Here is a 57,671-nt window from a genome sequence, read left to right on the forward strand (position 1 = left end):
CCGAATGCTCGACACGACGTTAGCCATGGCCGCTGTTGCTTTCAGGTAAGACGCAAGCAGCGTCTGCAAAACTTTTAGAATCAACGAGAGGATTCACCATGTCTGTAATTAAGATGACCGATCTGGATCTTGCTGGGAAACGTGTATTTATCCGTGCGGATCTGAACGTACCAGTAAAAGACGGGAAAGTAACCAGCGACGCACGCATCCGTGCTTCTCTGCCGACCATCGAACTGGCTCTGAAACAAGGCGCTAAAGTGATGGTAACTTCCCACCTGGGTCGTCCTACCGAAGGCGAGTACAATGAAGAATTCTCTCTGCTGCCGGTTGTTAACTACCTGAAAGACAAACTGTCTAACCCGGTTCGCCTGGTTAAAGATTACCTCGACGGCGTTGACGTTGCTGAAGGTGAACTGGTTGTTCTGGAAAACGTTCGCTTCAACAAAGGCGAGAAGAAAGACGACGAAACTCTGTCCAAGAAATACGCTGCACTGTGCGACGTGTTCGTAATGGATGCATTCGGTACTGCTCACCGCGCGCAGGCTTCTACTCACGGTATCGGTAAATTCGCTGACGTTGCGTGCGCAGGCCCGCTGCTGGCGGCTGAACTGGACGCGCTGGGTAAAGCACTGAAAGAACCAGCTCGTCCGATGGTGGCTATCGTTGGTGGTTCTAAAGTTTCTACCAAACTGACCGTTCTGGACTCCCTGTCTAAAATCGCTGACCAGCTGATCGTTGGTGGTGGTATTGCTAACACCTTTATCGCGGCACAAGGCCACGATGTGGGTAAATCTCTGTACGAAGCAGACCTGGTTGACGAAGCAAAACGTCTGCTGACCACCTGCAACATCCCGGTTCCGTCTGATGTTCGCGTAGCAACTGAGTTCTCTGAAACTGCTCCGGCTACTCTGAAATCTGTTAACGACGTGAAAGCTGACGAGCAGATCCTGGATATCGGCGACGCTTCTGCGCAAGAACTGGCTGAAATCCTGAAGAATGCGAAAACCATTCTGTGGAACGGCCCGGTTGGTGTGTTCGAATTCCCGAACTTCCGTAAAGGTACTGAAATCGTGGCTAACGCTATCGCAGACAGCGAAGCGTTCTCCATCGCTGGTGGCGGCGACACTCTGGCAGCAATCGACCTGTTCGGTATTGCTGACAAAATCTCCTACATCTCCACTGGCGGCGGCGCATTCCTCGAATTCGTGGAAGGTAAAGTACTGCCTGCAGTAGCGATGCTCGAAGAGCGCGCTAAGAAGTAAAAAAATCACAGGGCAGGGAAACCTGCCCTTGTTTCAGCGCGCTTTTAAAGCACGCACTTTTTCTACAGCCCGACGATACAGGACAAAGAAACATGTCTAAGATTTTTGATTTCGTAAAACCTGGCGTAATCACTGGTGATGACGTACAGAAAGTTTTCCAGGTAGCAAAAGAAAACAACTTCGCACTGCCAGCAGTAAACTGTGTCGGTACTGACTCCATCAACGCCGTACTGGAAACCGCTGCTAAAGTTAAAGCGCCGGTTATCGTTCAGTTCTCCAACGGTGGTGCTTCCTTTATCGCTGGTAAAGGCGTGAAATCTGACGTTCCGCAGGGTGCTGCTATCCTGGGCGCGATCTCTGGTGCGCATCACGTTCACCAGATGGCTGAACATTATGGTGTTCCGGTTATCCTGCACACCGACCACTGCGCGAAGAAACTGCTGCCGTGGATCGACGGTCTGCTGGACGCGGGTGAAAAACACTTCGCAGCTACCGGCAAGCCGCTGTTCTCTTCTCACATGATCGACCTGTCTGAAGAATCTCTGCAAGAGAACATCGAAATCTGCTCTAAATACCTGGAGCGCATGTCCAAAATCGGCATGACTCTGGAAATCGAACTGGGTTGCACCGGTGGTGAAGAAGACGGCGTGGACAACAGCCACATGGACGCTTCTGCACTGTACACCCAGCCGGAAGACGTTGATTACGCATATACCGAGCTGAGCAAAATCAGCCCGCGTTTCACCATCGCTGCTTCCTTCGGTAACGTACACGGCGTTTACAAGCCGGGTAACGTGGTTCTGACCCCGACTATCCTGCGCGATTCTCAGGAATATGTTTCTAAGAAACACAACCTGCCGCACAACAGCCTGAACTTCGTATTCCACGGCGGTTCCGGTTCTACAGCTCAGGAAATCAAAGACTCCGTAAGCTACGGTGTAGTGAAAATGAACATCGATACCGATACCCAATGGGCAACCTGGGAAGGTGTTCTGAACTACTACAAAGAAAATGAAGCTTACCTGCAGGGGCAGCTGGGCAACCCGAAAGGCGAAGATCAGCCGAACAAGAAATACTACGATCCGCGCGTATGGCTGCGTGCCGGTCAGACTTCGATGATCGCTCGTCTGGAAAAAGCATTCAAGGAACTGAACGCGATCGACGTTCTGTAAGATATTCCTTTTTGCTTATCTCAAGACCCGCTTTGCGGGTCTTTTTTTTCGCCAAAAGAAAAATTGCCTGATGCACTACGCTTATCAGGCCTACGTGAACTTAAATGCTTTCATAGGACCGATAAAGCGTTTACGCCGCATCCGGCATGAACAAAGCGCACCTTGCCAACAATCTGAGGAGGCCAGCATAGCGGGCTTTTTTTCGCCAAAAGCAAGGTGATGCAGATGAGAATTTTGTGATCTATTTGGCAAAATTATACTTTATTGTTTACCCTTGTCAGACCGCCCGTCATAAGGCGGCGGAGTGTATTTCTCCATTTTGAGTCAGTTAAAAAGGAATATTGAATGGAAGATTTGAATGTTGTCGATAGCATACACGGTGCAGGTTCCTGGTTGGTGAACAACCAGGCGCTGTTGCTGAGTTATGCTGTAAACATCGTGGCGGCTCTCGCGATTATCATCATCGGTTTGATTGTCGCGCGGATGATCTCCAACGCGGTGAATCGCCTGATGATCTCCCGTAACATAGATGCCACCGTAGCTGATTTTATCTCTGCATTAGCCCGATATGCGATTATTGCCTTTACGCTGATCGCAGCGTTAGGTCGCGTGGGCGTTCAAACCGCATCGGTTATCGCCGTGCTGGGTGCCGCAGGTTTAGCTGTAGGTTTGGCGTTGCAGGGTTCTCTGTCTAACCTGGCCGCTGGCGTGTTGCTGGTACTGTTCCGCCCGTTCCGTGCCGGTGAATATGTCGACCTCGGCGGTGTTGCCGGTACAGTGCAGAGCGTGCAGATTTTCTCTACGACTATGCGCACCGCAGACGGTAAAATTATCGTTATCCCGAACGGTAAAATTATTGCCGGTAATATTATTAACTTCTCTCGCGAGCCTGCGCGCCGTAACGAATTTATCATTGGTGTGGCGTATGATTCCGATATCGATCAGGTGAAGCAGATCCTGACCGATATTATCCAGTCTGACGATCGCATTTTAAAAGATCGCGAAATGACCGTGCGTCTGAACGAGCTTGGTGCATCCTCGATTAATTTCGTGGTCCGCGTCTGGAGCAACAGCGGCGATCTGCAAAACGTTTACTGGGATGTGCTGGAGCGTATTAAACGCGAATTTGATGCCGCTGGTATCAGCTTCCCGTACCCGCAAATGGATGTGAATTTTAAGCGGGTGAAAGAGGACAAAGCTGCATAATCAACACTGAGGCCAGATAATACTATCTGGCCTCTCTCTTATTAGTTATTCTGATTGCCAATTAATATTATCAATTTCCGCTAATAACAATCCCGCGCTATAGTCTCTGCATCAGATAATTAATTCGGAATGTTTAACGTGTTTTCTTATTATATTCAAGGTCTTGCACTTGGTGCGGCTATGATCCTGCCGCTCGGTCCACAAAATGCTTTTGTGATGAATCAGGGTATTCGCCGCCAGTACCACATTATGATTGCCTTACTTTGTGCAATCAGCGATTTGGTTCTGATTTGCGCCGGGATTTTTGGCGGTAGCGCGTTACTGATGCAGTCACCGTGGTTATTGGCCTTAGTGACCTGGGGCGGCGTTGCCTTCTTGCTGTGGTATGGCTTTGGCGCTTTTAAAACGGCGATGAGCAGTAATATTGAGCTGGTTAGTGCTGAAGTCATGAAACAGGGACGCTGGAAAATTATTGCCACCATGCTGGCAGTGACCTGGCTGAATCCCCATGTTTATCTGGATACCTTTGTGGTATTGGGGAGCCTCGGCGGGCAGCTCGACGTCGAACCAAAACGCTGGTTTGCGCTTGGGACGATTAGCGCCTCTTTCTTGTGGTTCTTTGGTCTGGCTCTTCTCGCGGCCTGGCTGGCACCGCGTCTGCGTACCGCCAAAGCGCAGCGTATTATTAATATTATTGTTGGTGGCGTAATGTGGTTTATCGCCCTACAGCTGGCGAGAGATGGTATTGCCCATGCACAAGCCTTGTTCAGTTAGGCGCTATCTTATGGAAAATAAAAACAGAGACGCTAAGCTTGCCTACAGAGGTTTTGAATTTTGGGCAAGTAAATTAACACGGAGAGACTAACGTGAAGTTCAAAGTTATCGCCCTGGCGGCATTGATGGGTTTCAGCGGGATGGCAGTACAGGCCAATGAACTACCGGATGGTCCGCACATTGTCACTTCAGGAACGGCAAGCGTAGATGCAGTGCCAGACATTGCCACTCTTGCTATTGAAGTTAATGTGGCAGCGAAGGATGCTGCTACCGCCAAGAAACAAGCGGATGAGCGCGTGGCGCAATATATCTCTTTCCTTGAACTCAATCAGATCGCGAAAAAAGATATCAGTTCTGCGAATTTACGTACCCAGCCAGATTACGATTACCAGGATGGCAAAAGTATTCTGAAAGGCTATCGGGCAGTGAGAACGGTAGAAGTAACAGTTCGTCAGTTAGACAAACTGAATTCGTTGCTGGATGGTGCGCTGAAGGCCGGTCTTAACGAAATTCGTTCTGTTTCGTTAGGCGTAGCGCAACCGGATACCTATAAAGATAAAGCGCGTAAGGCAGCGATAGATAACGCGATTCATCAGGCGCAGGAGCTGGCAAATGGCTTTAATCGCAAACTGGGACCGGTGTATAGCGTGCGCTACCATGTTTCCAACTATCAGCCCAGCCCGATGGTTCGGATGATGAAAGCTGATGCCGCGCCGGTTTCTGCTCAGGAAACTTACGAGCAGGCCGCTATTCAGTTTGATGATCAGGTGGATGTGGTCTTCCAGTTAGAACCCGTTGATCAGCAACCTGCAAAAACACCTACCGCACAATAATACATTTAGCCCGACTCATTTGTCGGGCTAATGTCTTCACCTTATATCGTCTCCTTTTTCTGTAATTTTCTGTAAAACCATGATGCAATTACCTATCTTTGCTCGCGATTTCATCAAAGATTGAATAACTGAAACGGTTAAGCGGACAGTGATGTTTGGGAGAGGGTATGGATATTTTTATTTCGAAAAAGATGCGCAATTTTATTTTATTAGCGCAAACCAATAATATTGCTCGGGCAGCAGAAAAGATTCATATGACGGCTTCACCGTTTGGCAAAAGTATTGCCGCGCTGGAGGAGCAAATTGGTTATACGCTGTTTACCCGTAAAGATAACAACATTAGCCTTAATAAAGCCGGGCAGGAACTTTATCAAAAACTATTCCCGGTTTACCAACGACTTTCTGCTATTGATAATGAAATTCATAATTCCGGGCGTCATTCTCATGAAATTGTCATTGGCATCGATAATACTTATCCGACGATTATTTTTGATCAGCTAATCAGTCTTGGTGATAAATATGAAGGGGTGACTGCTCAGCCGGTTGAGTTTAGCGAAAATGGGGTTATCGATAATCTCTTCTACCGTCAGTTTGATTTTATTATCTCTCCGCAGCATGTATCCGCCCGAGTAAAGGGGCTGGAAAATCTAACTATCAGCGAACTGTCGCCGCTGCGGCTAGGGTTTCTTGTTTCCCGCCGTTTTGAAGAACGTCAGGAGCAGGAGTTATTACAGGAGCTACCGTGGTTACAGATGCGCTTTCAGAACCGCGCTAACTATGAAGCGATGATTGATGCGAACATGCGCCCTTGTGGGATCAATCCAACAATTATTTATCGCCCCTACAGTTTTATGGCCAAAATCAGCGCCGTTGAGCGCGGACATTTTCTGACAGTCATTCCACATTTTGCCTGGCGACTGGTGAATCCGGCAACGCTGAAATATTTTGATGCGCCGCATACGCCAATGTATATGCAGGAATATCTCTATTCACTGAAAAATCATCGCTATACCGCCACGATGCTACAGCAAATTGCTGAAGATCGTGATGGTACGAGCAATTAACCCAGCATTGAACCCGTTTCGATCAAGTTACGATGCAGATCGAAAACGTGGCTAAGATCGTGGTGAATATGCCCGCCAGGGGCATTTTCCAGATAGCGATGCAGATAGTCACGGTACATGGGATGGGCGCAGTTATCGATGATAGCGCGTGCGCGCTGAAGTGGAGAGAGGCCGCGCAGATCGGCGATCCCTTGTTCAGTGATGATCACTTTCACGCTGTGCTCGCTGTGATCAACATGACTACACATCGGCACGATGGTTGATATTTTTCCTTCTTTGGCGATCGACGGCGCCATAAAGATCGACAGATAAGCATTGCGTTCAAAATCACCGCTGCCGCCGATACCGTTCATTAAATTAACACCGGCAACATGCGTTGAGTTGGCGTGCCCGTAAATATCAAACTCCAGGCCGACATTCAGAGCGATAACGCCAAGGCGGCGGATAATTTCCGGGTTATTGGAAATCTCCTGCGGACGTAACACAATGCGACAGGAGAAATAGTCCATATTGTCATAAATCTTACGCAGTGAATCGGCAGAGATAGTCAGACTGGAGGCGCTGGCTCCGGTGATTTTTCCGGTTTCCAGAAGATGAACTACTGATTCCTGTAGCACTTCCGAATACATCATAAACGGTGGAATATCCGGGTTATCCCCGAGACGCGCCATTACCGCATTATTGATGTTGCCTACCCCACTTTGCAGTGGCAGAAATTCCGGCGGAATGCGCCCCTGTGCCATTTCACGTAATAAGAAGGTAACCACATTGTCGGCGATCTGTTGGCACATGGGATTTTGCTTATCCAGCAGCTTACCTGCATCAGGTAAGTTGGTTTCCACGACCGCGACAATCTTTTTCGGATCAATTTGCACATAACGAGTACCGACGCGATCCATCGCATGGAAGATCGAAACGCTATTGCGTCGCGGTGGTGCGCCAGGAATCACAATATCCGCCAGTTCCGCAACGCGCGGATCATGATAGCGATTGAGTTCAATGATTACTTTCTTGGCCCGCAGTAACCAGGTCGGAGCGTTACCGATCCCACTGGTTAACCAGACACGTCCATCCGGCTCGATGGCTGAGGCTTCAATTACCGCAACATCAATGTCGCCGAAGAAGCCGTAGTTAACCATTTGCGCGACTTCGCTCAAGTGTAGATCAACAAAACTGACTGCCCCCTGATTGATCTTTTGGCGTAACCCAGATGATGTTTGATACGGAGCGCGCCATGAAACGGCGTTAGCTTCAGAGAGCACGTCATCGGCGGCGGCGCTAATTGACGCTCCGGTTAGCAGGCGAATCTGGTACGGTTTTTTCGCCTCATGTTGTTCGTTGGCACGATGAGCAATAGCGACAGGTAGAGCTTTAGGTGAACCCGCAGGGGTAAAGCCGCTGAATGCTACCATATCATTGTGCTGGATAATTTCCGCCGCTTCATCGGCGGTCATCCTTGCCCAGATCATATTCATCTTTTGCTCCTTCATTCGCTGAGCATTAATGCCCGACGAAAGTAGGTTTACGTTTTTCCAGGAAAGCGTTCATACCTTCCTGATAATCCTCGCTGTCATAAACTGCTCGGCGCATCCCCTGAATACGTTCAAATTCGTCTGAATTCATCGTGTGCGCCTCGCCCAGCACGCGCAGTTCTTCCTTGATTACCGCGATCGCCAGCGGTGCTTTTTCGGAAATGTGGTGCGCCATTTGCAGGGTGAAATCTTCCAGCTCGCTGATGTCAACAACGTGGTTGAGAATGCCAACAGCCAGCGCGCGTTGGGCGGTGACTGGCGAAGCAGTAAATATCAGTTCTTTGACGATGTGGAAGCCCGCGTCGCGGGTCAGGTTGTGGATGCCCACCAGGTTATACGGTACGCCAAGGTTAACTGGGGTCATTGAGAAGGTCGATGTGCTGGCGGCGATGATCAGATCGGAACTCATGATCATTTCAAAAGCACCTCCCCAGACGCTACCTTCGACCATTGAGATAATCGGTTTCGGGCATTTTTGGATCATACGGGTAATTTGCCGTAGCGGATCATCGTAAGAGAGAGGATCGCGACCGCCTGATGGCAGTTCATGGATGTCGTGGCCTGCGGAGAAAACTTTGGAACCACTCGGGGCACGCAGGATGATACAGCGAATTTCGGGTCGGTTGAGATCGCTTAGCGCCTGGATCAGGTCGTCAATAAAGACTTTACTCAATGCATTGAGTTTGCGGCCATAGTTAAACTCAATGACCGCCACTTTGTTGATGATAATGACATTAACATACTGATAAGACATAAAAATTCCTTTAATCAAAATATTGAGTCTGGATAAACTCACTGAGCTGCCGCAAGCCGGTGCGCGGCGAGAGCGTATTGTTTTTGACTGCTAATAGCGTCTGGCGGTAATAGCGATCGAAATCTTCATTCGCGAACAGGTGGTGCAGCACCTCTTCTTCGGTTTGTTTACGCAGCCATTCCACCGATTGTTGTTGCCGCATTTGTTGCAAACGACCGCTGGCGGTAAGTGCGGTTTTGAAATCGATAATTGCGTGCCAAATCTCATCAATACCGCATTTTTCCAGCGCGCTACAGGTAAGAACCTGCGGCTGCCATTCGTCATATTTGCGACGCAGAATATGCAGAGCGCCCTCGTACATATGGCGGGCAATGGCGACATTCGCGTGGTTATCGCCATCGTCTTTGTTTATGACAATCAGATCTGCCATCTCCATCAGCCCCTTTTTAATGCCCTGGAGATCATCACCACCACCGGCGATTTGCAGTGAGATAAAACAGTCCACCATGCGGGCTACTTCGGTTTCCGACTGCCCGACGCCGACGGTTTCAACGATCACCACGTCATAACCCGCCGCTTCGCATAACAGCATTAACTCCCGCGCCCGCTGGCTGGCGCCTCCCAGATGACCGGATGATGGAACCGGGCGAATAAATGCCGTATCGGCACGCGCCAGTTCGGTCATCCGGGTCTTATCGCCAAGAATGCTGCCACCGGTCACTGGGCTGCTGGGATCGACGGCAATTACCGCGACTTTCAGCCCCTGGCGAATCAGCAACATACCGAAAGCTTCAAGAAAGGTGCTTTTCCCCGCGCCAGGTGTGCCGGTAACGCCCAGGCGCAGTGCATTTCCACAAAACGGCATGATGGCGTCGAGCAACTGAGTACTTAGTTCCTGATGACGTGGATGACGGCTTTCTACCAGCGTCATCGCCTGGGCGAGCGTGGCACGCTCACCCTGACGTAAGCGCCGAATGTTGTCTGTCAGCGTGGCTTCGTTAATCATGACGCTGGCTAATCCGATTCAGTACATCACGTACGCTGTCGAGCATGGGAGTACCCGGACCATAAATCGCTGCCACGCCACGTTCTTGCAGGAAGGCATAATCCTGCGGTGGAATAACGCCGCCAGCGACTACGCAGATATCTTCGCGTCCCCATTTTTTGAGGGCTTCTATCAGTTCCGGGAGCAGCGTTTTATGCCCGGCAGCGAGTGAGGACGCGCCCACCACATGAACGTCGTTTTCCACCGCCAGGCGGGAGATCTCTTCTGGTGTCGAGAACATCGGACTTAAATCAACGTCAAATCCAAGATCGGAATAGGCGCTGGCAATAACTTTGGCCCCGCGATCGTGTCCATCCTGCCCCATTTTGGCGATCAGAATGCGCGGGCGACGGCCGTTATCCGCGAGGAACTGTTCCGTTTGCGCAACAATCGCATCAAATTCGCAAGCTGATTTTTCCGACTGATGATAGCTTTGCGCAATCACGCCGGTAACACACTGGCTCGGCACCAGATAACGGTCAAAAGCGGCTTCCAGCGCATCGGAGATTTCACCCAATGTCGCGCGAACGCGTGCCGCATTAATAGCAGCAGCCAGCAGGTTTTCGTTTTGCAGTGCCGCATTAGTCAGAGCATTCAGTGCGGTGGTTACGGCAGCATCATCGCGGGTGGCGCGAATATGCTCCAGTGAAGCAATCTGCTCGTTACGTACCATCACGTTGTCTATTTCAAGGACATCGGTTTCGTCTTCGTGATCCAGCTTGTACTTGTTAACGCCAACAATCACGCGTTTGCCCTGATCGATCAGTGACTGCTCACGCGCAGACGCCTCTTCGATCATTCGTTTTGGCAAACCCGCTTCGATCGCTTTCGCCATGCCACCAGCCTCATCGATCTGTTGGATAATAGCTCTGGCTTGTTTAACGATCTGATCGGTCAACGACTCAACGTAATAAGATCCGGCCAGTGGATCGACGGTGCGGCAGATTTCTGACTCTTCCTGAATGATTATCTGAGTATTACGGGCTATACGTGCCGAGAAGTCGGTTGGCAGCCCAAGAGCCTCATCAAAAGCGTTGGTATGCAGTGATTGTGTACCGCCAAGTGTGGCGCCCAACGCTTCAATGGTGGTGCGGATAACGTTGTTATAGGGATCTTGCTCGGTGAGACTCCAGCCTGAGGTCTGACAGTGGGTGCGCAGTGCCAGTGATTTTGGATCTTTGGCTCCAAATCCGCTTACCGCCTCACTCCAGAGATAACGTGCGGCGCGCAGCATGGCGACGTTCATGAAAAGATCCATACCGATGCCAAAGAAAAACGACAGGCGCGGGGCAAAGTCGTCAATTTTCAGGCCAGCAGAAAGTGCAGCTTTGATGTACTCAATTCCATCAGCGAGAGTAAACGCCACCTGCTGCACGCAGTTAGCTCCCGCTTCGCCCATGTGGTAACCGCTAATACTGATGGTATTAAAACGCGGCATATTGCCGGAACACCAGGCGATGATGTCAGCGATAATACGCATAGACGGTTTTGGCGGATAAATATAGGTATTGCGGCAGAGGTACTCTTTCAGAATGTCGTTCTGGATGGTGCCTGTGAGTTTATCGGGTGTAACGCCTTGCTCTTCAGCGGCCACGATATAAAACGCCAGTACTGGCAGGACAGCCCCGTTCATAGTCATCGAAACCGACATTTGATCCAGCGGGATCTGGTCGAATAGCACCTTCATATCTTCAACGGTGTCGATAGCGACGCCTGCTTTACCGACGTCGCCTGAAACGCGCGGATTGTCAGAGTCGTAACCACGGTGGGTGGCGAGGTCAAAGGCAACGGAAAGGCCCTTTTGCCCGGCAGCGAGGTTACGGCGATAAAAGGCGTTAGATTCTTTTGCCGTGGAGAAACCAGCATACTGACGAATGGTCCACGGTTGAGCGGTATACATGGTGGCACGTGGACCACGAACGTAGGGGGGCAAGCCTGGAAGAGTGCCAGTTACTTCCAGATTGTCGAGATCGGCTTCGGTATACAGCGGCTTGATGGTTATCCCTTCCGCCGTTTGCCGTACCAGTGAGTCGACGTTTTTCTCCCGACGACTCAATTCCTTGTTGGCAAGTTGTTGCCATTCCTGCACGTTAGACATTATTTGCTCCATAAAACGCAATCAAAATGGTGGGATGCGCTTACGGTGAGCTTTTTACACGGGGTTGTCGCCAGCAAAAAAAATGCATTGGGACGTCGTTTTTTGCCGCGTGAGATTTGTCTGTTTCGTGACGTTGTTCAAAGAAGGTAAAAAGAAAAAAGGAAAATGCCTGATATGTGCTACCAGGCATTAAGTGATTGATTAATCCTGACGAAGCACTTTGTGACCATAGTCGAGCAAAGCATCGGTGACTTTACGCATCATGCGGCTTTCTGGGGCAAAGCGGTGCCAGTAGAGCATTCGCCGTTGAAACAGCCCTGGCGTAAGGTCGATCAGCTCGCCGCTCGCCAGTTCTTTCTCAATTTGCAGGTGTGGGATCATACAGCAGGTTGTTCCCTGGCGAGCGAGTTGAACGAAGGCTTCAGACGAGTTAACGATATGGCACGGCACGCTACCTGGCGGCAGATCGAAGTTTTGCTGTAAAAAGGCCTGGTGCATATCGTCGAGATGGTCAAACGCCACCACCGGTGCCTTGAGCAGCGCGGAGCGGCTTACTCCATTGGGAAAGTATTTTTCAGCAAATGGTCTGGAGCTGACGAACAGATAGTCGAGCGCGCCAAGTTTATCGACAAGACAACTGGGCAGCGCCTGATGTTGAATACTCACCGCGCCAACCACTTCACCGCGACGCAGACGTTCCTGGGTGCGGGTTTCATCTTCCACCTGCAAGTTCAGACGAATAGGGGAATCAGCCAGCACCGGAGCCAGCGCCGGTAGCAGCCAGGTTGCCAGACTGTCAGCGTTGACCGCCAGTGAAAGCAGTAGCGGGGTTGAACCGGTTTGTTCATCCCCCAGCCACTCTTCTTCCAGCAATTCGACCTGGCGAAGCAGTGCCAGCAGTTTTTGCCCTTGTTCTGTAGGTCGCGGCGGGACAGTACGCACTAATAACGGCTGCCCGAACATATTTTCCAGCTGCTTAATGCGCTGTGAGACGGCTGATTGCGTAATGCACAATTTCTGTGCCGCGCGCTCAAATCCTCGTTCACGTATTACCGCATCCAGTGCCTGTAATGTTCTGTAGTCCGGGCGTTTCATTGCTTTAACCTGCTCCTCAAATTTTCTTATGCCGAACTATGACATAATTTTGCTTTGGGTACAGAGCATTTAACGTATACAAAAGCAGCCATAATGGAAATTTTGACTGACAACACCGTGTTTTTTTAGGCTTTGTGGAGCGTACAGGCAAGGTTCTGTGGGCGAGTTACTGGCACTGGATGTGATTTTTATTGGTAATATTATCAATTAATTGTATTACAGAGCTTCACCTTTATCGGCGTAGTTTCAGATATGCAGACTGGGGGATAGAAGGGTAATTCTGATGCCTCCTGATACCCAGATTTGCCGGGGTGAAAGGGGATGCCCGCCATTGTCTGTTATTTCATGGATGAGTTATCCGTACGACTTGCTGACGGGGTCTGAATCGCTTTTTTTGTATATAATGCGTCTGAAATTTCATACCACAGGCGAAACGATCATGACGCAGGATGAATTGAAAAAAGCAGTAGGATGGGCGGCACTTCAGTATGTTCAGCCCGGAACCATTGTTGGTGTTGGTACAGGTTCCACCGCCGCACACTTTATTGATGCACTCGGCACGATGAAAGGTCAGATTGAAGGGGCAGTTTCCAGCTCGGATGCATCCACTGAAAAACTAAAAAGTCTTGGCATTCATGTATTTGACCTCAATGAAGTTGACAGCCTCGGCATCTACGTTGACGGTGCAGATGAAATCAACGGTCATATGCAGATGATCAAAGGCGGCGGTGCGGCGCTGACGCGTGAAAAAATCATCGCCTCGGTTGCAGAGAAATTTATCTGCATCGCGGACGCCTCCAAGCAGGTCGATATTCTGGGCAAATTCCCGTTGCCGGTGGAAGTGATTCCGATGGCGCGTAGTGCAGTGGCTCGTCAACTGGTGAAACTTGGCGGTCGTCCGGAATATCGACAGGGCGTGGTGACTGATAACGGCAACGTGATCCTCGACGTCCACGGTATGGAAATCCTTGATCCGGTGGCGATGGAAAATGCGATTAACGCGATTCCGGGTGTGGTTACTGTTGGTCTGTTTGCCAACCGTGGCGCGGACGTCGCGCTGATTGGCACGCCTGACGGCGTTAAAACCATTGTGAAATGATCTGACGGGGGAGTTCGTTCCCCCGTTAAAAATTTTTTGCATTGTTAAATTTGGTGACATCTATCACGTTTTTAACTCACTTTTGCCTAACACGCTAAAGAAAGTCTCATCTTCAGCATTTTCTTCTGTTAATCAACCTCTCGTGATATTTCCTCAACATCGCGACGCAAACGTTCATATTGCCGCATTATTATTTTTTGATATGTTGAAAGGCGGATGTAAATCCACACACAACATTTCAAAGACAGGATTGGGTAAATGGCAAAGGTATCGCTGGAGAAAGACAAGATTAAGTTTCTGCTGGTAGAAGGCGTGCACCAAAAGGCGCTGGAAAGTCTTCGCGCGGCAGGTTACACCAACATCGAATTTCATAAAGGCGCGCTGGATGATGAACAATTAAAAGAATCCATCCGCGATGCCCACTTCATCGGCCTGCGATCCCGTACCCATCTGACCGAAGAAGTGATTAATGCCGCAGAAAAGCTGGTCGCTATTGGCTGTTTCTGCATAGGCACAAACCAGGTTGATTTAAATGCTGCGGCAAAACGCGGGATTCCGGTATTTAACGCACCGTTTTCGAATACGCGTTCTGTCGCCGAGCTGGTGATTGGCGAACTTCTGCTGCTATTGCGCGGAGTGCCGGAAGCCAACGCCAAAGCGCACCGTGGCGTATGGAACAAACTGGCAGCGGGGTCTTTTGAAGCGCGCGGCAAAAAGCTGGGTATCATTGGTTATGGTCATATCGGTACGCAGCTTGGCATTCTGGCGGAGTCGCTGGGGATGTATGTTTACTTCTATGATATTGAAAACAAACTGCCGCTGGGCAACGCGACGCAGGTGCAACATCTTTCCGACCTGCTGAATATGAGTGACGTGGTGAGCCTGCATGTGCCTGAAAACCCGTCCACCAAAAACATGATGGGCGCGAAAGAGATCTCGCTGATGAAGCCCGGCTCGCTGCTGATTAACGCCTCGCGCGGTACTGTGGTTGATATTCCGGCGCTGTGTGACGCACTGGCGAGCAAACATCTGGCTGGTGCGGCAATCGACGTATTCCCAACAGAACCGGCGACCAACAGCGATCCGTTTACTTCTCCGCTGTGCGAATTCGACAACGTCCTGCTGACGCCGCACATTGGCGGTTCGACTCAGGAAGCGCAGGAGAATATCGGTCTGGAAGTTGCGGGTAAATTGATCAAGTACTCTGACAATGGCTCCACGCTCTCTGCGGTGAACTTCCCGGAAGTCTCGCTGCCGCTGCACGGTGGCCGCCGTCTGATGCACATCCACGAAAACCGTCCGGGCGTGCTGACTGCGCTGAACAAAATCTTTGCAGAGCAGGGCGTTAACATCGCCGCGCAGTATCTGCAAACGTCTGCTCAGATGGGCTACGTAGTTATTGACATTGAAGCAGATGAAGACGTTGCTGAAAAAGCATTACAGGCAATGAAAGCGATTCCGGGCACCATTCGCGCCCGTCTGCTGTACTGATTCCCTTCTCTGACAAACAACGGGCAGGTCGCTGACTTGCCCGTTTTTTTATCCCTTTTCCCGCGCTTATCACTGCATTTGCAGTGTGCTGCAATCGGCTTTGCGAGTCTGCTCGAAGAAATAAATCAAAGCCAGATCAATGCGTTGCCTTTATTCGAAGAGGATTTACGATGGCGGGACAGCACAGGGCTGTAACGGTAAAGCCCTCACCGAAGCGAGGGCTTGAAGGAGAAGGGTTATGATGCGACTTGTCATCATACTGATTGTACTGTTACTGATAAGTTTCGGAGCTTATTAACAGTCAGTCACAGGGGAGGAGCAATCCTCCCTTACCCTTACTCACTAAATTAGGTCAAAGAATCAACGATGTCAATCAGGGCGATGCGGGAGGCGTCGCCCTGAACCGATCTTTTTGATAGTCACATCACTGTCCTCGTTTACTGCCGTAATAAATCTCTTTTGCCCACAATGTATTCATACCTTGCATGACGTTTTACGAGCGCGCTCGAAGAAAAGATTTAAAGCCAGATCAAAGCGTTGTGCTTATTTAAAGAGAGTTTACGATGGCGGGGCAGCACAGGGCTGTAACGGTAAAGCCCTCACCGAAGCGAGGGCTTGAAGGAGAAGGGTTATGATGCGACTTGTCATCATACTGATTGTACTGTTACTGATAAGTTTGCCAGCTTATTAACAGTCAGTCTCAGGGGAGGAGTAATCCACCCTTACCCTTACTCACTAAATTAGGTTAAAGAATCAACGATGTCAATCAGGGCGATGCGGGAGTATCGCCCTCACCACTCCCAGACTTTCGACGGTGTAACCACCGCAGGCAGTGGGATATCCCACTCTTCAACCGGCAGTTTTTCTACTAACTGACAATCATGCGCATAACCTACTGGCTGCATTTTGTAGTGCTGCCAGTTTTGCAATGTCCGATCATAAAAACCGCCGCCCATTCCCAGGCGTTGACCGTACTCATCAAAGGCGACCAGCGGCGTGACCAGCACATCTAACCGGGAAAGAGGAAGCACATCGCGCACGTCCAGTTTCGGCTCGTGGATCTTTAACCTGTTCACTATCAGTTCACTTTGCGGATGGTAATTCAGGAATAGTAAGTTACCGACACTAAAGGGATGCAAAACTGGAAGATACACGCGCTTACCGGCACGCCAGAGTTGTTCTATGAGCGGTTGGGTGTCGAGCTCGCCATCAAAAGAGAGGAATACAGCGACCGTATGCGCCATCACCACCGGGGGATAAGTCATCATCCGGGTAGCGGCTTGTTGACCCATTTCTTTCTGTTGTTCCGGCGTTAACGCACGACGACGTTGCCGAATCATTTTACGGATTTCTTGTCGGGATAATGTCTGTGGGAGTTCTGGTAGTTGCGTCATGGCTGGTGCCAGGTAAGAAGGGAATCTCCGAGATGCCGCCGCAGGCTGTAACCCTTGAACCCTTGGTTCAAGGTGAATGTGTCGTCGCAGTTTTAAGGCTTCTCGGACGAACCGAGCATGCTCACCAACCACGGAGCGCCACATTCTTGTGGTATGAAATATCGGCTCAGGGGACTGGCCCGCTTGCGAACATCTCAGAGAAATTTTGTCTTCACGGTTACTCTACCACAGTAAACCGAAAAGTGTCATTCAAAGTTTTGGTTCGTTTTTTCGGTGATGCGACCTTGTTCAAGTAACGCTTGTTCTATGGTCTGTTGCAGCATCCGAATACGCTGTTCCATACTTGCCGCGTAGTCACGAGTCTTCGCTTTTTCTTGCGCTAACTCATAGCTGATATTCAATGCAGCAATGAAGACCAACTGTTCAGTATTTGTGACTCTAGTGCGTTCTTTCAGATCTTGCAACCGCTGATTCAGATCGTCTGCGGCCTGATTCAACGCATCCCTTTGGTCAGGCGGGCAGTTCACACGCAGTGAACGGCCAAAAATTTGGATATCGACGGGTTGTGCAGACATGCCACCTTCCTGCTGATTGACTGCGCTTCCTTCGTCTTCAGACCCATGGTCTGCGAAGGGGCGAACTATAGCTACCCTGATGAGAAGAGACAAGCCCTTTTCTGGTTCACCAGGGTCCAAAGTGGTAGCATATCATGAATCTTCCTCCCTTTGATGACGAATGCTTATGTCTATACAGAACGAAATGCCTGGTTACAACGAAATGAACCAGTATCTGAACCAACAAGGGACGGGTCTGACCCCTGCTGAGATGCACGGTTTAATCAGCGGGATGATTTGCGGTGGCAATGATGACAGTTCATGGCTGCCGCTGCTTCACGACCTGACGAACGAAGGCATGGCTTTCGGTCATGAGCTGGCACAGGCATTGCGCAAAATGCACTCAGCCACCAGCGATGCCCTGCAGGATGACGGCTTCCTTTTTCAGCTTTATCTGCCTGATGGCGATGATGTCAGCGTTTTCGATCGCGCTGATGCGCTGGCAGGCTGGGTAAATCACTTCCTGCTTGGTCTTGGCGTGACTCAGCCGAAGCTGGATAAAGTGACTGGCGAAACCGGTGAAGCCATCGACGATCTGCGTAACATTGCGCAACTGGGATATGACGAAGACGAAGATCAGGAAGAGCTGGAAATGTCGCTTGAAGAGATCATCGAGTACGTCCGTGTTGCCGCGCTGTTATGCCACGACACTTTTACTCATCCGCAACCGACCGCGCCAGAAGTACAAAAACCGACTCTACACTAAAAACAAAAAACGTAAGGAGAGTGTTATGAGTGATATATCCCCGCAAGAATTTCAGCGTCGCCGTCAGGCTCTGGTGGAGCAAATGCAACCCGGCAGCGCCGCGCTGATTTTTGCCGCCCCGGAAGTGACCCGTAGCGCCGACAGCGAATACCCGTATCGTCAAAACAGTGACTTCTGGTACTTCACCGGCTTTAACGAACCGGAAGCGGTGCTGGTGCTGATTAAAAGCGATGACACTCATAACCATAGCGTTCTGTTTAACCGCGTTCGCGACCTGACGGCGGAGATCTGGTTTGGCCGTCGCTTAGGTCAGGATGCCGCGCCAGAGAAACTGGGCGTTGACCGTGCGCTGGCGTTCAGCGAAATCAATCAGCAACTTTATCAACTGCTCAACGGTCTGGATGTGGTTTACCACGCTCAGGGCGAATATACCTATGCTGATGAAATCGTGAACAGCGCGCTGGAAAAACTGCGTAAAGGCTCACGGCAAAATCTCACCGCTCCGGCAACGATGATCGACTGGCGTCCCATTGTTCATGAAATGCGCCTGTTCAAATCACCAGAAGAGATTGCCGTACTTCGCCGCGCGGGAGAAATCACCGCACTGGCGCACACCCGGGCGATGGAAAAATGTCGTCCGGGAATGTTCGAGTACCATCTGGAAGGCGAAATTCACCACGAATTTAACCGCCACGGCGCGCGTTATCCTTCCTACAACACCATAGTCGGCAGCGGTGAAAACGGCTGCATTCTGCACTACACCGAAAACGAGTGTGAACTGCGCGATGGCGATCTGGTGTTGATTGACGCTGGCTGTGAATATAAAGGTTACGCTGGCGATATTACCCGTACCTTCCCGGTCAACGGCAAATTCACTCAGGCTCAGCGTGAAATCTACGGCATTGTGCTGGAGTCTCTCGAAGCCAGCCTGCGCCTGTATCGTCCGGGAACTTCCATTCAGGAAGTCACCGGTGAAGTGGTGCGCATCATGATTAGCGGCCTGGTAAAACTTGGGATCCTGAAAGGTGAAGTCGATGAACTGATCGCTCAAAACGCCCACCGTCCTTTCTTTATGCATGGCCTTAGCCACTGGTTAGGTCTGGATGTCCATGACGTAGGTGTTTATGGTCAGGATCGCTCGCGCATTCTTGAACCTGGCATGGTACTGACCGTAGAGCCAGGTCTGTATATTGCACCGGATGCAGATGTGCCAGAACAATATCGCGGTATCGGCATTCGTATTGAAGACGATATTGTGATTACCGAAACTGGCAACGAAAACCTCACCGCCAGCGTGGTGAAAAAGCCGGAAGAAATCGAAGCGTTGATGGCAGCTGCGAGAAAGCAATGAGCGTAATCATCGTCGGTGGCGGCATGGCGGGCGCGACGCTGGCGCTGGCTATTTCCCGGTTAAGTCACGGGGCGCTGCCGGTACATCTGATTGAAGCGACCGCGCCAGAGTCTCATGCACATCCGGGCTTTGATGGACGAGCTATTGCGCTGGCGGCGGGCACCTGCCAGCAGCTGGCACGTATCGGCGTCTGGCAATCTCTGGCTGATTGCGCAACCGCCATCACTACCGTGCATGTCAGCGATCGCGGTCATGCCGGATTCGTCACCCTCGCCGCAGAAGATTACCAACTGGCGGCGCTGGGGCAGGTTGTCGAGTTGCATAATGTCGGGCAACGGCTGTTTGCGCTGTTGCGCAAAGCGCCAGGCGTAACGCTGCATTGCCCGGATCGCGTTGCTAACGTTGCCCGTACACAGGATACCGTTGAAGTGACGCTGGAGAGCGGCGGGACGCTGACGGGGCGTGTGCTGGTAGCCGCTGACGGCACCCATTCAGCATTAGCCAGCGCCTGCGGCGTTGACTGGCAGCAGGAGCCTTACGAACAACTGGCGGTAATTGCCAACGTTGCGACCTCCGTTGCGCACGAAGGCCGTGCTTTTGAACGTTTCACGCAATACGGTCCGTTGGCGATGTTGCCGATGTCTGACGGACGTTGTTCGCTGGTCTGGTGTCATCCACTGGAACGGCGCGAAGAGGTACTGGCGTGGAGCGACGAGAAGTTTTGCTGTGAACTCCAGGCTGCGTTTGGCTGGCGGCTGGGGCAAATTACCCACGCCGGAAAACGCAGTGCTTATCCGCTGGCGTTAACCCGCGCCGCCAAACCTATTACCCATCGCACCGTGCTGGTGGGCAATGCGGCGCAAACCCTGCACCCGATTGCCGGGCAAGGATTTAACCTCGGTATGCGTGATGTTATGAGCCTTGCCGAAACCCTGACTCAGGCGCAGGAACGCGGAGAGGATATCGGTGATTATGGCATTTTGTGCCGTTATCAGCAGCGTCGGCAGAGCGATCGCGAAGCAACTATCGGTGTCACGGACAGCCTTGTACATCTTTTTGCCAACCGTTGGGCGCCGCTGGTTGTTGGGCGTAACATCGGGCTGATGACGATGGAATTATTCACCCCGGCACGCGATGTGCTGGCGCAGCGCACCCTCGGTTGGGTGGCGCGTTGAAGGCGGTTTTAAGGAATAAACAATGCAAAGTGTTGATGTAGCCATTGTTGGCGGCGGCATGGTGGGGCTGGCGGTTGCCTGCGGTTTACAGGGTAGCGGCTTACGCGTCGCCGTACTGGAGCAGCGCGTACCGGAACCTCTGGCGGCGGATGCACCACCACAACTGCGCGTTTCGGCTATCAATGGCGCCAGCGAAAAATTACTTACCCGTCTTGGCGTCTGGCAGGACATCCTCTCCCGCAGAGCCAGTTGCTATCACGGCATGGAAGTGTGGGACAAAGACAGTTTTGGTCACATCTCGTTTGACGATCAAAGCATGGGCTATAGCCATCTTGGGCATATTGTTGAAAATTCAGTAGTTCACTACACGCTGTGGAACAAAGCGCAGCAGTCGTCAGATATCACCCTGCTGGCTCCCGCAGAATTACAGCAGGTCGCCTGGGGAGAGAACGAAACCTTCCTGACGCTGAAAGACGGCAGTATGTTAACGGCGCGTCTGGTGATTGGCGCGGACGGCGCTAATTCCTGGTTGCGCAACAAAGCTGATATCCCGCTGACTTTCTGGGATTATCAGCATCACGCGCTGGTGGCGACTATTCGTACTGAAGAACCGCATATAGCTGTGGCGCGCCAGGTTTTCCATGGCGAAGGTATTTTGGCCTTTTTACCGCTTAGCGATCCGCATCTTTGCTCGATTGTTTGGTCACTGTCGCCAGAGGAAGCGCAGCGGATGCAGCAGGCAGGTGAAGACGAATTTAATCGCGCGTTAAATATCGCTTTTGATAATCGCCTTGGCTTATGCAAGGTTGAGAGCGCGCGTCAGGTGTTCCCACTGACGGGGCGTTATGCGCGCCAGTTTGCCGCGCACCGTCTGGCGCTGGTGGGCGACGCCGCGCATACCATTCATCCGCTGGCGGGACAGGGCGTTAATCTCGGCTTTATGGACGCCGCAGAGTTGATTGCTGAACTGAAACGGTTGCATCGTCAGGGTAAAGACATCGGGCAGTATATTTACCTGCGTCGCTATGAGCGTAGCCGCAAGCACAGTGCTGCGCTGATGCTGGCTGGTATGCAGGGCTTTCGCGATCTGTTTTCCGGGGCTAACCCGGCGAAAAAGCTGCTGCGCGATATTGGCCTGAAACTGGCCGACACGCTTCCTGGCGTTAAGCCACAACTTATCCGTCAGGCAATGGGATTAAACGATTTGCCTGAATGGCTGCGTTAAAAATTTCTCCTCAACTGTTTATTTGATACCCATCACACTTTCTTCTCCCGGTTTTTTTGCCGGGAGATTTTCCTCATTTGAAATAAACTAATTTCACCATCAATTTCGCATTATATTTTCTAATGTTACGATTTTTTCATTGAGTGATTTTTGACATATTTTCAGTTCTTAATATTGGTTTATCCAAATCTGTTTCCTGAAAGCATCATATTTGTATAAAAATAAAATAAATTTTTGGTTTTTTATTCTGTTGAGATTTTTGTATTTTTTAACCATAAGCTAATGTGATGATCAATTTTACCTTATGGTTAACCGTCTGTTTCGGTGGTAAGTTCAGGCAAAAGAGAACGATTGCGTTGGGGACCGGGAGTGGCTCCGATGCTGGGTTTCGTGGTGATAATTTTGCCATGAAAAGTTGTCAGCCCCGCTTATTCAATGAGGACAAGATGGCACAACAGACTCCTTTGTACGAACAACACACGCTTTGCGGCGCTCGCATGGTGGACTTCCACGGCTGGATGATGCCGCTGCATTACGGTTCGCAAATCGACGAACATCATGCGGTACGTACCGATGCCGGAATGTTTGATGTGTCACATATGACCATCGTCGATCTTCGCGGCAGCCGCACCCGGGAGTTTCTGCGTTATCTGCTGGCGAACGATGTGGCGAAGCTCACCAAAAGCGGCAAAGCCCTTTACTCGGGGATGTTGAATGCCTCTGGCGGTGTGATAGATGATCTCATCGTCTACTACTTTACTGAAGATTTCTTCCGCCTCGTTGTTAACTCCGCCACCCGCGAAAAAGACCTCTCCTGGATTACCCAACACGCTGAACCTTTCGGCATCGAAATTACCGTTCGTGATGACCTTTCCATGATTGCCGTGCAAGGGCCGAATGCGCAGGCAAAAGCTGCCACACTGTTTAATGACGCCCAGCGTCAGGCGGTGGAAGGGATGAAACCGTTCTTTGGCGTGCAGGCGGGCGATCTGTTTATTGCCACCACTGGTTATACCGGTGAAGCGGGCTACGAAATTGCGCTGCCCAATGAAAAAGCGGCGGATTTCTGGCGCGCGCTGGTGGAAGCGGGCGTTAAGCCATGCGGTCTGGGCGCGCGTGACACACTGCGTCTGGAAGCGGGCATGAATCTTTATGGTCAGGAGATGGACGAAACCATTTCTCCTTTAGCCGCCAACATGGGCTGGACCATTTCCTGGGAACCGGCAGATCGTGACTTTATCGGTCGTGAAGCTCTGGAAGCGCAGCGTGAACATGGCACAGAAAAACTGGTTGGTCTGGTGATGACCGAAAAAGGCGTGCTACGTAATGAACTACCGGTACGTTTTACCGACGCGCAGGGCAACCAGCATGAAGGCATTATCACCAGCGGCACTTTCTCCCCGACGCTGGGTTACAGCATTGCACTGGCGCGTGTGCCGGAAGGCATTGGCGAAACGGCGATTGTGCAAATTCGCAACCGTGAAATGCCGGTAAAAGTGACTAAACCTGTTTTTGTGCGTAACGGCAAAGCCGTCGCGTGATTTACTTTTTTGGAGATTGATTGATGAGCAACGTACCAGCAGAACTGAAATACAGCAAAGAACACGAATGGCTGCGTAAAGAAGCTGACGGCACTTACACCGTTGGCATCACCGAACACGCTCAGGAGTTGTTAGGCGATATGGTGTTTGTTGACCTGCCGGACGTGGGCGCAACGGTAAGCGCGGGCGATGACTGTGCGGTTGCCGAATCAGTAAAAGCGGCGTCCGACATTTATGCGCCAGTAAGCGGTGAAATCGTGGCGGTGAACGACGCACTGAGCGATTCCCCGGAACTGGTAAACAGCGAACCGTATGCAGGCGGTTGGATCTTTAAAATCAAAGCCAGCGATGAAAGCGAACTGGAATCACTGCTGGATGCGACCGCATACGAAGCATTGTTAGAAGACGAGTAACGGCTTTAATCCTCTTCTTTGGGAGAGGATAAGGGTGAGGAAATTGTACGCCTCACCCTCACTCTCTTCGCAAGGAGAGAGGTTCACAATTCACTGCACGTTTCAGGAACCATCGCTCATGACACAGACGTTAAGCCAGCTTGAAAATAGCGGCGCTTTTATTGAACGCCATATCGGACCGGACGCCGCGCAACAGCAAGAAATGCTGAATGCCGTTGGTGCACAATCGTTAAACGCGCTGACCGGCCAGATTGTGCCGAAAGATATTCAGCTTGCGACTCCGCCGCAGGTTGGCGCACCGGCGACCGAATACGCCGCACTGGCAGAACTCAAGGCTATTGCCAGTCGCAATAAAAGCTTCACGTCTTACATCGGCATGGGGTACACCGCCGTGCAGTTACCGCCGGTTATCCTGCGTAACATGCTGGAAAATCCGGGCTGGTATACCGCGTATACTCCGTATCAACCTGAAGTCTCCCAGGGCCGCCTTGAAGCACTGCTCAACTTCCAGCAGGTAACGCTGGATTTAACCGGGCTGGATATGGCATCGGCTTCTCTTCTTGACGAAGCCACCGCTGCTGCCGAAGCAATGGCGATGGCTAAACGCGTCAGCAAACTGAAAAATGCCAACCGCTTCTTCGTGGCTTCCGATGTGCATCCGCAAACGCTGGATGTGGTACGTACTCGTGCCGAAACCTTTGGTTTTGAAGTGATTGTCGATGACGCGCAAAAAGTGCTCGATCATCAGGACGTCTTCGGCGTGCTGTTACAGCAGGTCGGCACTACTGGTGAAATTCACGACTACACTGCACTCATCAGCGAACTAAAATCACGCAAAATTGTGGTCAGCGTCGCCGCTGATATTATGGCGCTGGTTCTGTTAACTGCGCCGGGCAAACAGGGCGCGGATATCGTCTTTGGTTCGGCGCAACGCTTTGGCGTGCCGATGGGCTACGGTGGCCCACACGCGGCATTCTTTGCGGCGAAAGATGAATACAAACGCTCCATGCCGGGGCGCATTATCGGCGTATCGAAAGATGCGGCTGGTAATACTGCGCTACGCATGGCAATGCAGACTCGTGAACAACATATTCGTCGCGAGAAAGCGAACTCGAACATTTGTACTTCCCAGGTTCTGCTGGCAAACATCGCCAGCCTGTATGCCGTTTATCACGGTCCGGTTGGCCTGAAACGTATCGCTAACCGCATCCACCGTCTTACTGATATTCTGGCAACGGGGCTGCAACAAAAAGGTCTGAAGCTGCGCCATGCGCACTATTTCGATACTTTGTGTGTGGAAGTGGCCGATAAAGCGGGCGTGCTGGCGCGTGCCGAAGCGGCTGAAATCAACCTGCGTAGCGATATTCTGAACGCGGTTGGGATCACCCTTGATGAAACCACCACGCGCGAAAACGTGATGCAGCTTTTCAGCGTACTGCTGGGCGATAATCATGGGCTGGACATCGACACGCTGGACAAAGACGTGGCTCACGACAGCCGTTCTATTCAGCCTGCAATGCTGCGCGATGACGAAATTCTCACCCATCCGGTGTTTAATCGCTACCACAGCGAAACCGAAATGATGCGCTATATGCACTCGCTGGAGCGTAAAGATCTGGCGCTGAATCAGGCGATGATCCCGCTGGGTTCCTGCACCATGAAACTGAACGCCGCCGCTGAGATGATCCCAATCACCTGGCCGGAATTTGCTGAACTGCACCCGTTCTGCCCGCCAGAACAGGCCGAAGGTTATCAGCAGATGATCGCGCAACTGGCTGACTGGCTGGTGAAACTGACCGGTTACGACGCCGTCTGTATGCAGCCGAACTCTGGCGCTCAGGGCGAATATGCGGGGCTGCTGGCGATTCGTCATTATCACGAAAGCCGCAACGAAGGGCATCGCGATATCTGCCTGATCCCGGCTTCTGCTCACGGCACTAACCCCGCTTCCGCGCATATGGCGGGGATGCAAGTGGTGGTTGTGGCGTGTGATAAAAACGGCAATATCGATTTGACTGATCTGCGCGCGAAAGCGGAACAGGCGGGCGATAACCTCTCCTGCATCATGGTGACCTATCCTTCCACCCACGGCGTGTATGAAGAAACGATCCGTGAAGTGTGTGAAATCGTGCATCAGTTCGGCGGTCAGGTTTATCTTGATGGTGCGAACATGAACGCCCAGGTTGGCATCACCTCGCCGGGCTTTATTGGCGCGGACGTTTCGCACCTTAACCTGCATAAAACTTTCTGCATTCCGCACGGCGGTGGTGGTCCGGGTATGGGACCGATCGGTGTGAAAGCGCATCTGGCACCGTTTGTACCGGGTCATAGCGTGGTGCAAATCGAAGGCATGTTAACCCGTCAGGGCGCGGTTTCTGCGGCACCGTTCGGTAGCGCATCCATTCTGCCAATCAGCTGGATGTACATCCGCATGATGGGCGCAGAAGGGCTGAAAAAAGCAAGCCAGGTGGCAATTCTTAACGCCAACTATATTGCCAGCCGCCTGCAGGATGCCTTCCCGGTGCTGTATACCGGTCGCGACGGTCGCGTGGCGCACGAATGTATTCTCGATATTCGCCCGCTGAAAGAAGAAACCGGCATCAGCGAGCTGGATATTGCCAAGCGCCTGATCGACTACGGTTTCCACGCGCCGACGATGTCGTTCCCGGTGGCGGGTACGCTGATGGTTGAACCGACTGAATCTGAAAGCAAAGTAGAGCTGGATCGCTTTATCGACGCGATGCTGGCTATCCGCGCAGAAATCGACCAGGTGAAAGCCGGTGTCTGGCCGCTGGAAGATAACCCGCTGGTGAACGCGCCGCACATTCAGAGCGAACTGGTTGCCGAGTGGGTGCATCCGTACAGCCGCGAAGTTGCGGTATTCCCGGCAGGCGTGGCAGACAAATACTGGCCGACGGTGAAACGTCTGGATGATGTGTACGGCGACCGTAACCTGTTCTGCTCCTGCGTACCGATTAGCGAATACCAGTAATTTATTGATTCGACTATCTTCTAAAGGCGCTTCTGCGCCTTTTTACTTGCTGACAATTTGCTCAAACGTAAATATTGGCACGGTTTTCCCCTTTCTCCCCGAAGGGGCGAGGGGATTGATCGTGCGCTCTTTTGACTTTGTCATCAGCCTTAATTTATGAGGAAAAAATGGCTATAGCACTTGTGACTGGTGGCAGTCGCGGCATCGGGCGGGCAACTGCGCTGCTGTTGGCAAAAGAAGGGTATACGGTGGCGGTTAATTATCAGCAAAACCTTCACGCGGCGCAGGAAGTGGTGAACTTAATAACTAAAGCGGGTGGCAAGGCATTTGTGCTCCTTGCGGATATTAGCGACGAAAACCAGGTTGTCGCGATGTTTACAGCAATCGACCAGCACGATGAACCGCTAGCTGCGCTGGTCAATAACGCCGGGATCTTGTTTACCCAGTGCACTGTAGAAAACCTTACCGCAGAGCGAATCAACCGGGTGCTTTCCACCAATATGACGGGATATTTTCTCTGCTGCCGCGAGGCGGTAAAACGCATGGCGCTTAAAAACGGCGGTAGCGGCGGCGCTATCGTCAATGTTTCTTCGGTAGCCTCACGGCTGGGATCTCCGGGGGAATATGTTGATTATGCGGCATCGAAAGGGGCGATTGATACGTTAACCACCGGACTATCGCTGGAAGTCGCCGCGCAGGGGATCCGCGTTAACGGCGTGCGACCAGGGTTTATTTATACCGAAATGCACGCCAGTGGTGGCGAACCTGGACGCGTCGATCGCGTTAAGTCGAACATCCCCATGCAGCGCGGCGGACAGGCGGAAGAGGTCGCGCAGGCCATTGTCTGGCTGTTAAGCGATAAAGCCTCTTATGTCACGGGAAGTTTTATCGATTTGGCGGGTGGAAAATAAGATGAGAAAGTGGTCTGGGCGGATGCAACGCAATCGGCGTCGCATCCGTCATGTCATCTAATCAAAGCTTCTCGCCGTTGCTGGCAATCACCTCTTTGTACCAGTTGAAACTCTTCTTACGTGAACGCGACATATCACCAGTACCGTCGTCGTGCTTATTCACATAGATAAAGCCGTAGCGTTTGCTGTACTGCCCGGTGGTAAACGATACACAGTCGATGCAGCCCCACGGCGTGTAGCCCATCAGATCCACACCATCGTAAGTTACCGCTTTTTTCATCTCTTCAATATGGGCGCGCAGATAGTCAATGCGGTAGTCGTCGTTGATGCTGCCATCTTCTTCCACTTTGTCGTAAGCGCCAAAACCGTTTTCGACAATAAACAGCGGCTTCTGGTAACGCTCATACAGTTCGCAAAGCGCATAACGCAGACCCACCGGATCAATCTGCCAGCCCCAGTCAGACGCTTTAACATACGGGTTCGGTACGCTGCCTTCGAAACCAGAAATCGCATCGCCGGTGCCGCCTTCGGCCTTCACCGCGTTGGTCATGTAATAGCTGAAGCCAAGATAAGCGCAAGTGCCTTCGCGCAGCACATCCAGATCGCCGTCTTCCATTTTGATGTTAAATCCGCGACGTTCCCACTCGTTCAGCACATAAGAAGGGTAATAGCCGCGTAGCTGGACATCGGTAAAGACGTAACGTTCGCGCATCGACTCCTGGGCAAACATCACATCGTCCGGGTTACAGGAGTAGGGATAGAGCGGCACCATCGCCAGCATACAGCCGACTTTCATCTCCGGGTTAATGCGACGCGCGGCTTTCACCGCCAGGGCGCTGGCGACAAACTGGTGATGCAGCACCTGGTACATGGTCTCTTCAGGATTTTCATGCTCGGTATAAACCACGCCGGAGCAGCAGTAACCGAACAGCGGCGCGCGCCAGTTACGCTGGTTGTTAATTTCGTTGAAGGTCATCCAGTATTTGACTTTGTGCTTATAGCGTTCAAATACCACTTCCGCGAAACGGACAAAGAAATCAACCACTTTACGGTTGGTCCAGCTACCGTATTGCTGCACCAGATGCAGCGGCATTTCAAAGTGGGAGAGGGTGATCACCGGTTCGATGTTGTATTTCAGCAGTTCATCGAACATATCGTCGTAAAACTTCAGCCCTTCTTCGTTTGGCTGTGTTTCATCGCCTTTTGGAAAAACGCGCGTCCAGGCGATGGAAGTACGAAAACATTTGAAGCCCATTTCGGCGAAGAGCTTGATGTCTTCCTTGTAGTGACCGTAAAAATCTACCGCTTCATGGTTCGGATAGTATTTGCCCGGCAAGACTTCTTTGGTGATTTCGCGCGGCACGCCGTGTGCACCGCCGGTCAGTACGTCACAAATACTCGGCCCTTTGCCGCCTTTGTTCCAGCCGCCTTCGACCTGATGAGCGGCAACTGCGCCGCCCCATAAGAAATCTTTCGGTAAGGTGAGTTTTTTCACTATCATAGGCTCCAGATGAGTCAATTCTTACAGGAAATAGTACCATGCAGCCAAACAACATCACTTTTTTTCAACGATTCCAGGATGACATTCTGGCTGGGCGTAAAACCATCACTATCCGTGACGAGTCTGAATCGCACTTTAAAGCTGGCGATGTGCTTCGTGTCGGGCGCTTTGAGGATGACGGCTATTTTTGCACTATTGAAGTCACTGCAACCTCAACGGTGACGCTGGATACTCTCACAGAAAAACACGCGCAACAGGAAAATATGACCCTGGCTGAATTGAAAAAGGTCATTGCCGATATCTATCCCGGTCAGACACAGTTTTATGTAATTGAATTTAAATGTCTTTAAATTGAACTCACGCCTGTTAGTTGAAATTTCGCATTTAATTTCATGATTTTTCGGAGATTAGTCTCAAATCAGAATTTATTTTAGCTAACAGGTGTTCACTGGAACTATTCTCAGTTACGCTGGAGAGGTATACACGTGCGTGTACGTTTCTCCGGAGTAAGTTATGGTTCAGAAGCCTCTCATTAAGCAGGGATATTCGCTGGCAGAGGAAATTGCCAACAGCGTCAGTCACGGTATTGGGCTGGTGTTTGGTATCGTCGGGTTGGTATTGCTACTGGTTCAGGCGGTGGCTCTCAATGCCAGCGCCACGGCGATAACCAGTTATAGCCTCTATGGTGGCAGTATGATCCTGCTGTTCCTCGCTTCGACGCTTTATCACGCCATTCCTCATCAACGGGCAAAAATGTGGCTGAAGAAATTTGACCACTGCGCCATTTATCTGTTGATTGCCGGAACCTACACGCCGTTTTTGCTGGTGGGGCTGGATTCTCCGTTAGCGCGCGGGTTGATGGTTGTTATCTGGAGCCTGGCATTGCTGGGGATTCTGTTCAAACTGACCATCGCGCACCGATTTAAAATCTTATCTCTGGTGACTTATCTGGCTATGGGCTGGCTGTCGTTGGTGGTGATTTATGAAATGGCAGTTAAGCTCGCGGCGGGCAGCGTTACCTTACTGGCCGTAGGCGGTGTAGTTTACTCGCTCGGGGTAATTTTCTACGTCTGCAAACGCATTCCCTACAACCACGCCATCTGGCACGGCTTTGTGCTCGGCGGCAGCGTGTGCCATTTCCTGGCGATTTATTTGTATATTGGGCAGGCGTAATTGGTATGCCTTTGTAGGAATGAAAAGATACACCAGCGTCGCATCAGGCATCAGAGCGCAACTGCCGGATGCGGCGTGAACGCCTTATCCGGCCTACGGGCTGCGTCCCTGTTGTGATAAAGGCACCAAATCCCAGGCCTGATAAGACGCGTCAGCGTCGCATCAGGCAATAGATGCCCGAAGCGATACAGAGATTTACTCTTCGAGCGAATACGGCAGCGGCTCGATATGCAATGTATTCGCATCGTCACGCACGCGGAAGATGCTGTCCGGTTCCATATCGTTATTCATGACGACCTGTACCACGACCTGACCATCTTCCAGTTTTACCGCAGCCAGCACCGTACCGGTGCGACGCCAGTTTTCGCCCATTTTCAGCTCGATGTCTTCACCTGCTTCCGGCAGTCGGCTGGCGCTACCTGCCAGCAACCAGAGCGCGCGTTTGTTGGCACCACGGAATTTTGCTCGCGCCACCATCTCTTGCCCGGTATAGCAGCCTTTCTTAAAGCTGATGCCGCCCAGCGCCTGGAGATTGGTCGCCTGGGGGATAAACTGCCCGCTATTAGCCGCATCAATCACCGCGAAGCCCGCTTCAATGTTTAATGCCAGCCACTGTTGGCTATTGTTCAGTTCCGCTTCGCCGCGCAGTTTATCGGTCAGCGCACTGGCGGTAGTTTCATCGGTCACGATCAGAAAACGTTCTGCCGGGTGTTCAAACCATAGCAGGGTGGTCGCACCTTCTCTGACCACCTGTTTTTCCTTCGAAGGCAGTTCACTAAAGAGATTCGCCAGCGCGGCGCGTGCCTGAAAACCGGCAACACCAAGCAACACACGCTCGTCGTCAGGGGCGATGGTCACTTTAGAAAACACCGCATATTTTTTCAATTCGGTAAGCTGCGACTCGCGCACGCTGCGCCGTTCAATCCATGCGAAACCGTCGCCATCGTGGAACAGACGCAAATTGCTCCACATTTTACCTTTAGCATCGCAATGTGCGGCGAGCAGGTGCTGATCTTCTGTCATCTGGCTGACATCTGCTGTCACCTGACCCTGCATATATTTTTCGCTGTCCGCGCCAGTAATGGTGGCCAGCGCCCAGTCATCAAGCGTCATCAGCGTCAACGGTAAACGGGCAGAAGCCGTAGGCTGACGGGGAGGAAAAGGTGTAAAAGCCATAATGGAGTCCTGTTTTACAAACGGCGTAATTAATGACTAATGGTAAAAGAGCTATGGGGCATTGCAAGTGCTTTCACTACGCGATCTGTGCCTTCAACCAGGCTTTGCGAGGTGACTTCCAAAAAAATGAAGCCATTGAATTGTTGTGGATTAATTTCGCGATTGTGATTGTGTTTACCGATATTCCCGCAAAAGAAGTCGAAAAACACGTTACAATAGCCAGGTACTGGATTTTCGTGAGACAGGAAGAAGATGGACATTAACAACAAAGCCCGCATTCATTGGGCATGCCGCCGTGGTATGCGCGAACTTGATATTTCGATCATGCCGTTTTTCGAACATGAGTACGACAGCTTAAGCGATGACGAAAAACGCATCTTTATTCGTCTGCTGGAATGTGACGATCCCGATCTGTTCAACTGGCTGATGAATCACGGTAAACCGGCCGATGCAGAACTGGAAATGATGGTCCGACTCATCCAGACACGGAACCGGGAACGTGGTCCTGTGGCAATCTGAACTGCGCGTCTCCTGGCGCGCGCAGTGGCTTTCCTTGCTGATTCATGGGCTGGTTGCCGCTGTTATTTTACTCATGCCATGGCCGCTTAGTTACACCCCGTTATGGTTGGTGTTGCTTTCGCTAGTGGTGTTTGATTGCGTTCGCAGCCAGCGGCGCATTAATGCTCGTCAGGGTGAGATTCGTCTGCTGATGGATGGGCGTTTGCGCTGGCAGGGGCAGGAGTGGAGCATCGTTAAAGCGCCGTGGATGATTAAAAGCGGCATGATGTTGCGTTTACGTTCTGATAGCGGCAAACGTCAGCATCTGTGGCTGGCAGCAGACAGTATGGATGAAGCCGAATGGCGAGATTTGCGGCGGATTTTGTTACAGCAGGAGACGCAAAAATAATGGCGACGGCAAAGCGAGTGCGCTATGCCGTCAGTAATCTCAGGCGTAATGCTCAGCCATTTCGTTGAGGATTTGCTCGCACCAGCTCTGGATACGCTCGTCGCTGAGGTCATACTGGTTAGTTTCATCCAGCGCCAGCCCCACGAACAGTTGCCCGTCAGCAATTACCGGTTTCGGACTGGTGAACTCATACCCTTCCGTTGGCCAGTAGCCGACGAACTTCACGCCTTTGGTCGAGAGTTTGTCATGCAGCATACCGAGTGCATCGAGGAACCACTCACCATATCCCAGTTGATCGCCTAGCCCATACAGCGCAACAATTTTACCTTCAAGGTTCAGGTCGTCGAGCTGATCCCAGACGGCTTCCCAATCCTCCTGGATTTCACCAAAATCCCAGGTCGGAATTCCCAGGATGAGCACATCGTACTGCTCCATTAATTTAGGGGAGTCGTCCTTGAGGTTATGTAAGGTCACCAGTTCTGGGCCGATAATATCGCGGATTTTTTCCGCTGCCATCTCGGTATAACAGGTGCTGGAACCGTAAAAAAGACCCATATTCATAACGTAAGCTTCTCGATTCTGCTGTGGCTTTTGCGGCTAGTGTATCAGAATCGCTTTAGTCACGGCACAATAAGGCATAATGGATCAAACGAGTAACGATAAGGGGCGCAAGTGAAACAGGATCTGGCACGCATCGAGCAGTTTCTTGATGCCCTGTGGTTGGAAAAAAATCTGGCAGAAAATACGTTGAACGCATATCGTCGCGATCTGTCAATGATGGTGGAGTGGTTGCATCATCGTGGACTGACGCTGGCAACGGCGCAAAGCGGCGACTTACAGGCATTACTGGCAGAACGGCTGGAAGGCGGGTATAAAGCCACCAGTTCCGCTCGTTTGCTGAGTGCGGTGCGCCGATTGTTCCAGTATCTTTATCGCGAAAAGTTTCGTGAAGACGATCCCAGTGCGCATCTTGCTTCGCCAAAATTACCCCAGCGTCTACCGAAAGATTTAAGTGAAGCGCAAATCGAAAGGTTATTGCAGGCGCCGCTGGTTGATCAGCCTCTGGAGCTACGCGACAAAGCGATGCTCGAAGTGCTGTATGCTACCGGATTGCGTGTCTCTGAACTTGTAGGGCTGACGATGAGCGATATCAGCTTGCGTCAGGGGGTGGTGCGGGTAATTGGTAAAGGCAACAAAGAACGCCTGGTGCCGTTAGGTGAAGAGGCAGTTTACTGGCTGGAAACCTATCTGGAACACGGGCGACCGTGGTTGCTAAACGGTGTGTCAATTGATGTACTGTTTCCCAGCCAGCGTGCGCAGCAGATGACGAGACAAACTTTCTGGCATCGCATTAAACATTATGCCGTGCTGGCGGGGATCGACAGCGAAAAGCTGTCGCCGCATGTGTTGCGTCACGCCTTTGCCACCCATTTGTTAAATCATGGTGCGGATTTACGCGTTGTGCAGATGTTGCTGGGTCATAGCGATCTCTCGACGACTCAAATTTATACGCATGTCGCTACTGAGCGTCTGCGGCAACTTCATCAACAGCATCACCCTCGGGCGTGATAGCTGAAAAGAACGGGATGATTTATGAAGAAAGGTTTTATGTTGTTTACTTTGTTGACGGCGTTTTCTGGCTTTGTTCAGGCGGATGATGCGGCAATACAACAAACGTTAGCCAAAATGGGCATCAAAAGCAGCGATATTCAGTCCGCGCCCGTTGCTGGTATGAAAACCGTGCTGACTAACAGCGGCGTGCTGTATATCACCGATGACGGTAAACATATCATTCAGGGGCCAATGTATGACGTTAGCGGCGCGGCACCGATCAACGTCACCAACCAGATGTTGTTAAAGCAACTGAACGCGCTCGAAAAAGAGATGATCATCTACAAAGCGCCGCAAGAAAAGCACGTCATCACCGTGTTTACCGACATTACCTGCGGCTACTGCCACAAAATGCATGAGCAGATGGCTGACTATAATGCGCTGGGGATCACCGTGCGTTATCTCGCGTTCCCGCGTCAGGGACTGGAAAGCCAGGCGGAGCAACAAATGAAAGCCATCTGGTGTGCAAAAGATAAAAATAAAGCCTTCGATGACGTAATGGCAGGCAAAGCCGTTACCCCGGCAAGTTGCGATATCGATATTGCCGACCATTACGCACTTGGCGTACAGCTTGGCGTTAGCGGAACTCCGGCAGTTGTGCTGAGTAATGGCACACTGGTTCCGGGTTATCAGCCGCCGAAAGAGATGAAAGAATTCCTCGACGAACATCAAAAAATGACCAGCGGTAAATAATTCGCGTGAAACAACAGATACAACTTCGTCGTCGTGAAGTCGACGAAACGGCAGACCTGCCCGCTGGCCTGCCCCCCTTGCTGCGGCGTTTATACGCCAGCCGGGGCGTGCGCAGCGCGCAGGAACTGGAGCGTAGCGTTAAAGGTATGCTGCCCTGGCAGCAACTGAGCGGTGTCGAAAAGGCCGTTGAGATCCTTTACAACGCTTTTCGCGAAGGAACGCGGATTATTGTGGTCGGTGATTTTGATGCCGACGGTGCCACCAGCACGGCTCTAAGCGTGTTGGCGATGCGCTCGCTTGGTTGCAGCAATATCGACTACCTGGTACCAAACCGTTTCGAAGACGGTTACGGCTTAAGCCCGGAAGTGGTCGATCAGGCCCATGCCCGTGGCGCGCAGTTAATTGTCACGGTGGATAACGGAATTTCCTCCCATGCGGGGGTTGAACACGCTCGCTCGTTGGGCATCCCGGTTATTGTTACCGATCACCATTTGCCGGGCGACACATTACCCGCGGCGGAAGCGATCATTAACCCTAACTTGCGCGACTGTAATTTCCCGTCGAAATCACTGGCAGGCGTGGGTGTGGCGTTTTATCTGATGCTGGCGCTGCGCACCTTTTTGCGCGATCAGGGCTGGTTTGATGAGCGTAACATCGCAATTCCTAACCTGGCAGAACTGCTGGATCTGGTCGCGCTGGGGACAGTAGCGGACGTCGTGCCGCTGGACGCTAATAATCGCATTCTGACCTGGCAGGGGATGAGTCGCATCCGTGCCGGAAAGTGCCGTCCAGGGATTAAAGCTCTGCTTGAAGTGGCAAACCGTGATGCACAAAAACTCGCCGCCAGCGATTTAGGTTTTGCGCTGGGGCCACGTCTCAATGCTGCCGGGCGACTGGATGATATGTCCGTCGGTGTGGCGCTGTTGCTCTGCGACAACATCGGCGAAGCGCGCGTGCTGGCAAATGAACTCGATGCGCTAAACCAGACGCGAAAAGAGATCGAACAAGGAATGCAGGTTGAAGCCCTGACCCTGTGCGAGAAACTGGAGCGCAGCCGTGACACGCTACCCGGCGGGCTGGCAATGTATCACCCTGAATGGCATCAGGGCGTCGTTGGTATTCTGGCTTCGCGCATCAAAGAGCGTTTTCATCGTCCGGTTATCGCCTTTGCGCCTGCGGGCGACGGTACGTTGAAAGGTTCTGGGCGCTCCATTCAGGGACTGCATATGCGCGACGCGCTGGAGCGGTTAGACACGCTCTACCCTGGCATGATGCTCAAGTTTGGCGGTCATGCGATGGCGGCAGGATTGTCACTGGAAGAGGACAAATTCGAACTCTTTCAGCAACGCTTTGGCGAACTGGTTACCGAGTGGCTGGATCCGGCATTATTACAGGGTGAAGTGGTTTCCGACGGCCCGTTAAGTGCAGCGGAGATGACCATGGAAGTTGCGCAACTGCTGCGTGATGCCGGTCCGTGGGGGCAGATGTTCCCGGAACCGCTGTTTGACGGTCATTTCCGCCTGCTGCAACAGCGGCTGGTGGGAGAGCGCCATCTGAAGGTCATGGTTGAACCGGTCGGCGGCGGCCCGCTGCTGGATGGTATTGCTTTTAATGTCGATACCGCCCTCTGGCCGGATAACGGCGTGCGTGAAGTTCAACTGGCCTACAAGCTGGATATCAACGAGTTTCGTGGCAACCGCAGTCTACAGATTATCATCGATAATATCTGGCCACTTTAGCGTCGTCTTCTCTATAAAAAAGAGTGTGGATTGGGTACAATCCCGCTCTTATCACCGCATTTTGACTAGCTCAATAAAAGAAATCAGACCATGTTTGAAATTAATCCGGTAAATAATCGCATTCAGGACCTCACGGAACGCTCCGACGTTCTTAGGGGGTATCTTTGACTACGACGCCAAGAAAGAGCGTCTGGAAGAAGTAAACGCCGAGCTGGAACAGCCGGATGTCTGGAACGAACCCGAACGTGCGCAGGCGCTGGGTAAAGAGCGTTCCTCTCTCGAGGCTGTTGTCGATACCCTCGACCAAATGAAACAAGGGCTGGAAGATGTTTCCGGTCTGCTGGAACTGGCTGTAGAAGCTGACGACGAAGAAACCTTTAACGAAGCCGTTGCTGAACTCGACGCCCTGGAAGAAAAACTGGCGCAGCTTGAGTTCCGCCGCATGTTCTCCGGCGAATATGACAGCGCCGACTGCTACCTTGATATCCAGGCAGGTTCCGGCGGTACGGAAGCACAGGACTGGGCAAGTATGCTTGAGCGTATGTATCTGCGCTGGGCAGAATCGCGCGGTTTCAAAACTGAAATTATCGAAGAGTCAGAAGGTGAAGTGGCGGGTATCAAATCCGTGACTATCAAGATCTCCGGCGATTACGCTTATGGTTGGCTGCGCACAGAAACCGGCGTTCACCGTCTGGTGCGTAAGAGCCCGTTTGACTCCGGCGGTCGTCGTCACACGTCGTTTAGTTCCGCGTTTGTTTACCCAGAAGTGGATGACGATATTGATATCGAAATCAACCCAGCGGATCTGCGCATTGATGTATATCGCGCGTCCGGTGCAGGCGGTCAGCACGTTAACCGTACCGAATCTGCGGTGCGTATTACTCACATCCCGACCGGGATTGTGACCCAGTGCCAGAACGACCGTTCCCAGCACAAGAACAAAGACCAGGCCATGAAGCAGATGAAAGCGAAGCTTTATGAGCTGGAGATGCAGAAGAAGAATGCTGAGAAACAGGCGATGGAAGACAATAAATCTGACATCGGCTGGGGCAGCCAGATTCGTTCTTATGTCCTTGATGACTCCCGCATTAAAGATCTGCGTACCGGGGTTGAAACCCGCAACACGCAGGCAGTGCTGGATGGCAGCCTGGATCAATTTATCGAAGCAAGTTTGAAAGCTGGGTTATAAGGAACCAACATGTCTGAACAACACGTACAAGGCACTGACGCGGTAACCGATCTTAACAATGAACTGAAAACACGTCGCGAAAAGCTGGCGAACCTGCGCGAGCAGGGGATTGCCTTTCCGAATGATTTCCGTCGCGACCATACTTCTGACCAACTGCATACAGACTTCGACGGTAAAGAGAACGAAGAGCTGGAAGAGTTGAACATCGAAGTCGCTGTAGCTGGTCGCATGATGACTCGCCGAATTATGGGTAAAGCCTCTTTCGTTACCCTGCAGGACGTAGGTGGTCGTATTCAGCTGTATGTAGCTCGTGATGATCTGCCGGAAGGCGTTTATAACGATCAATTTAAGAAATGGGATCTTGGCGATATTATCGGCGCAAAAGGTAAGCTGTTTAAAACCAAAACCGGCGAACTGTCGATCCACTGCACCGAGCTGCGTCTGCTGACTAAAGCACTGCGCCCGCTGCCGGATAAATTCCACGGCTTGCAAGATCAGGAAGCGCGTTATCGTCAGCGTTATCTGGATCTCATCTCTAACGATGATTCCCGCAACACCTTTAAAGTGCGTTCACAGATCCTCTCTGGCATTCGCCAGTTCATGGTGAATCGTGGCTTTATGGAAGTTGAAACCCCGATGATGCAGGTGATCCCTGGCGGTGCGGCTGCGCGTCCGTTTATCACCCATCATAACGCGCTGGATCTCGACATGTACCTGCGTATTGCGCCGGAACTGTACCTTAAGCGTCTGGTGGTTGGCGGCTTTGAACGAGTGTTCGAAATCAACCGTAACTTCCGTAACGAAGGTATCTCCGTACGCCATAACCCAGAGTTCACCATGATGGAACTCTATATGGCTTACGCGGATTACAAAGATCTGATCGAACTGACCGAATCGCTGTTCCGCACTCTGGCGCAGGATATTCTCGGTAAGACCGAAGTAACCTACGGTGATGTGGTACTGGACTTCGGTAAGCCGTTCGAAAAACTGACCATGCGTGAAGCGATTAAGAAATATCGCCCGGAAACCGACATGGCAGATCTGGATAACTTCGACTCTGCGAAAGCGATTGCTGAATCTCTCGGCATTCACGTTGAGAAGAGCTGGGGGCTGGGTCGTATTGTGACCGAGATCTTTGACGAAGTGGCAGAAGCGAATCTGATTCAGCCGACCTTCATTACTGAATACCCGGCTGAAGTTTCTCCGCTGGCGCGTCGTAACGACGTCAACCCGGAAATCACCGATCGCTTTGAATTCTTTATTGGCGGTCGTGAGATTGGTAACGGCTTTAGCGAACTGAACGATGCAGAAGATCAGGCGCAGCGTTTCCTGGATCAGGTTGCGGCGAAAGACGCAGGCGACGATGAAGCAATGTTCTACGATGAAGATTACGTTACTGCGCTGGAACATGGTCTGCCGCCGACAGCAGGTCTGGGAATTGGTATCGACCGTATGGTTATGCTTTTCACCAACAGCCATACTATCCGCGACGTTATTCTGTTCCCGGCGATGCGTCCGGTAAAATAAGTATTACGCGTAAGCACATAACCCCGGCAACCGTCGGGGTTTTTTATTTAAGCTGTGTAAATGCAGACAATTGTTTTCTGGCTTCGCTATTGGCTGCCTGCATCACCATCCACGGGCTGAACGCCCACGGCGTAGCATCAATACCGTGTAATACATCTGCTAAATCACACCATTGATAATCCATCACTTCATCATTGTTGGGCTGTAACTCGCTGATTACGCGAGCGGCAAATACCGGGCACACTTCATTTTCGACAATGCCACTCGGATCGGTGGCGCGATAGTGAAAGTCAGGATAGACCAGTTCTGGTGATGTTATTTCCACACCCAGTTCAAAGCGGCAACGGCGGATCACTGCGTCTTCGTTGCTTTCTCCCAGTTGTGGATGCCCACAAACCGAGTTTGTCCACACACCCGGCCATGCTTTTTTGCTCAGTGCGCGGCGGGTAACTAATAATTGCCCTTTGGCATTAAACAGCCAACTGGAGAACGCGAGATGTAAGGGGGTATTTGCCGTGTGTGCAGCATATTTTTCCAGTGTACCCGAAGGGACTCCCTGTGCATTCAGTAAAATGACGTGTTCCGTTTGCATAATTTCTCACATGTAATTCTAATCACTCGTCATTATAGATAACAGAAGTGTTAAATGATTAACCAAGTGAGCGTTTATCGACAACCGCCCGTTTTGAGCGGATGCCGACAGAGAAAGACCATTTAAAAAAGCAACATCATATATTTGAAGCGGCTTTCAATAGCCATTGCAACGCAGTCAGAAATGACAGGAATGGAGATCATTAAGAGTAATAACAGACTGAATATAGCGCGCATTAAAAGATTCATATTATTCTCCATGCTCATTTTTCTTCAGCTTGCGCATCAGAAGCCACATACGTACTGTCCTGACTTTTAGATCTTTATCAGAGACGGATTCCTTCACCAGGTCAGCATGATGCTGATAGCCATTAAAGAAGACGTTCAGCACAACGGCGCTAAGGGTTGCGAGCATAATGCCGCTATGCAGTAACGGTTGCAGTACGGCCGGTAATTTAGAAAAAAAATCGTGAGAAAGCGTCGGAGTCATGCCAACGCCGAGACTGATTGCCACAATATAAAGGTTGTAACGGTTGGTGGTGTAGTTACAGCGCGACAGAATCCGAATCCCTGTTGCCAGCACCATGCCGAACATCACCAGCCCCGCGCCGCCCAGCACAAATTGCGGAATGGAAGCCACCAGCACCGCCATTTTCGGCACCATGCCGAACAGAATTAAAATAATCCCCGAAGAAATACACACCCAGCGGCTATGAACGCGCGTCACGCTGACCAGACCGACGTTTTGTGAAAAAGATGTATGCGGAAAACTGTTAAACGTTCCGCCGATCATGGTTCCTACGCCATCCACGCGCAGCCCGCGAATAATGTCGTGCGAAGAGAGCTTACGACCGACTATTTCACCCAGTGCCAGGAACATCCCCATCGACTCAATAAATACGATGATGAGAACTGCGGTCATGGTCAAAATAGAAACGGGGTCGAAAATCGGCATACCAAACGACATCGGCGTAACAATCGCAAACCACGAAGCATCATGCAGCCCGGATAAATTGACTTCATTCATCATCCATGAAAGTAAAAAGCCAAAAACAATCCCCAGTAATACGGCAACATTGGACATAAAGCCTTTTGCATAGCGAGTAATAAGCAAGATGAAAATTAAGACTGCGAAGGAGATTCCTAAATAAACGGGATTACCATATTGCGGATTTCCTTTACCTCCCGCAGCCCAATCAATGCCCACCTGAATAATACTCAGCCCGATAGAGGTAATAACCACACCGGTAACCAGCGGTGGGAACAAAGGCATTAAGCGACCAATAAGCGGCGCTAATAATGTGGTGATAAATCCGGCTGCGATGGTTGCGCCAAAAATCCCCAGCAGCCCGATATCCGGGTTCATTCCGATAGCTATCATTGGCGTTACAGCTGCAAAGGTCACTGACATAATAACGGGCAGGCGAATCCCCATAAAACGACCGATGCCAATGCATTGCAAAAGTGTGACGATACCGCAGCAAAAGAGGTCGGAGCTAATAAGCATCGCTATCGCCTCTTTGGTAAGGCCGAGTCTGTCACCAATCATCAGTGGTACAGCGACTGCGCCTGCATACATCACAAGTACGTGTTGCAGACCGAGTATGATCAACTTTCCTGGTGATAATATGCGGTCAACCTCATCGGTGGGGCGGTCTTGCCCTGAAGATGAGGGAAGTTGGGAATCTATGGCGCTCATCAGTCATTCTCCTTTCGCTCGCCAGAGTGAAATGCAACCGTTTACGTTAATAAAACTGTTTAATGACATGCTCGTGGGATGCCAGTTTTAACGAGGAAGGGAAGTTATAGAATGGAAATGCGGAGGCAATCACATAATCCTGGTTAAACCAAGAAAATGAGAAAAGAATAAGACAATGGAATTATCTTTAATTTTCTCATATTGATATGTCTTTAATCATTCTGGCATGTTGCACTCTCGCATTTAATGCTTTTGAGTTGGATTACTCTGTTTTCAGCGATGGAGTTTAATTAATGAAAGCGGCACAGATTGAGGGGTAATAATTTGACCTCAGTCGCAAAATATCATTAAAGCGGACACGTTTTATAATATATGCCCGTTTATTGCATCGCGACATTTGAGAAGACATAACTCATCAAATGAAAGGGATGCAAATGAATAAGTTTATCGCTGCTGAAGCTGCGGAATGTATAGGCTGTCATGCCTGTGAAATTGCCTGTGCGGCGGCACACAATCAAGAAAACTGGCCGCAGAGCTACAGTGACTTTAGACCCCGTATTCACATTGTTGGGAAAGGCCTGCACGCGAATCCGGTGGCCTGTCATCATTGCAACAATGCCCCCTGCGTTACGGTTTGCCCGGTAAATGCTCTGACTTTCCAGCCTGATAGCGTACAACTGGACGAGCAAAAGTGTATTGGTTGTAAAAGATGCGCAATCGCTTGCCCCTTTGGCGTAATCGAGATGGTCGGTTCTATTGCGCAGAAATGCGACCTTTGTAACCAGCGCAGTTCCGGCGCGCAAGCCTGTATTGAGGTCTGCCCAACACAGGCGTTAAGGCTGATGGACGATAAAGGGTTACAGCAGATAAAGATGACCCGCCAGCGCAAAACGGCAGAAGGAAAGGCGTCATCAGATGCTCAGCCATCTCGCCGTGCAGCGTTGCTCCCCGTTAACCCGCGCAAAGGCGCAGAGAAAATTACAGCGAGCGAGCGGAAGACTCACTTTGGCGAAATCTATTGTGGACTGGATCCGCAACAAGCAACTTATGAGAGTGACCGCTGTGTTTATTGTGCCAAAAAAGCCAACTGTAACTGGCATTGTCCGTTGCATAACGCCATTCCGGATTACATCCATCTGGTACAGGAAGGGAAGATTATTGAAGCGGCAGAACTCTGCCACCAGACCAGCTCCTTACCAGAAATCTGCGGCAGGGTATGTCCGCAGGACCGGCTTTGTGAGGGTGCATGTACTTTGAAAGATCACTCTGGCGCAGTCTCTATCGGTAACCTGGAACGCTACATCACCGATACCGCGCTGGCGATGGGCTGGCGTCCCGATGTCAGCCAGGTCGTTCCGCGTATGGAACGGGTAGCTGTGATTGGTGCCGGGCCAGCAGGACTGGGGTGTGCCGATATCCTGGCGCGCGCCGGCGTTCATGTTGATGTCTTTGATCGCCATCCGGAAATCGGCGGTATGCTCACCTTTGGTATTCCTCCTTTCAAGCTCGATAAAGCGGTGTTAAGCCAGCGGCGGGAGATATTCACCGCGATGGGGATCGACTTTCATCTCAACTGTGAAATTGGTCGTGATATCTCTTTCAACGACTTAACGACAGAATATGACGCTGTTTTTCTTGGCGTGGGGACTTACGGGATGATGCGAGCGGATCTGCCGCATGAAGATGCGCCCGGTGTGATTCAGGCGCTACCGTTTCTGACCGCGCATACTCGCCAGTTGATGGGGCTGCCAGAGTCTGCAGAGTATCCGCTGACGGATGTAGAAGGTAAGCGAGTTGTCGTATTGGGGGGCGGCGATACAACAATGGATTGCCTGCGCACATCCATTCGCCTGAAGGCCGCCAGTGTGACCTGTGCTTATCGGCGTGATGAAGTCAGTATGCCCGGCTCGCGAAAAGAGGTGGTTAATGCGCGTGAGGAAGGCGTTGAGTTTCTGTTCAATGTTCAGCCGCAATATATCGCTCTTGATGATAACGGGCGCTTAAAGGCGGTGGGCTTGATTCGTACCGCAATGGGTGAGCCGGGGCCTGATGGTCGCCGTCGTCCACGTCCGGTGGCGGGATCTGAGTTTGAACTGCCCGCCGATGTGCTGATTATGGCCTTTGGCTTCCAGGCACATGCCATGCCGTGGTTGCAGGGCAGCGGCATTAAACTTGATAAATGGGGGCTGATAAAAACTGGCGATGCAGGGCATTTATCCACCCAGACGCATCTGAAAAAGGTTTTTGCCGGTGGTGATGCCGTTCATGGTGCGGATCTGGTCGTCACCGCAATGGCAGCAGGAAGACAGGCGGCACACGATATGTTAGCTATGTTTAATACGAAGGCATCGCGATGAAATCGTTAATTATCGTTAATCCAGCTGACTGTATTGGCTGCCGTACTTGCGAAGTGGCTTGCGTGGTCGCCCATCCGTTAGAACAGGAGTTGAATGCGAGTTTCTTTCTCCCACGTTTAAAAGTGCAGCGTCTGAACAACATTAGTGCGCCAGTGATGTGCCATCAGTGCGAAAACGCCCCTTGTGTTGGCGCTTGCCCCGTGCAGGCGCTGACGATGGGCGAACAGGTGGTACAGGCAAATTCTGCCCGCTGTATTGGCTGTCAGAGTTGTGTCAGTGCGTGCCCGTTTGGGATGATCACTGTTCAGTCTTTGCCCGGACATACTCGCCAACTCATCGTGAAATGCGATCTCTGTGAACAGCGGGAAGAGGGGCCAGCCTGCGTTGAATCTTGCCCAACGCAGGCGTTGCAGTTGATGACTGAGAGAGAACTCAGGCAAATCCGCCAGCAGCGTATTGCTGCCAGCGGCGAGAATCCTCTCTGATAGAAATCTCCGCGCTGAAAGGCGCGGAGAATCTCTTAAATAGCCCAACCACCAGCGTAAAACGCGACCAGGGCGACGGTAATGATAACCGTACCAATATTCAGTTTTTGCCATTCGCGAGCAAAGACGCGACCTACAACCAGCGTCACAAAGCCCAGCATAATACCGGTAACGATATTGCAGGTCAGGACGATGAACACGGCACACACCAGTCCGGCCATTGCATCAATAAAGTCGTTGAAATCCAGCTTCGAAACGTTGCTTAACATCAGTAGACCAACGTACATCAGTGCAGGGGCTGTGGCATACCCAGGGATCAGAAACGACAGCGGAGATAAAAACAGAATCAACAGGAACAATGCACCAACCACGGTAGCGGTCAAACCGGTTTTGCCTCCGGCGGCGGTTCCTGCCGCTGATTCGATATAAACTGCCGCAGGTGCCGCACCCACTAAACCGGAGAATATTGAGCTAACCGAGTCACTGGTCAGGGCTTTGCCACCGTTGATTATTTGGTTGTCTTTATCCAGCAGATTCGCCTGACCGGCTACTGCACGGATGGTGCCGGTGGCGTCAAACACAGCAGTCATCACTAATGCCAGTACACTCGGAAGTACGGTTGGCTGGAGCGCGCCCATAATATCCAGGCTGAAAATCAGAGATTTTCCATCTTCGCCAGTCAGACTCGGCATTGCCACCAGACCGTGGTATTTCACCGCCGGATCAAAAATTAAGCCGATGATCGAGATGGCGATAATGACCAACAAGATCCCACCAGGTACGCGGCACTTCTCCAGGCCGAAAATCACCGCTAATCCCAGCAAGCTCATCAGCACCGGGAAAGAGGTAAACGCCCCAAGCGCAACTGGTAAGCCTTCAATCGGGTTTTTGATGACCATACCTACGCCGTTAGCGGCAATCAGTAGCAGGAACAGACCAATACCGATACCTGTACCGTGCGCAATACCCATTGGTAAATTGCGTAAGATCCAGGTTCGCACGCCAGTTACGGAGATAGCGGTAAATATCAGCCCCATCAGAAAGACCGCCCCTAGTGCTACCGGAACGCTAATTTGTTGCCCAAGTACCAGGCTGAATGCAGTAAATGCTGTCAAGGAAATGGCGCAACCAATCGCCATTGGCAGGTTAGCCCATAACCCCATCAGCAGAGAGCCGAAGCCTGCGACCAGACAGGTGGCAACGAAGACCGCTGCGGGAGGAAAACCTGCTTTACCCAGCATTCCCGGCACTACGATAACGGAGTAAACCATAGCGAGGAATGTGGTCAGACCCGCCAGTACCTCCTGGCGAACGCTGCTGCCACGAGCGGTAATTTTAAAATAATTATCCAGCGCGCCCTGTGGCTTTGGTGCGTCCGGTGTTTGTAGGATGTCTCCAGACATAATGATGTCCTCACGAGGTTTATTATTAGTTACGTTCGTACACCAGACGACCATCAACGTAGGTGCGGTAGATAGAACGGTCATCGCCCAACGTCATCATCACGAACAATTTGTCGACTAAAGAAACAGAGTTGTCATAGCGCAGTTGCTGCAGCGGTGTGGCGGTAGGTTCCATCACCACGAAATCAGCCTCTTTGCCTGGTATAAAGTTGCCGATCAGATCGTCAAGCCCCAGAGATTTCGCGCCACCGAGCGTGGCAAGATAAAATGCTTCATATGCTGAGAGACGATAGCCCTGTAGCTGCAATACTTTGTAGGCTTCGTTCAGTGTTTGCAGCATGTTGAAGGTGGTTCCTGCGCCAATGTCAGTCCCCATGCCAACTTTGACTTTCTTATTCCATGCTTTTTTCAGGTTGAATAAGCCGCTGCCGAGATAAAGGTTGGAGGTTGGACAAAACGCGATGCTGGATTTAGTCTCGCTGAGACGATCCCACTCTTTTTCTTCCAGATGGACGCAGTGAGCAAAGACGCAGTTTTTACCTGTCAGGCCATACTGGTGATAAACATCCAGATAACCATCATGTTCAGGATAAAGCTCTTTCACCCAGGCAATTTCATCTTTGTTTTCACACAGATGGGTATGTATCCACGTATCGGGAAACTCTTCTTTCAGGCGTTGCGCCATTGCCATCTGTTCGGGAGATGAAGTCGGTGCGAAGCGCGGCGTAATGGCGTATAACAGACGTCCATTTTTGTGCCAGCGTTTGATCAGTTCTTTGCTTTGGTGATAGCTGCTTTCTGCGGTATCGAGCAGATAATCCGGCGCATTGCGATCCATCATCACCTTGCCGGCAATCATGCGCATATTGATATGACTGGCGGCTTCAAACAGCGCATCAACGGATTGCGGATGAACAGTCCCAAACACTAGCGCCGTGGTTGTGCCGTTGCGCAATAACTGTTTGATGAAAAATGCCGACATTTCGCGGGCATATTCTAAATCTTCATAACGACGCTCTGTGGGGAAGGTGTGTTTATTCAGCCATTCCAGCAACTGCTCGCCATAGGCACCGACCATTTCACTTTGCGGATAATGGATATGTGTATCGACAAAGCCCGGAACTATCAGTTTGCCGCGATAGTCGCGAACGCGAATGGTGTCAGGAATTTGATGCTTTCCGTCCTCCCATTTGCCAAACCACTCCACTTTCCCTTGTTTAATGAGTAGTAAACCATCCTCAATAAACCGCAGCGCAGAGGCGATCTCTTCCGGGTTATCGACTGTACGGGTGACATCAATAAAACTGCCTCGTACTGCTTTTAACGTGTGTTCTCCTGACATCATTGACTCCTTTACTTTTAATCCATCTCTTCCGCTGAGGTAATACCAGGCAGAACGTTTTCCTGTCGGTAGCCACCAGGGAGAATAATATTTAATAAAATCGCAGTTAACCCGCCTGCACAAATAGGGTTTTCAACTAATACATAAATAGAGGCAGGCAATATTTTAAAAATTTCGGGATCGTAGGAAACACCAAGACCTAAACCTAATGAGGTGGCGACGATAAGTGTTTCACGGCGTTTTAAGCCATTGGTGATAATGATGCGGATACCGGCAATGGCAATCATGGAAAACATTAACGTCATTGCGCCCCCCAGAACTGCCGAGGGGATAGTGGTGAAGAAGCCGCCGATCATCGGAAATAACCCGAGGATAACCAACATAACCGCGATGGTTCGCCCGACATAACGTGAAGCGACGCCAGTCATCTGAATAACCCCATTATTTTGCGCAAACGTGGTTAGCGGTAATGAACCGACAGCGGAGGCGATAACAGAGACCAGGCCATCTGCCAGCACGCCACCTTTCAGTCGTGACTGATATTCGTCACCCTGAATAGGACGGCGGGAAACCATTGCCGTGGCGGTGATATCGCCTACTGCCTCCAGTACGCTAAGCAGATAAATAGTGCCAACCACCAGGAACTGATGAAAGCTGAAACTAAACCCGTATTTGAACGGATGTGGGATAGTGATTAACGGCAGGTTGCGCATACTGCTGAAATCCACCATGCCAAGACATAACGACGCGATATAGCCGACGCAAAGCCCGATGGCGATCCCGCCCATGCGTAGCAACGGACTACGGCAGCAGTTAAAGCCGATCACCACAATCAAAACCAATAAACCAACGCCGAGATGTTCGTAATTGCCGAACGTACCGCTGCTTTTGGCTGCAAATCCACCGCCAAAATCGATAATGCCGACTTTAATCAGGCTTAAGCCGATCATCAGCACCACAATGCCGCTGACGGTGGGGGTGATAACCCGACGTAGATAAGGCAGGATAAAAGAAGAACCGACAACCAGAAATGCGCCGACGAAGGAAACGCCAAGCAGCGACGACATGATTAATTCTTCGTGGAAACCATCGCTTTTCATGCTGCTGCCCAGCGCAATCATGACGGTAACAAATGAAAAATTGACTGACTGAATGGAGAGTAAACCGGAACCCACGATGCCATAACGGTTTACCTGTAACCATGTTCCAATGCCGGAGGCGATCATCGCCATTGAAACCAGATAGGCGGTTGTTTCTGCGGAAAGTTGTAAGGCCGCACCCACAATTAATGCGGGAGTCACCATCGGAACGAAAATTGCCAACAGATGGGTAATTGCGCCAACAATAGCCTGATGAAAGGGAGGGCGATCCTCCAGTTCAAATATAAGGTCGGAACCTGCATGGTTTATATCAGACATCCCTTCACTCCTTTTAAAGTAAATTTGATCATCTGAATCAGTAAAATAAATACCCACGAATTTGGGGCGCAGGACGCCTTGAGAACGGCTTATCTCATTTTCGCAGTTACTATTTAGTCATCGTTCAAACAGAGAAACAGGCCGCAGAAGCGGTAACAGATTGTTGATAAATCGCGCTTTGTTCATGCCGGATGCGGCGTGAACGCCTTATCCGCCTACCAAATCATGCTAACTCAATATATTGCAGTCGACATGTAGGCCTGATAAGCGCAGCGCATCAGGCAATTTCGCATTTGTCAGCAATCCAGGCCGCCGAAGCGGCCATTTATTACTTATATTTTTTCCAGCGCGGTGAGTATTTTCTCCGGAGTGAAATGCCATTCGCGTAACCAGATGCCGCATGCATCGTGAATTGCGGTAGCAATCGCCGGAGCTGCGCCATTTACACCGATTTCCGAGATCGATTTTGCCCCGAACGGGCCGACTTTATCGTCGCTCGGCACCAACACAGCGCGGAAATCACGCGGAATGTCACCAATTTTCGGTGCGCCGTAACTGCGTAAATCGCGGGTTAACGGGTGACCTTCGGTGTCATAAATGATTTCTTCGCTCATACTGTGTCCGATAGCACGCAGGGTAGCGCCGTAGATTTGTCCCAACGCTAACTCCGGATTGACCGGCGTACCGCAATCCAGCAGGGCGTAGAATTTGTCCAGGCGGATTTCACCGGTACGCGTGTTAACGGCAACTTCGGCAAAGTTTGCGCCATACGGGAAGGCGAAATCAGGCGTGATGTAACTGGCTGTTCCCACCAGTGAACCAAAGCCAGTACCGGTTTCGCCTTTATGGGCAATATCCCCGAAACTCACTTCGCCTTTCTTACCGCGCACGACGCCCGGCGTTGCCAGTTGAACATCTTCCAGTGGCTCACCCAACATTTGTGCACCGTGGAACAGGATTTTCTCCCGCAGATTTTCCGCTGCCATACGTGCCGCGTTGCCTGAGAAGCAAGTACCGGATGAGGCATACGCGCCTTTATCAAACAGCGCATGGTCGGTGTCACCGGAGATAACATGCACGTCCTGCGGCGGGCAATGCAGCACTTCTGCCGCCAGTTTGGTCACCACAGTATCCAGACCAGTACCAATATCCGCACCGCCAGAATGAACGATAAAGGTACCGTCCGATTCCAGTTTGATCATGCAGTTAGCCTGATCGATATCCGGGATCCCCGATTTCTGCATGATAATGGCGACGCCGCGACCGATATGCCAGTCACCATTTTGCGGTTTCGGTGACGACCATTGGATCATCTCGCGACCCTGACGCAGGATCTCTTCCAGTGCGCAGCTGGCGGCGGAAGGAACAGCGGTCGGCGCTTTACCTTCACCGATTGCACCGAGAATTTTCAGCTCTTGCCCTTCGTGTACCCGGTTACGTTCGATAATTTCCAGTTGGTCGATCTGTAACTGTTCAGCCAGTTCCGCTAATGCCATGGTGATAGCGAAGTTACCTTTCGGTGCGCCATAACCCTGATAAGCACCATTTGGGCAAATGTTGCTGTAGTAGGTGGTGACCTGGAAATCGACGTTATCGCACGGATATAACGGCAGCGACAGCGCCGGTCCGTTACACGGTACGGTGAGTGAGTGGTTGCCGTAAGGGCCAGTGTTGGCGCGGAAATCCATCTTCACTGCCGTCAGGCGACCATCTTTTTTCGCTCCCAGTTTGACAGTGACTTTCGCGACGTGACGAGAAGTGTTGGCAATAAACTCTTCTTCACGGGTGTAGCGAAACAGCACCGGGCGCCCGGTTACGCAGGTTGCCCATGCGCACACTTCTTCCAACAGAATGTCTTGTTTAGAGCCGAAACCGCCGCCTACGCGTTCTTTAATGACATGAACTTTATGTTGTTTCATACCTACAAGGCGCGCAACCTGGCGGCGTAAGTGCCACGGTACTTGAGTGGAGGCGTGAATAACCAGCCGATCGCCATCCATACGGGTAAAGCAGATATGTGTTTCAGTCGGGCATTGCTGCGCCTGAGTTGAGTTATAGGTTCGCTCAATGATCACATCGGCATCGGCGAAGCCTTTATCCATATCGCCAATATGTCCATGAATACTGGCGGCGATATTTTTGCGTGGGCGAGAACCGATAGGGAAGTTAATGATCATATGCTCGCCGCGCTGGGCTGCATGACTGTTGTCATCTTCCAGAGTATCTGGCGCACCAGCGACATACACCACCGGTTCATCGTGCACGACAGGTGCATCTTCCGCCATTGCTTCGTCGATCGACATTACCGGTTTAAGCACTTCATATTCAACGTCAATGAGCTTCAGTGCTTCGAGCGCAATTTCTTCACTTTCAGCAACGACCGCAGCAACGCGATCGCCGACGTGACGCATTTTCTTGCCGAACATGCGGCGGTCAAGTGGTGACGGTTCCGGTGCGCTCTGACCACCAGGTGTGTAGTAGATGTCCGGGCAATTCAGGTGAGTAATAACGTGAACAACGCCCGGTAAAGCCTCGGCTTTGCTGACATCCAGATGGGTAATCAGTGCGTGAGCGTGTGGGCTACGTAACATTTTAATGACGCAGGCGTCAGCCGTTACGCGGTCTTCAACATAGCAGGGTTTCGCCTGCACCATTTTCGCGGCATCAGTTTTAGGATAATGCTTGCCAATGACTTCAAGGTCATCACGGAAAGTCGGAGCGATATCAATGGTGGCCTGCGGATTATTTTTACGCGCAACCGCCAGTTCAATGACCTGATAGTATTGTTGCCAGCCTGCATCGCGGCTGAACAGACCAGAAAGCGCGTCGTCGATCTCTTCGCGGGTAGGTGTGGCAATGCGATCGAGAAGATCGGTGATAATCAGAGCCGCAGCCGGATCGTTATAACCGGACTGCACCACGCCGACATCAACCATTGCCTGCTGAACCAGACTTAACTCGTTCCATTTGCCCAGTGATTCTGCGGTACGAATGTCTGCTTTTTCTAACTGTGCGGCAATAAGCAGGGATGCGTTGACGATATTACCGTTAAAGATAATTGCGTCAGAACCGGCAAAACCGAAACCATCATCACTGTTGCGTACAGAGTGCATTCCCATGTTAAACAACAGCTTTTGCACGTTTTCGCCAGGATTAACGGTTAGCGCCTGGGGCGCGCCATTTAAAGTAAAGTGGATAATCATACGGCTTCCTCCCCAGCCTGTTGGCAGTCGGCATACAGGTCGGCTACCAGAACTCCCGTGATATAGCGTTTATAGGCCACGCTGCCCCGCAAATCTTCCTGCGGGAAAATGGCGTTGGCGACGGCCTGCTCCAGTGCATTACCTTCCAGATTTTGTTTTTCGACATCGTGCAAACGCAGTGCTTTACTGGCGACGCCATCCAGCGCAATTCGCATACCGTCGTGGTCGGTTAACGCAACGGCCGCAGTCACCACCGTTAACCCAGCCTGGGAACGGCTAATTTTGCGAGTCGCGCAGGTGCGATACGGATCTTTAATGATGATTTCCGTCAGCAGACGATCGCATGGACAGGCCAGGTAGTCCTCGATTGACAGCGTTTCGCCGTTGCCAAAAACCAGTTCAGCATCCAGTGCCAGCAGGACGGGAAGCAGCACCGACTCTTCCTGCCGGGCGGCGATTTCACCACCAATGGTCGACTGATTACGAACATGGCGTGAGTAAACAAAACCGAGGGCTTCACGCAGTGCTGCAGGAATAAATCGCGCATCACGCAGTGGCTGCAAGCGAGACATTGCGCCAATCCGCAGTGCACCGTTATCCCAGTCAACCCAGTCCAGTTCCAGATCCTGTAAGGAAATGGCAATCTTTTTATCGGTACGGGTTGGTGTGGCGTTGAGTTTGCTGCCCCCGGCAAACCAGACTGCTTCATCCTGGTAGCGGCGCTTCAGTTCCAGCGCCTGTTCGACAGAGTCGGGTCTGAAAAATTGTTCAATCATCTTCTTTCCTTATTTAACCCTCTTCCCTGAAGGAAGAGGGTATCTGTCATTTATGCCAGCGCATCCATCCGACGCCACATACCGGCGGCGGCTTTTCTGGCTTGCGCATAAATGGAATCGCAATCGAAGTTAAACTGACGGTCTTCATAGACCATCACACCGTTGACCATCACGCTGTGAACGCTGCCTGAACCCATGCCGAAAGCGATATGACCGGCGATATTGTCCGCCAGCAACGGTGTTGGCGAGTTGTAATCGTAAATGGTTAAATCGGCTTTATAACCGGCTTCCAGCAGGCCGAATTTCGCACCAAAGTTGCGACTCATTAGTTCGTTGCCGTTAGTCAGGGCTTTGGCAAAACTGTCAGGCCACAGCGGACCACCAGCGTCACGATGTTTAAAGAAGGCGAATTTCATCTCTTCAAACATGTCTGAACCGATGCCGTCGGTTCCCAGCGCCAGATTGCGGATATCGCTAAGATGATGGTTGTAACCAACATGGTTATTCATGTTGGAGCGGGCGTTATGTACCAGGAACGCGTCATGCTGATTAAGCAGGGCGATATCCTCTTTCGACAGATACAGGCCGTGGGCGACCAGCGTTTTGCTATCGATAAGATCGAATTGCGCCAGCCGTGCCAGCAGATCTTTGCCGTACCAGTGGTGACTGTGAGAAACGTCGTAAAGATCTTCAGCAGCGTGAATGTGTAAACCACGCCCGGTGGCTTTTACGGCTTCGCGCAGCATTTCCAGACCTGCATCCGGCACAGTAAACGGCGCGTGAGCACCAATATGCGCTTCGACCAGATATGGCTCGGTAGCCGCTTTCTTCGCGTCGTCAATCTGACGGGCGAAACGGATGTTTTCTTCTACACCTTCCTGTAACTCTGTGATGCCGTTGTTACGGTCAGTGGTTTCAAAACAGGTCATCGCACGCAGGCCAACTTTTAAAAATGCGTTGCGCAGCGTCGAGAGCGACCCGCCGATATAAGCCGGGGAAGCATGGTGATCGATAACCGACGTGCATCCGCTCTTGATTGCTTCGAGTGAACAAATCAGCCCGCTGTAATAGAGCGACTCTTCATCAAGGGCGCGATCGAGTCGCCACCAGAGATTTTTCAGCGTTGAGATGAAATCCGGGCAGGGGGCGATGTTCGCCATAATTCCGCGCGAAAGTCCCGAGTAAAAATGGTTGTGCGAGCAGACAATCCCAGGCATCACAATCCGGCCATGCATCTCTTTGTAGCTGGCGTCAGGATAACGCTGCGTCAGAGCATCGCCGATCGCGACAATCACATCATTTTCGATGGCGATATCGACGCCTTCCTGCACTTTTGCCGGGTGTAACTGCACTGCGGTGACATTCTTCAGAATCAACATGATTACACCTCCACGCGGCCCAGCAGATAATGATGATGCTGGTGGACATGGCTGATAATGTGGCACATATCGTTCAGCTCTGGCGGTACGTTGTCGAACTGACCTTCGCTATTGATGTTCAACACCCAACTCTGATTATTCAGACGGACACGTACACGCTCATTTTCCACCAGGAAGCCTGGATTGCTGCTGTTATCAAAGTCTTGCGACAGACTAAAGACGGTGATTTTGTCTTTGTACGGTTTACCGTTCCACGGGCAGAACTGGGCGCAGTTGCCGCATTCGTTGCAGTAAGCGTCAAGGTGCAGCGTCTGGAAACGGTTCTGGAAGCCAGGGACGGCAATTGAGACGTTGGCGCGGTTCGGGCAGACATCTACACACTTGCTGCAAACGTAGTTACATTCAAGGCAGCGAGCGGCTTCCTGGGCGACAAACGCGTCGCGATCGTCGCTGTTCACCAGGGTGACTGAGATATCACCTTTACGTTGGTAGATTTCCGCCGGGTTGACGTTGTTCCAGTGTTTATCGTTCTGGTGGGAGCGAATATTTTCCCGACTAAGGATGGCATCGGTAGCCCGACGAGCGGTGCCAACTGCGGCAACGATAGAGGACGGTCCGCGCTGTACGTCACCGATCATAAAGACGTCAGTCAGGCGGGTCTCACCGTTATGGTCGACATCAGGCCAGCCGTTTTTGTCCAGCGGCACGCCCATCGCATTCAGGGCTTCAGTATCCTGCTGTTCGCCAATGGCGGTGATCAGGCTGTCTACGTGCAGCGTTACCGTTTCGCTGGTTTCAACCGGACGGCGGCGACCTTTCTCATCAGGTTCGCCAAGCGACATGACGCGCAACGTTAAGGTGCCATCCGCATCAAAACGTTCTGGGTTATTGAGGAAACGGAACTCTACGCCATCGTGTAGTGCTTCTTCATACTCTTCGCGCCATGCTGGCATCTCTTGCAGTGAACGACGGTAAACGACAGTCGCTTTTTCTACGCCCGGCACGCGTAATGCCGCGCGGGCGCAGTCCATTGCGGTGTTACCCGCACCGACAATCACCACATGTTTGCCCAGCTTGAGCGCCGTTCCTTTGTTGTACTCACGCAGGAAGGGGAGGGATTTCCAGACATTCTGGTTGTTGCCAGCCAGTTTCACACCGCTGTTTTTATCGGTGCCGGTGGCAATCAGAACATAGTGGAAACCCTGATTTTTTAACTGTTCGACGGTCAGATCCGGTGAGCAGTCATACTCAAATTTCACGCCGTGATCGGCAACAAAATCGATATCGTGCTGAATCAACTCAGCAGGAATACGGAATTGGGGAATGATATTTTTCACCACGCCGCCGGCGTTAGCTTCGCGTTCAAACAGTGTGACCGGATGCCCCGCTCTGGCAAGGAAGTAACCTGCAGCCAGACCCGCTGGACCCGCGCCAATGACGGCAACCGGATGGCGAGAACCAGAACCCGCTGGTTTGTGCCAGCGTTGTTTGTATTCATCCCAGCCTTTTTCCAGGGCGACTTTTTTCAGTTCGCGGATATTCAGCGCACTGTCGTAATCCAGGCGGGTACAGTTGTACTGGCACTGGTGATCGCAAATGTGGCCAGTAATGGCGGGCAGGGCATTACGTTGGTAGATGAGTTCCAGCGCGTCGGCATAACGATGTTCGCCCAATAGTCGAATGTATTCCGGAATATCCTGTTTGATGGCGCAGGCAGTGACACAGGGGGCAACGTAGCAGTCGGTCAGCGGCAGGTCTTCTGCCACTTCTATACGCTCTTCTGGCTTCCAGTGTTTCTGGGTGTATTCCATGGTTAGCGCATCTGCGGCCAGCTTGCTCAGTCGTTCCACGTCAACGTGGTCAAGTCCCCAGGCGTCGGAGCCTTCCAGCTCGCGCATACAGGCACTTAAACGCAGATAGCCGCCTGGTTTCAGCAAGTCGGTTGCCATGGTGATTGGACGAATGCCAGTATCGAAAATATCGCGGATAGTCAGCTGGCTGGCACCACCGGAATAAGAAATTGGCAGTTTGCCGTCAAAGGCGCGGGACAGAACTGCTGCGACATTGATAGAGAGCGGGAACAGCGCACGGCCGGACATATACATCTCTTCACCGGGCAGTGCACCTTTGTTATTGATGGTGCCGAGAGTGTTAGTCAGTTTGACGCCAAAGCCGAGTGATTTTTCTTTTGCCAGCGTCATCAGGCGTTCCAGCATTTCCAGCGCCTGCGTCAGCTTGAGGTCGTGATCAAATGACTCTTCTTTTAAGCCGATGTAATCGAATCCACATCCATCAAGAATCTCACGAACACGCGCGTACCCCAGTAAGGTCGGGTTGAGTTTCACAAAGGTGTTCAGCTCTTTTTCTTCCAGCATGTAGCGGCAAATGGCTTCGATTTCATGCGGAGGGCAGCCGTGCATGGTGGAGAGGGTAACGCCTTGTACCATGCTGGTGGGGATACGGGCTGGCAAGGCCTGCAAGCTTTCACGTTTTTCCTGCAATCCGTGGCGGGCTAAAAATGCGTCATCGTGGAGGAGTTTATTCAGCGTATCGTGGTATTGAGCGAATCTCGGATGGTCAGATGCGTCCATCATATTGTCGATGAACTGCTGCATCGGCGGCTGCTTAATGCCTTCGAGGTTGTAACCGACGCTCATATTAAAAATAAACGATTTACCGGAGTCAGAAGGCTGGAACATCGCTTCGAGAAGATGCAGGGCAAACCAGGCTTTGAGGTATTCATCCCAGGCTTTAAGCAGGGTAAATTCGGTGGACCATTCGGTGTTAAAGCACTCATCTTCGGCGTCGATACAAGGCTTTTCCAGCTCCAGACGATCAAGAATCTGGACGGTTTTTAGTTCGATGAAGCGTCCGCCAGTCAGCCAGGAGGTGACGATGTTTTGCGCGAGTTGCGTGTGCGGACCAGCGGCAGGGCCGACGGGGGTGGCACAGGTTTCACCGAAGACGCCGACAGATTTACCTTTTACGGGTGAGTAAAACTGTTGCTCAGGAATACCAAAGATTGAGCGTTGTTGTTGGTATTCATCAAATATGCGCGTCAAAAGTTCCTCAAACGGAATGGGACGCATAATATCCCCCATAACCCTCTCCTTAGCTTATACAGATATCATTGAGTAACCGGTATTGATAAATCCGGTGGTTTAAGGAGACAGAGCAACAATCGCACCACTATTGCCAGGTTGGTCCTGAAATATAAAAAAATGTGAGGCGCCTCGAAACTTAATGGTTTTTTGTGAATGATCTCACAGGTGCTAAATGAGAATTAAAATCACTACTGAGAGTTATTATTGTCAGGGCTTTTATCATTTTTTCTCATTTCTCAAAATCAGTGACTCCTTATCATTATGATAAAAACGCGCTGAGTGGAATGAATATTTGAACGCAATCGTTTAACCTGATTTTCTAAAATTTAGTATGCCGCTTTTGCGCATAAATAAAGTCCTCGGGGGTATCAATATCTAAAATTATTTCTTCATCTTCTATTTCGACGGAATAATGCTCACCCATTTGCAATGCCTGACGCATATTGGTCACGTTGGGGCGTTGGATAGCCTGCATCAGACTCGACTTTGAGATTAAAATGGGATGACCAGGAATGCCATTGTGGAGTGGAAGTATTGCGCCGCCATTGCGTAACTGCCAGATTTTATTGAAAATATTTGCATTAATGCTCGGCATGTCGCCATGAGTAATAAAGCAATATTCGGTTTGCACTTCGGGAGCAGCAGCCTTCA

The 57,671-nt window shown here is 51.3% G+C and carries 53 protein-coding genes, 1 other RNA gene and 1 pseudogene (2 of these 55 only partly in view); 32 read left to right on the forward strand and 23 right to left on the reverse strand.

Going from position 1 to position 57,671, the window contains the following annotated elements:
• The 7 genes from epd to srsR form a co-directional block, all read left to right on the forward strand.
• On the forward strand, nucleotides 1-49 hold the 3' end of the coding sequence (epd, locus tag BEG40_RS12315; RefSeq protein WP_105285484.1) for an erythrose-4-phosphate dehydrogenase. The gene continues 971 nt to the left of window position 1, outside the view; 49 of the gene's 1,020 nt are visible here — the last part of the coding sequence; its start codon lies off the left edge, out of view; its stop codon occupies nucleotides 47-49.
• 49 nt (nucleotides 50-98) lie between these two features.
• A complete protein-coding gene (gene pgk, locus BEG40_RS12320) occupies nucleotides 99-1,262 on the forward strand; it encodes a phosphoglycerate kinase (protein WP_000111269.1) in 1,164 nt (387 codons plus the stop codon).
• A gap of 92 nt (nucleotides 1,263-1,354) precedes the next feature.
• The gene (gene fbaA / locus BEG40_RS12325; RefSeq protein ID WP_000034374.1) at nucleotides 1,355-2,434 is read left to right on the forward strand and encodes a class II fructose-bisphosphate aldolase; all 1,080 of its coding nucleotides are present in this window, start codon (nucleotides 1,355-1,357) and stop codon (nucleotides 2,432-2,434) included.
• A 345-nt stretch (nucleotides 2,435-2,779) separates the two neighbouring features.
• Nucleotides 2,780-3,640 (forward strand): small-conductance mechanosensitive channel MscS, encoded by an 861-nt coding sequence (gene mscS / locus BEG40_RS12335; protein WP_000389808.1) that lies wholly within the window; start codon nucleotides 2,780-2,782, stop codon nucleotides 3,638-3,640.
• Nucleotides 3,641-3,778: 138 nt separating this feature from the next.
• Nucleotides 3,779-4,414, forward strand: coding sequence for an arginine exporter ArgO (gene argO, locus BEG40_RS12340; protein WP_105285507.1), 636 nt, complete (start codon nucleotides 3,779-3,781; stop codon nucleotides 4,412-4,414).
• A 92-nt stretch (nucleotides 4,415-4,506) separates the two neighbouring features.
• Nucleotides 4,507-5,247 (forward strand): oxidative stress defense protein, encoded by a 741-nt coding sequence (locus BEG40_RS12345; protein WP_000669826.1) that lies wholly within the window; start codon nucleotides 4,507-4,509, stop codon nucleotides 5,245-5,247.
• A gap of 167 nt (nucleotides 5,248-5,414) precedes the next feature.
• Complete coding sequence (gene srsR / locus BEG40_RS12350) at nucleotides 5,415-6,311, forward strand: LysR family transcriptional regulator SrsR (protein ID WP_000350789.1); 897 nt, start codon at nucleotides 5,415-5,417, stop codon at nucleotides 6,309-6,311.
• Here the strand turns inward: srsR and scpC are convergent.
• The 5 genes from scpC to argP all read right to left on the reverse strand — a co-directional run bounded on the left by scpC (nucleotide 6,308) and on the right by argP (nucleotide 12,835).
• Nucleotides 6,308-7,801, reverse strand: a complete 1,494-nt coding sequence (gene scpC, locus BEG40_RS12355) for a propionyl-CoA:succinate CoA transferase (RefSeq protein WP_488505270.1) — start codon at nucleotides 7,799-7,801, stop codon at nucleotides 6,308-6,310. The genes srsR and scpC overlap by 4 nt on opposite strands.
• A 10-nt stretch (nucleotides 7,802-7,811) precedes the next feature.
• Complete coding sequence (scpB, locus tag BEG40_RS12360) at nucleotides 7,812-8,597, reverse strand: methylmalonyl-CoA decarboxylase (protein ID WP_000122067.1); 786 nt, start codon at nucleotides 8,595-8,597, stop codon at nucleotides 7,812-7,814.
• A gap of 10 nt (nucleotides 8,598-8,607) precedes the next feature.
• Nucleotides 8,608-9,603, reverse strand: coding sequence for a methylmalonyl Co-A mutase-associated GTPase MeaB (gene meaB / locus BEG40_RS12365; protein ID WP_105285486.1), 996 nt, complete (start codon nucleotides 9,601-9,603; stop codon nucleotides 8,608-8,610).
• On the reverse strand, nucleotides 9,596-11,740 hold the full coding sequence (gene scpA / locus BEG40_RS12370) for a methylmalonyl-CoA mutase (RefSeq protein WP_105285487.1): 2,145 nt from the start codon (nucleotides 11,738-11,740) through the stop codon (nucleotides 9,596-9,598). Before scpA ends, meaB begins: the two co-directional genes overlap by 8 nt.
• A 201-nt stretch (nucleotides 11,741-11,941) precedes the next feature.
• Nucleotides 11,942-12,835 carry a DNA-binding transcriptional regulator ArgP gene (gene argP / locus BEG40_RS12375; RefSeq protein ID WP_000828352.1) on the reverse strand — a complete coding sequence of 298 codons (894 nt, stop codon included), beginning with the start codon at nucleotides 12,833-12,835 and terminating at the stop codon, nucleotides 11,942-11,944.
• Nucleotides 12,836-13,274: 439 nt separating this feature from the next.
• On the opposite strand from argP, the gene rpiA reads away from it, so the two are divergent.
• The 4 genes from rpiA (at nucleotide 13,275) to BEG40_RS12400 (ending at nucleotide 16,116) form a co-directional block, all read left to right on the forward strand.
• Nucleotides 13,275-13,934: a ribose-5-phosphate isomerase RpiA gene (gene rpiA / locus BEG40_RS12380; RefSeq protein WP_024191163.1), complete on the forward strand. Its 660-nt coding sequence runs from the start codon at nucleotides 13,275-13,277 to the stop codon at nucleotides 13,932-13,934.
• A gap of 258 nt (nucleotides 13,935-14,192) precedes the next feature.
• Nucleotides 14,193-15,425: a phosphoglycerate dehydrogenase gene (gene serA / locus BEG40_RS12385; RefSeq protein WP_001151617.1), complete on the forward strand. Its 1,233-nt coding sequence runs from the start codon at nucleotides 14,193-14,195 to the stop codon at nucleotides 15,423-15,425.
• Between the two features lie 238 nt (nucleotides 15,426-15,663).
• Nucleotides 15,664-15,723 (forward strand): type I toxin-antitoxin system toxin IbsC, encoded by a 60-nt coding sequence (gene ibsC, locus BEG40_RS12390; protein ID WP_071524576.1) that lies wholly within the window; start codon nucleotides 15,664-15,666, stop codon nucleotides 15,721-15,723.
• Between the two features lie 333 nt (nucleotides 15,724-16,056).
• The gene (locus tag BEG40_RS12400) at nucleotides 16,057-16,116 is read left to right on the forward strand and encodes a type I toxin-antitoxin system Ibs family toxin (RefSeq protein ID WP_100635201.1); all 60 of its coding nucleotides are present in this window, start codon (nucleotides 16,057-16,059) and stop codon (nucleotides 16,114-16,116) included.
• Between the two features lie 100 nt (nucleotides 16,117-16,216).
• Here BEG40_RS12400 and BEG40_RS12405 read toward each other — a convergent pair whose 3' ends face one another.
• The 3 genes from BEG40_RS12405 to zapA form a co-directional block, all read right to left on the reverse strand.
• The gene (locus tag BEG40_RS12405) at nucleotides 16,217-16,819 is read right to left on the reverse strand and encodes a 5-formyltetrahydrofolate cyclo-ligase (protein WP_105285489.1); all 603 of its coding nucleotides are present in this window, start codon (nucleotides 16,817-16,819) and stop codon (nucleotides 16,217-16,219) included.
• 20 nt (nucleotides 16,820-16,839) lie between these two features.
• Nucleotides 16,840-17,023: non-coding RNA, 6S RNA (ssrS, locus tag BEG40_RS12410), on the reverse strand.
• Between the two features lie 41 nt (nucleotides 17,024-17,064).
• Nucleotides 17,065-17,394, reverse strand: coding sequence for a cell division protein ZapA (gene zapA, locus BEG40_RS12415; protein ID WP_001276008.1), 330 nt, complete (start codon nucleotides 17,392-17,394; stop codon nucleotides 17,065-17,067).
• A gap of 166 nt (nucleotides 17,395-17,560) precedes the next feature.
• On the opposite strand from zapA, the gene ygfB reads away from it, so the two are divergent.
• The 4 genes from ygfB to ubiI are packed head-to-tail and all read left to right on the forward strand — an operon-like array spanning nucleotide 17,561 to nucleotide 21,890.
• Nucleotides 17,561-18,139: a UPF0149 family protein YgfB gene (ygfB, locus tag BEG40_RS12425; RefSeq protein WP_001295378.1), complete on the forward strand. Its 579-nt coding sequence runs from the start codon at nucleotides 17,561-17,563 to the stop codon at nucleotides 18,137-18,139.
• Between the two features lie 25 nt (nucleotides 18,140-18,164).
• On the forward strand, nucleotides 18,165-19,490 hold the full coding sequence (pepP, locus tag BEG40_RS12430) for a Xaa-Pro aminopeptidase (protein ID WP_105285490.1): 1,326 nt from the start codon (nucleotides 18,165-18,167) through the stop codon (nucleotides 19,488-19,490).
• Nucleotides 19,487-20,665: a 2-octaprenyl-6-methoxyphenyl hydroxylase gene (gene ubiH / locus BEG40_RS12435; protein ID WP_000111178.1), complete on the forward strand. Its 1,179-nt coding sequence runs from the start codon at nucleotides 19,487-19,489 to the stop codon at nucleotides 20,663-20,665. Before pepP ends, ubiH begins: the two co-directional genes overlap by 4 nt.
• A gap of 22 nt (nucleotides 20,666-20,687) precedes the next feature.
• Complete coding sequence (gene ubiI, locus BEG40_RS12440; RefSeq protein WP_105285491.1) at nucleotides 20,688-21,890, forward strand: FAD-dependent 2-octaprenylphenol hydroxylase; 1,203 nt, start codon at nucleotides 20,688-20,690, stop codon at nucleotides 21,888-21,890.
• Nucleotides 21,891-21,963: 73 nt separating this feature from the next.
• Here ubiI and BEG40_RS22355 read toward each other — a convergent pair.
• Nucleotides 21,964-22,023 (reverse strand): annotated as a pseudogene (locus tag BEG40_RS22355) (hypothetical protein); the annotation flags it as partial.
• 313 nt (nucleotides 22,024-22,336) lie between these two features.
• On the opposite strand from BEG40_RS22355, the gene gcvT reads away from it, so the two are divergent.
• The 4 genes from gcvT (at nucleotide 22,337) to BEG40_RS12460 (ending at nucleotide 27,747) form a co-directional block, all read left to right on the forward strand.
• On the forward strand, nucleotides 22,337-23,431 hold the full coding sequence (gcvT, locus tag BEG40_RS12445; RefSeq protein WP_010354553.1) for a glycine cleavage system aminomethyltransferase GcvT: 1,095 nt from the start codon (nucleotides 22,337-22,339) through the stop codon (nucleotides 23,429-23,431).
• A gap of 23 nt (nucleotides 23,432-23,454) precedes the next feature.
• On the forward strand, nucleotides 23,455-23,844 hold the full coding sequence (gcvH, locus tag BEG40_RS12450; protein WP_097507980.1) for a glycine cleavage system protein GcvH: 390 nt from the start codon (nucleotides 23,455-23,457) through the stop codon (nucleotides 23,842-23,844).
• Between the two features lie 118 nt (nucleotides 23,845-23,962).
• Nucleotides 23,963-26,836, forward strand: a complete 2,874-nt coding sequence (gene gcvP, locus BEG40_RS12455) for an aminomethyl-transferring glycine dehydrogenase (RefSeq protein ID WP_105285492.1) — start codon at nucleotides 23,963-23,965, stop codon at nucleotides 26,834-26,836.
• Nucleotides 26,837-27,003: 167 nt separating this feature from the next.
• On the forward strand, nucleotides 27,004-27,747 hold the full coding sequence (locus tag BEG40_RS12460; RefSeq protein WP_105285493.1) for an SDR family oxidoreductase: 744 nt from the start codon (nucleotides 27,004-27,006) through the stop codon (nucleotides 27,745-27,747).
• 61 nt (nucleotides 27,748-27,808) lie between these two features.
• Here BEG40_RS12460 and bglA read toward each other — a convergent pair whose 3' ends face one another.
• Nucleotides 27,809-29,242, reverse strand: a complete 1,434-nt coding sequence (gene bglA / locus BEG40_RS12465) for a 6-phospho-beta-glucosidase BglA (protein WP_157945273.1) — start codon at nucleotides 29,240-29,242, stop codon at nucleotides 27,809-27,811.
• Nucleotides 29,243-29,286: 44 nt separating this feature from the next.
• On the opposite strand from bglA, the gene yqfB reads away from it, so the two are divergent.
• Both yqfB and trhA read left to right on the forward strand, forming a co-directional pair.
• Nucleotides 29,287-29,598, forward strand: a complete 312-nt coding sequence (yqfB, locus tag BEG40_RS12470; RefSeq protein ID WP_105285495.1) for a N(4)-acetylcytidine aminohydrolase — start codon at nucleotides 29,287-29,289, stop codon at nucleotides 29,596-29,598.
• A gap of 163 nt (nucleotides 29,599-29,761) precedes the next feature.
• Nucleotides 29,762-30,421, forward strand: coding sequence for a PAQR family membrane homeostasis protein TrhA (gene trhA, locus BEG40_RS12475; protein ID WP_000250265.1), 660 nt, complete (start codon nucleotides 29,762-29,764; stop codon nucleotides 30,419-30,421).
• Nucleotides 30,422-30,616: 195 nt separating this feature from the next.
• Here the strand turns inward: trhA and ygfZ are convergent, their stop codons facing one another.
• Nucleotides 30,617-31,597 carry a tRNA-modifying protein YgfZ gene (gene ygfZ / locus BEG40_RS12480; RefSeq protein WP_105285496.1) on the reverse strand — a complete coding sequence of 327 codons (981 nt, stop codon included), beginning with the start codon at nucleotides 31,595-31,597 and terminating at the stop codon, nucleotides 30,617-30,619.
• A 32-nt stretch (nucleotides 31,598-31,629) separates the two neighbouring features.
• Here ygfZ and BEG40_RS21740 point away from each other — a divergent pair, with 32 nt between their 5' ends.
• The 3 genes from BEG40_RS21740 to BEG40_RS12495 are packed head-to-tail and all read left to right on the forward strand — an operon-like array spanning nucleotide 31,630 to nucleotide 32,504.
• Complete coding sequence (locus BEG40_RS21740; protein ID WP_123058467.1) at nucleotides 31,630-31,860, forward strand: hypothetical protein; 231 nt, start codon at nucleotides 31,630-31,632, stop codon at nucleotides 31,858-31,860.
• Entirely contained in the window at nucleotides 31,850-32,116 is a 267-nt protein-coding gene (sdhE, locus tag BEG40_RS12490) for an FAD assembly factor SdhE (RefSeq protein WP_000354046.1), read from the forward strand. The genes BEG40_RS21740 and sdhE overlap by 11 nt, the downstream gene beginning before the upstream one ends.
• Nucleotides 32,097-32,504 carry a protein YgfX gene (locus BEG40_RS12495; RefSeq protein WP_000244787.1) on the forward strand — a complete coding sequence of 136 codons (408 nt, stop codon included), beginning with the start codon at nucleotides 32,097-32,099 and terminating at the stop codon, nucleotides 32,502-32,504. The genes sdhE and BEG40_RS12495 overlap by 20 nt, the downstream gene beginning before the upstream one ends.
• Before the next feature lie 39 nt (nucleotides 32,505-32,543).
• Here BEG40_RS12495 and fldB read toward each other — a convergent pair whose 3' ends face one another.
• Entirely contained in the window at nucleotides 32,544-33,065 is a 522-nt protein-coding gene (gene fldB, locus BEG40_RS12500; protein WP_001055874.1) for a flavodoxin FldB, read from the reverse strand.
• Nucleotides 33,066-33,176: 111 nt separating this feature from the next.
• Between fldB and xerD the strand changes: the two genes are divergently transcribed.
• The 5 genes from xerD (at nucleotide 33,177) to lysS (ending at nucleotide 39,263) form a co-directional block, all read left to right on the forward strand.
• Entirely contained in the window at nucleotides 33,177-34,073 is an 897-nt protein-coding gene (xerD, locus tag BEG40_RS12505; protein WP_105285497.1) for a site-specific tyrosine recombinase XerD, read from the forward strand.
• A gap of 24 nt (nucleotides 34,074-34,097) precedes the next feature.
• Nucleotides 34,098-34,808: a bifunctional protein-disulfide isomerase/oxidoreductase DsbC gene (gene dsbC / locus BEG40_RS12510; RefSeq protein ID WP_016159666.1), complete on the forward strand. Its 711-nt coding sequence runs from the start codon at nucleotides 34,098-34,100 to the stop codon at nucleotides 34,806-34,808.
• Nucleotides 34,809-34,813: 5 nt separating this feature from the next.
• On the forward strand, nucleotides 34,814-36,547 hold the full coding sequence (gene recJ / locus BEG40_RS12515; protein WP_105285498.1) for a single-stranded-DNA-specific exonuclease RecJ: 1,734 nt from the start codon (nucleotides 34,814-34,816) through the stop codon (nucleotides 36,545-36,547).
• A 90-nt stretch (nucleotides 36,548-36,637) separates the two neighbouring features.
• Nucleotides 36,638-37,736 (forward strand): peptide chain release factor 2 gene (prfB, locus tag BEG40_RS12520; RefSeq protein ID WP_001701073.1). Its coding sequence is split into 2 segments (ribosomal slippage): nucleotides 36,638-36,712 and nucleotides 36,714-37,736, totalling 1,098 coding nucleotides; the frame shifts between segments, so codons are not numbered across the junction.
• Between the two features lie 9 nt (nucleotides 37,737-37,745).
• Complete coding sequence (gene lysS, locus BEG40_RS12525; RefSeq protein WP_000003093.1) at nucleotides 37,746-39,263, forward strand: lysine--tRNA ligase; 1,518 nt, start codon at nucleotides 37,746-37,748, stop codon at nucleotides 39,261-39,263.
• A gap of 43 nt (nucleotides 39,264-39,306) precedes the next feature.
• Here the strand turns inward: lysS and idi are convergent, their stop codons facing one another.
• A complete protein-coding gene (idi, locus tag BEG40_RS12530; RefSeq protein WP_001192778.1) occupies nucleotides 39,307-39,855 on the reverse strand; it encodes an isopentenyl-diphosphate Delta-isomerase in 549 nt (182 codons plus the stop codon).
• Nucleotides 39,856-39,909: 54 nt separating this feature from the next.
• Between idi and BEG40_RS21745 the strand changes: the two genes are divergently transcribed.
• Nucleotides 39,910-39,981, forward strand: a complete 72-nt coding sequence (locus BEG40_RS21745) for a hypothetical protein (RefSeq protein WP_123056740.1) — start codon at nucleotides 39,910-39,912, stop codon at nucleotides 39,979-39,981.
• Here the strand turns inward: BEG40_RS21745 and yqfG are convergent.
• The gene (yqfG, locus tag BEG40_RS12535) at nucleotides 39,978-40,103 is read right to left on the reverse strand and encodes a protein YqfG (protein ID WP_016159664.1); all 126 of its coding nucleotides are present in this window, start codon (nucleotides 40,101-40,103) and stop codon (nucleotides 39,978-39,980) included. The two genes, BEG40_RS21745 and yqfG, sit on opposite strands and share 4 nt — an antisense overlap.
• A 1-nt stretch (nucleotide 40,104) precedes the next feature.
• Nucleotides 40,105-41,553, reverse strand: coding sequence for a urate/proton symporter UacT (gene uacT / locus BEG40_RS12540; RefSeq protein WP_010347966.1), 1,449 nt, complete (start codon nucleotides 41,551-41,553; stop codon nucleotides 40,105-40,107).
• Between the two features lie 434 nt (nucleotides 41,554-41,987).
• Between uacT and ygfT the strand changes: the two genes are divergently transcribed.
• Both ygfT and BEG40_RS12555 read left to right on the forward strand, forming a co-directional pair.
• The gene (gene ygfT / locus BEG40_RS12550; protein WP_010349345.1) at nucleotides 41,988-43,910 is read left to right on the forward strand and encodes a formate-dependent uric acid utilization protein YgfT; all 1,923 of its coding nucleotides are present in this window, start codon (nucleotides 41,988-41,990) and stop codon (nucleotides 43,908-43,910) included.
• Nucleotides 43,907-44,395, forward strand: a complete 489-nt coding sequence (locus BEG40_RS12555) for a 4Fe-4S dicluster domain-containing protein (protein ID WP_016159662.1) — start codon at nucleotides 43,907-43,909, stop codon at nucleotides 44,393-44,395. The genes ygfT and BEG40_RS12555 overlap by 4 nt, the downstream gene beginning before the upstream one ends.
• 35 nt (nucleotides 44,396-44,430) lie before the next feature.
• On the opposite strand, the gene ghxQ is transcribed toward BEG40_RS12555, so the two are convergent.
• The 8 genes from ghxQ to mocA all read right to left on the reverse strand — a co-directional run.
• Nucleotides 44,431-45,798, reverse strand: a complete 1,368-nt coding sequence (gene ghxQ, locus BEG40_RS12560; RefSeq protein WP_000012142.1) for a guanine/hypoxanthine transporter GhxQ — start codon at nucleotides 45,796-45,798, stop codon at nucleotides 44,431-44,433.
• Nucleotides 45,799-45,823: 25 nt separating this feature from the next.
• Nucleotides 45,824-47,140, reverse strand: a complete 1,317-nt coding sequence (gene guaD, locus BEG40_RS12565) for a guanine deaminase (RefSeq protein ID WP_010349348.1) — start codon at nucleotides 47,138-47,140, stop codon at nucleotides 45,824-45,826.
• Between the two features lie 17 nt (nucleotides 47,141-47,157).
• Nucleotides 47,158-48,558, reverse strand: coding sequence for a xanthine/proton symporter XanQ (gene xanQ, locus BEG40_RS12570; protein ID WP_001280174.1), 1,401 nt, complete (start codon nucleotides 48,556-48,558; stop codon nucleotides 47,158-47,160).
• A 332-nt stretch (nucleotides 48,559-48,890) separates the two neighbouring features.
• Nucleotides 48,891-51,761, reverse strand: a complete 2,871-nt coding sequence (locus BEG40_RS12575) for a molybdopterin-dependent oxidoreductase Mo/Fe-S-binding subunit (protein WP_105285499.1) — start codon at nucleotides 51,759-51,761, stop codon at nucleotides 48,891-48,893.
• On the reverse strand, nucleotides 51,758-52,537 hold the full coding sequence (ygfM, locus tag BEG40_RS12580; RefSeq protein WP_105285500.1) for a molybdopterin-dependent oxidoreductase FAD-binding subunit: 780 nt from the start codon (nucleotides 52,535-52,537) through the stop codon (nucleotides 51,758-51,760). Before ygfM ends, BEG40_RS12575 begins: the two co-directional genes overlap by 4 nt.
• Before the next feature lie 50 nt (nucleotides 52,538-52,587).
• Nucleotides 52,588-53,916: a putative aminohydrolase SsnA gene (gene ssnA, locus BEG40_RS12585; RefSeq protein ID WP_105285501.1), complete on the reverse strand. Its 1,329-nt coding sequence runs from the start codon at nucleotides 53,914-53,916 to the stop codon at nucleotides 52,588-52,590.
• 2 nt (nucleotides 53,917-53,918) lie between these two features.
• Nucleotides 53,919-57,017 carry a putative selenate reductase subunit YgfK gene (gene ygfK, locus BEG40_RS12590; RefSeq protein WP_105285502.1) on the reverse strand — a complete coding sequence of 1,033 codons (3,099 nt, stop codon included), beginning with the start codon at nucleotides 57,015-57,017 and terminating at the stop codon, nucleotides 53,919-53,921.
• 322 nt (nucleotides 57,018-57,339) lie between these two features.
• A protein-coding gene (mocA, locus tag BEG40_RS12595) for a molybdenum cofactor cytidylyltransferase (RefSeq protein ID WP_001272832.1) crosses the window boundary here: on the reverse strand, nucleotides 57,340-57,671 show its 3' portion. The gene runs 247 nt beyond the window's last position; the window shows 332 of its 579 coding nt (coding positions 248-579); its start codon lies beyond the right edge, outside the window; its stop codon occupies nucleotides 57,340-57,342.

The sequence above is a fragment of the Escherichia sp. MOD1-EC5495 genome (assembly GCF_002965965.1).
GTDB classification, from domain to species: domain Bacteria; phylum Pseudomonadota; class Gammaproteobacteria; order Enterobacterales; family Enterobacteriaceae; genus Escherichia; species Escherichia ruysiae.

Excerpts from the sequence above, each read along its gene's own strand:
- pgk (WP_000111269.1), top strand. The coding sequence starts at position 99 with ATGTCTGTAATTAAGATGACCGATCTGGATCTTGCTGGGAAACGTGTA.
- fbaA (WP_000034374.1), top strand. The coding sequence starts at position 1,355 with ATGTCTAAGATTTTTGATTTCGTAAAACCTGGCGTAATCACTGGTGAT.
- mscS (WP_000389808.1), top strand. The coding sequence starts at position 2,780 with ATGGAAGATTTGAATGTTGTCGATAGCATACACGGTGCAGGTTCCTGG.
- srsR (WP_000350789.1), top strand. The coding sequence starts at position 5,415 with ATGGATATTTTTATTTCGAAAAAGATGCGCAATTTTATTTTATTAGCG.
- scpC (WP_488505270.1), bottom strand. The coding sequence starts at position 7,801 with ATGAAGGAGCAAAAGATGAATATGATCTGGGCAAGGATGACCGCCGAT.
- scpB (WP_000122067.1), bottom strand. The coding sequence starts at position 8,597 with ATGTCTTATCAGTATGTTAATGTCATTATCATCAACAAAGTGGCGGTC.
- meaB (WP_105285486.1), bottom strand. The coding sequence starts at position 9,603 with ATGATTAACGAAGCCACGCTGACAGACAACATTCGGCGCTTACGTCAG.
- scpA (WP_105285487.1), bottom strand. The coding sequence starts at position 11,740 with ATGTCTAACGTGCAGGAATGGCAACAACTTGCCAACAAGGAATTGAGT.
- argP (WP_000828352.1), bottom strand. The coding sequence starts at position 12,835 with ATGAAACGCCCGGACTACAGAACATTACAGGCACTGGATGCGGTAATA.
- rpiA (WP_024191163.1), top strand. The coding sequence starts at position 13,275 with ATGACGCAGGATGAATTGAAAAAAGCAGTAGGATGGGCGGCACTTCAG.
- serA (WP_001151617.1), top strand. The coding sequence starts at position 14,193 with ATGGCAAAGGTATCGCTGGAGAAAGACAAGATTAAGTTTCTGCTGGTA.
- BEG40_RS12405 (WP_105285489.1), bottom strand. The coding sequence starts at position 16,819 with ATGACGCAACTACCAGAACTCCCACAGACATTATCCCGACAAGAAATC.
- zapA (WP_001276008.1), bottom strand. The coding sequence starts at position 17,394 with ATGTCTGCACAACCCGTCGATATCCAAATTTTTGGCCGTTCACTGCGT.
- ygfB (WP_001295378.1), top strand. The coding sequence starts at position 17,561 with ATGTCTATACAGAACGAAATGCCTGGTTACAACGAAATGAACCAGTAT.
- pepP (WP_105285490.1), top strand. The coding sequence starts at position 18,165 with ATGAGTGATATATCCCCGCAAGAATTTCAGCGTCGCCGTCAGGCTCTG.
- ubiH (WP_000111178.1), top strand. The coding sequence starts at position 19,487 with ATGAGCGTAATCATCGTCGGTGGCGGCATGGCGGGCGCGACGCTGGCG.
- ubiI (WP_105285491.1), top strand. The coding sequence starts at position 20,688 with ATGCAAAGTGTTGATGTAGCCATTGTTGGCGGCGGCATGGTGGGGCTG.
- gcvT (WP_010354553.1), top strand. The coding sequence starts at position 22,337 with ATGGCACAACAGACTCCTTTGTACGAACAACACACGCTTTGCGGCGCT.
- gcvH (WP_097507980.1), top strand. The coding sequence starts at position 23,455 with ATGAGCAACGTACCAGCAGAACTGAAATACAGCAAAGAACACGAATGG.
- gcvP (WP_105285492.1), top strand. The coding sequence starts at position 23,963 with ATGACACAGACGTTAAGCCAGCTTGAAAATAGCGGCGCTTTTATTGAA.
- BEG40_RS12460 (WP_105285493.1), top strand. The coding sequence starts at position 27,004 with ATGGCTATAGCACTTGTGACTGGTGGCAGTCGCGGCATCGGGCGGGCA.
- yqfB (WP_105285495.1), top strand. The coding sequence starts at position 29,287 with ATGCAGCCAAACAACATCACTTTTTTTCAACGATTCCAGGATGACATT.
- trhA (WP_000250265.1), top strand. The coding sequence starts at position 29,762 with ATGGTTCAGAAGCCTCTCATTAAGCAGGGATATTCGCTGGCAGAGGAA.
- ygfZ (WP_105285496.1), bottom strand. The coding sequence starts at position 31,597 with ATGGCTTTTACACCTTTTCCTCCCCGTCAGCCTACGGCTTCTGCCCGT.
- BEG40_RS21740 (WP_123058467.1), top strand. The coding sequence starts at position 31,630 with ATGACTAATGGTAAAAGAGCTATGGGGCATTGCAAGTGCTTTCACTAC.
- sdhE (WP_000354046.1), top strand. The coding sequence starts at position 31,850 with ATGGACATTAACAACAAAGCCCGCATTCATTGGGCATGCCGCCGTGGT.
- fldB (WP_001055874.1), bottom strand. The coding sequence starts at position 33,065 with ATGAATATGGGTCTTTTTTACGGTTCCAGCACCTGTTATACCGAGATG.
- dsbC (WP_016159666.1), top strand. The coding sequence starts at position 34,098 with ATGAAGAAAGGTTTTATGTTGTTTACTTTGTTGACGGCGTTTTCTGGC.
- lysS (WP_000003093.1), top strand. The coding sequence starts at position 37,746 with ATGTCTGAACAACACGTACAAGGCACTGACGCGGTAACCGATCTTAAC.
- idi (WP_001192778.1), bottom strand. The coding sequence starts at position 39,855 with ATGCAAACGGAACACGTCATTTTACTGAATGCACAGGGAGTCCCTTCG.
- yqfG (WP_016159664.1), bottom strand. The coding sequence starts at position 40,103 with ATGAATCTTTTAATGCGCGCTATATTCAGTCTGTTATTACTCTTAATG.
- uacT (WP_010347966.1), bottom strand. The coding sequence starts at position 41,553 with ATGAGCGCCATAGATTCCCAACTTCCCTCATCTTCAGGGCAAGACCGC.
- ygfT (WP_010349345.1), top strand. The coding sequence starts at position 41,988 with ATGAATAAGTTTATCGCTGCTGAAGCTGCGGAATGTATAGGCTGTCAT.
- BEG40_RS12555 (WP_016159662.1), top strand. The coding sequence starts at position 43,907 with ATGAAATCGTTAATTATCGTTAATCCAGCTGACTGTATTGGCTGCCGT.
- ghxQ (WP_000012142.1), bottom strand. The coding sequence starts at position 45,798 with ATGTCTGGAGACATCCTACAAACACCGGACGCACCAAAGCCACAGGGC.
- guaD (WP_010349348.1), bottom strand. The coding sequence starts at position 47,140 with ATGTCAGGAGAACACACGTTAAAAGCAGTACGAGGCAGTTTTATTGAT.
- xanQ (WP_001280174.1), bottom strand. The coding sequence starts at position 48,558 with ATGTCTGATATAAACCATGCAGGTTCCGACCTTATATTTGAACTGGAG.
- BEG40_RS12575 (WP_105285499.1), bottom strand. The coding sequence starts at position 51,761 with ATGATTATCCACTTTACTTTAAATGGCGCGCCCCAGGCGCTAACCGTT.
- ygfM (WP_105285500.1), bottom strand. The coding sequence starts at position 52,537 with ATGATTGAACAATTTTTCAGACCCGACTCTGTCGAACAGGCGCTGGAA.
- ssnA (WP_105285501.1), bottom strand. The coding sequence starts at position 53,916 with ATGTTGATTCTGAAGAATGTCACCGCAGTGCAGTTACACCCGGCAAAA.
- ygfK (WP_105285502.1), bottom strand. The coding sequence starts at position 57,017 with ATGGGGGATATTATGCGTCCCATTCCGTTTGAGGAACTTTTGACGCGC.